This window comes from Synechococcus sp. L2F (assembly GCF_024345695.1).
Taxonomy (GTDB): Bacteria; Cyanobacteriota; Cyanobacteriia; order PCC-6307; family Cyanobiaceae; genus MW101C3.
Genome location: NZ_JAGQBP010000004.1, coordinates 110,563 through 166,052, shown reverse-complemented (window position 1 = coordinate 166,052; position 55,490 = coordinate 110,563). Strand labels below are relative to the sequence as shown.

Annotated in this window: 56 protein-coding genes and 1 pseudogene (2 of these 57 only partly in view); 27 read left to right on the top strand and 30 right to left on the bottom strand. The window is 68.2% G+C overall.

Annotated features, from left to right (window positions below):
• Positions 1–400: the beginning of a two-component system sensor histidine kinase NblS gene (nblS, locus tag KBZ19_RS11920; protein WP_255101152.1), read on the bottom strand. It extends 1,637 nt beyond the left edge of the window; only the first 400 of its 2,037 coding nucleotides appear in the window; it begins with the start codon at positions 398–400; its stop codon lies beyond the left edge, outside the window.
• A gap of 140 nt (positions 401–540) precedes the next feature.
• Complete coding sequence (purD, locus tag KBZ19_RS11915; protein ID WP_255101085.1) at positions 541–1,851, bottom strand: phosphoribosylamine--glycine ligase; 1,311 nt, start codon at positions 1,849–1,851, stop codon at positions 541–543.
• Positions 1,852–1,910: 59 nt separating this feature from the next.
• Between purD and KBZ19_RS11910 the strand changes: the two genes are divergently transcribed.
• The 9 genes from KBZ19_RS11910 (at position 1,911) to KBZ19_RS11870 (ending at position 10,538) form a co-directional block, all read left to right on the top strand.
• The gene (locus KBZ19_RS11910; RefSeq protein ID WP_255101084.1) at positions 1,911–3,035 is read left to right on the top strand and encodes a hypothetical protein; all 1,125 of its coding nucleotides are present in this window, start codon (positions 1,911–1,913) and stop codon (positions 3,033–3,035) included.
• A complete protein-coding gene (purC, locus tag KBZ19_RS11905; RefSeq protein WP_255101083.1) occupies positions 3,032–3,787 on the top strand; it encodes a phosphoribosylaminoimidazolesuccinocarboxamide synthase in 756 nt (251 codons plus the stop codon). The genes KBZ19_RS11910 and purC overlap by 4 nt, the downstream gene beginning before the upstream one ends.
• 43 nt (positions 3,788–3,830) lie before the next feature.
• Complete coding sequence (locus KBZ19_RS11900; protein WP_255101082.1) at positions 3,831–6,224, top strand: BamA/TamA family outer membrane protein; 2,394 nt, start codon at positions 3,831–3,833, stop codon at positions 6,222–6,224.
• Positions 6,224–7,075 carry a UDP-3-O-acyl-N-acetylglucosamine deacetylase gene (gene lpxC, locus KBZ19_RS11895; protein ID WP_094512684.1) on the top strand — a complete coding sequence of 284 codons (852 nt, stop codon included), beginning with the start codon at positions 6,224–6,226 and terminating at the stop codon, positions 7,073–7,075. Before KBZ19_RS11900 ends, lpxC begins: the two co-directional genes overlap by 1 nt.
• Complete coding sequence (gene fabZ, locus KBZ19_RS11890; RefSeq protein WP_369803020.1) at positions 7,068–7,541, top strand: 3-hydroxyacyl-ACP dehydratase FabZ; 474 nt, start codon at positions 7,068–7,070, stop codon at positions 7,539–7,541. The genes lpxC and fabZ overlap by 8 nt, the downstream gene beginning before the upstream one ends.
• A gap of 4 nt (positions 7,542–7,545) precedes the next feature.
• The gene (gene lpxA / locus KBZ19_RS11885) at positions 7,546–8,367 is read left to right on the top strand and encodes an acyl-ACP--UDP-N-acetylglucosamine O-acyltransferase (RefSeq protein ID WP_094512683.1); all 822 of its coding nucleotides are present in this window, start codon (positions 7,546–7,548) and stop codon (positions 8,365–8,367) included.
• Positions 8,367–9,593, top strand: coding sequence for a lipid-A-disaccharide synthase (gene lpxB, locus KBZ19_RS11880; protein ID WP_094512682.1), 1,227 nt, complete (start codon positions 8,367–8,369; stop codon positions 9,591–9,593). Before lpxA ends, lpxB begins: the two co-directional genes overlap by 1 nt.
• Positions 9,590–10,270: a peptide-methionine (S)-S-oxide reductase MsrA gene (gene msrA / locus KBZ19_RS11875; RefSeq protein ID WP_255101081.1), complete on the top strand. Its 681-nt coding sequence runs from the start codon at positions 9,590–9,592 to the stop codon at positions 10,268–10,270. The genes lpxB and msrA overlap by 4 nt, the downstream gene beginning before the upstream one ends.
• 79 nt (positions 10,271–10,349) lie before the next feature.
• Positions 10,350–10,538, top strand: a complete 189-nt coding sequence (locus KBZ19_RS11870; RefSeq protein WP_255101080.1) for a hypothetical protein — start codon at positions 10,350–10,352, stop codon at positions 10,536–10,538.
• 228 nt (positions 10,539–10,766) lie between these two features.
• Here KBZ19_RS11870 and KBZ19_RS11865 read toward each other — a convergent pair whose 3' ends face one another.
• From KBZ19_RS11865 to KBZ19_RS11850, 4 genes are read right to left on the bottom strand one after another with little or no spacing between them, the layout of a single operon-like run.
• Positions 10,767–11,015, bottom strand: a complete 249-nt coding sequence (locus KBZ19_RS11865) for a hypothetical protein (RefSeq protein WP_094512679.1) — start codon at positions 11,013–11,015, stop codon at positions 10,767–10,769.
• Between the two features lie 30 nt (positions 11,016–11,045).
• The gene (locus KBZ19_RS11860; protein ID WP_255101079.1) at positions 11,046–12,524 is read right to left on the bottom strand and encodes a leucyl aminopeptidase; all 1,479 of its coding nucleotides are present in this window, start codon (positions 12,522–12,524) and stop codon (positions 11,046–11,048) included.
• Positions 12,525–12,583: 59 nt separating this feature from the next.
• Positions 12,584–13,195, bottom strand: coding sequence for a GIY-YIG nuclease family protein (locus KBZ19_RS11855; RefSeq protein WP_255101078.1), 612 nt, complete (start codon positions 13,193–13,195; stop codon positions 12,584–12,586).
• A gap of 2 nt (positions 13,196–13,197) precedes the next feature.
• Positions 13,198–13,932 (bottom strand): hypothetical protein, encoded by a 735-nt coding sequence (locus KBZ19_RS11850; protein ID WP_255101077.1) that lies wholly within the window; start codon positions 13,930–13,932, stop codon positions 13,198–13,200.
• Between the two features lie 132 nt (positions 13,933–14,064).
• Between KBZ19_RS11850 and KBZ19_RS11845 the strand changes: the two genes are divergently transcribed.
• From KBZ19_RS11845 to KBZ19_RS11830, 4 genes are all read left to right on the top strand, one after another.
• A complete protein-coding gene (locus KBZ19_RS11845) occupies positions 14,065–14,388 on the top strand; it encodes a DUF1825 family protein (protein ID WP_094512806.1) in 324 nt (107 codons plus the stop codon).
• Between the two features lie 51 nt (positions 14,389–14,439).
• The gene (gene tyrS / locus KBZ19_RS11840; protein WP_255101076.1) at positions 14,440–15,744 is read left to right on the top strand and encodes a tyrosine--tRNA ligase; all 1,305 of its coding nucleotides are present in this window, start codon (positions 14,440–14,442) and stop codon (positions 15,742–15,744) included.
• A complete protein-coding gene (gene pyrF / locus KBZ19_RS11835) occupies positions 15,744–16,505 on the top strand; it encodes an orotidine-5'-phosphate decarboxylase (protein WP_255101075.1) in 762 nt (253 codons plus the stop codon). Before tyrS ends, pyrF begins: the two co-directional genes overlap by 1 nt.
• Positions 16,506–16,713: 208 nt before the next feature.
• Positions 16,714–18,225, top strand: coding sequence for a 1-acyl-sn-glycerol-3-phosphate acyltransferase (locus KBZ19_RS11830; RefSeq protein ID WP_255101074.1), 1,512 nt, complete (start codon positions 16,714–16,716; stop codon positions 18,223–18,225).
• Here the strand turns inward: KBZ19_RS11830 and KBZ19_RS11825 are convergent.
• The 5 genes from KBZ19_RS11825 to hpf are packed head-to-tail and all read right to left on the bottom strand — an operon-like array spanning position 18,186 to position 23,058.
• Positions 18,186–19,457 carry a glycosyltransferase family 4 protein gene (locus KBZ19_RS11825; protein WP_094512673.1) on the bottom strand — a complete coding sequence of 424 codons (1,272 nt, stop codon included), beginning with the start codon at positions 19,455–19,457 and terminating at the stop codon, positions 18,186–18,188. The two genes, KBZ19_RS11830 and KBZ19_RS11825, sit on opposite strands and share 40 nt — an antisense overlap.
• A 27-nt stretch (positions 19,458–19,484) precedes the next feature.
• On the bottom strand, positions 19,485–20,942 hold the full coding sequence (locus KBZ19_RS11820) for an MFS transporter (RefSeq protein ID WP_233132939.1): 1,458 nt from the start codon (positions 20,940–20,942) through the stop codon (positions 19,485–19,487).
• A 13-nt stretch (positions 20,943–20,955) separates the two neighbouring features.
• Entirely contained in the window at positions 20,956–21,792 is an 837-nt protein-coding gene (gene recO, locus KBZ19_RS11815) for a DNA repair protein RecO (protein ID WP_255101073.1), read from the bottom strand.
• Positions 21,789–22,469, bottom strand: coding sequence for a deoxyribose-phosphate aldolase (gene deoC, locus KBZ19_RS11810; RefSeq protein WP_255101072.1), 681 nt, complete (start codon positions 22,467–22,469; stop codon positions 21,789–21,791). The genes recO and deoC overlap by 4 nt, the downstream gene beginning before the upstream one ends.
• A 4-nt stretch (positions 22,470–22,473) precedes the next feature.
• Positions 22,474–23,058 (bottom strand): ribosome hibernation-promoting factor, HPF/YfiA family, encoded by a 585-nt coding sequence (gene hpf / locus KBZ19_RS11805; RefSeq protein ID WP_094512669.1) that lies wholly within the window; start codon positions 23,056–23,058, stop codon positions 22,474–22,476.
• A 51-nt stretch (positions 23,059–23,109) separates the two neighbouring features.
• Here hpf and lipB point away from each other — a divergent pair, with 51 nt between their 5' ends.
• The 5 genes from lipB (at position 23,110) to queA (ending at position 28,850) form a co-directional block, all read left to right on the top strand.
• On the top strand, positions 23,110–23,790 hold the full coding sequence (gene lipB / locus KBZ19_RS11800) for a lipoyl(octanoyl) transferase LipB (protein ID WP_094512668.1): 681 nt from the start codon (positions 23,110–23,112) through the stop codon (positions 23,788–23,790).
• 27 nt (positions 23,791–23,817) lie between these two features.
• Entirely contained in the window at positions 23,818–25,776 is a 1,959-nt protein-coding gene (locus tag KBZ19_RS11795) for an AMP-binding protein (protein WP_255101071.1), read from the top strand.
• Positions 25,777–25,822: 46 nt separating this feature from the next.
• Positions 25,823–26,266 carry a YlqD family protein gene (locus KBZ19_RS11790; protein ID WP_094512666.1) on the top strand — a complete coding sequence of 148 codons (444 nt, stop codon included), beginning with the start codon at positions 25,823–25,825 and terminating at the stop codon, positions 26,264–26,266.
• A 63-nt stretch (positions 26,267–26,329) separates the two neighbouring features.
• Entirely contained in the window at positions 26,330–27,694 is a 1,365-nt protein-coding gene (locus tag KBZ19_RS11785) for a dihydrolipoamide acetyltransferase family protein (protein ID WP_255101070.1), read from the top strand.
• A 31-nt stretch (positions 27,695–27,725) separates the two neighbouring features.
• On the top strand, positions 27,726–28,850 hold the full coding sequence (gene queA, locus KBZ19_RS11780; RefSeq protein ID WP_255101151.1) for a tRNA preQ1(34) S-adenosylmethionine ribosyltransferase-isomerase QueA: 1,125 nt from the start codon (positions 27,726–27,728) through the stop codon (positions 28,848–28,850).
• Between the two features lie 12 nt (positions 28,851–28,862).
• Here queA and KBZ19_RS11775 read toward each other — a convergent pair whose 3' ends face one another.
• From KBZ19_RS11775 to KBZ19_RS11765, 3 genes are all read right to left on the bottom strand, one after another.
• Positions 28,863–29,462 (bottom strand): superoxide dismutase, encoded by a 600-nt coding sequence (locus KBZ19_RS11775; protein WP_255101069.1) that lies wholly within the window; start codon positions 29,460–29,462, stop codon positions 28,863–28,865.
• Between the two features lie 150 nt (positions 29,463–29,612).
• The gene (locus tag KBZ19_RS11770) at positions 29,613–30,269 is read right to left on the bottom strand and encodes an FKBP-type peptidyl-prolyl cis-trans isomerase (protein WP_255101150.1); all 657 of its coding nucleotides are present in this window, start codon (positions 30,267–30,269) and stop codon (positions 29,613–29,615) included.
• An 81-nt stretch (positions 30,270–30,350) separates the two neighbouring features.
• Positions 30,351–30,692, bottom strand: a complete 342-nt coding sequence (locus KBZ19_RS11765) for a phasin family protein (RefSeq protein WP_094512662.1) — start codon at positions 30,690–30,692, stop codon at positions 30,351–30,353.
• Between the two features lie 50 nt (positions 30,693–30,742).
• On the opposite strand from KBZ19_RS11765, the gene KBZ19_RS11760 reads away from it, so the two are divergent.
• Positions 30,743–32,314 carry an apolipoprotein N-acyltransferase gene (locus tag KBZ19_RS11760; protein ID WP_255101068.1) on the top strand — a complete coding sequence of 524 codons (1,572 nt, stop codon included), beginning with the start codon at positions 30,743–30,745 and terminating at the stop codon, positions 32,312–32,314.
• Between the two features lie 58 nt (positions 32,315–32,372).
• On the opposite strand, the gene KBZ19_RS11755 is transcribed toward KBZ19_RS11760, so the two are convergent.
• Positions 32,373–32,741 carry an RNA-binding protein gene (locus KBZ19_RS11755; protein ID WP_094512660.1) on the bottom strand — a complete coding sequence of 123 codons (369 nt, stop codon included), beginning with the start codon at positions 32,739–32,741 and terminating at the stop codon, positions 32,373–32,375.
• 164 nt (positions 32,742–32,905) lie between these two features.
• Here KBZ19_RS11755 and KBZ19_RS11750 point away from each other — a divergent pair, with 164 nt between their 5' ends.
• The gene (locus KBZ19_RS11750) at positions 32,906–33,469 is read left to right on the top strand and encodes a PAP/fibrillin family protein (protein WP_255101067.1); all 564 of its coding nucleotides are present in this window, start codon (positions 32,906–32,908) and stop codon (positions 33,467–33,469) included.
• Between the two features lie 61 nt (positions 33,470–33,530).
• Positions 33,531–33,788: pseudogene (locus tag KBZ19_RS11745) on the top strand (cell division protein SepF); the annotation flags it as partial.
• Positions 33,789–33,818: 30 nt separating this feature from the next.
• Here the strand turns inward: KBZ19_RS11745 and KBZ19_RS11740 are convergent.
• Entirely contained in the window at positions 33,819–36,071 is a 2,253-nt protein-coding gene (locus tag KBZ19_RS11740) for a beta-glucosidase (protein ID WP_255101066.1), read from the bottom strand.
• A gap of 35 nt (positions 36,072–36,106) precedes the next feature.
• On the opposite strand from KBZ19_RS11740, the gene KBZ19_RS11735 reads away from it, so the two are divergent.
• Positions 36,107–36,361, top strand: a complete 255-nt coding sequence (locus tag KBZ19_RS11735) for a thermonuclease family protein (RefSeq protein ID WP_315856359.1) — start codon at positions 36,107–36,109, stop codon at positions 36,359–36,361.
• A 456-nt stretch (positions 36,362–36,817) separates the two neighbouring features.
• Here the strand turns inward: KBZ19_RS11735 and KBZ19_RS11730 are convergent, their stop codons facing one another.
• From KBZ19_RS11730 to KBZ19_RS11720, 3 genes are read right to left on the bottom strand one after another with little or no spacing between them, the layout of a single operon-like run.
• Positions 36,818–37,915 (bottom strand): type III polyketide synthase, encoded by a 1,098-nt coding sequence (locus tag KBZ19_RS11730; protein WP_255101065.1) that lies wholly within the window; start codon positions 37,913–37,915, stop codon positions 36,818–36,820.
• Positions 37,906–39,042: an NAD(P)/FAD-dependent oxidoreductase gene (locus tag KBZ19_RS11725; RefSeq protein WP_255101064.1), complete on the bottom strand. Its 1,137-nt coding sequence runs from the start codon at positions 39,040–39,042 to the stop codon at positions 37,906–37,908. Before KBZ19_RS11725 ends, KBZ19_RS11730 begins: the two co-directional genes overlap by 10 nt.
• Positions 39,035–39,775, bottom strand: coding sequence for a methyltransferase domain-containing protein (locus KBZ19_RS11720; RefSeq protein ID WP_255101063.1), 741 nt, complete (start codon positions 39,773–39,775; stop codon positions 39,035–39,037). The genes KBZ19_RS11725 and KBZ19_RS11720 overlap by 8 nt, the downstream gene beginning before the upstream one ends.
• 375 nt (positions 39,776–40,150) lie before the next feature.
• Here KBZ19_RS11720 and KBZ19_RS11715 point away from each other — a divergent pair, with 375 nt between their 5' ends.
• Positions 40,151–40,555 (top strand): hypothetical protein, encoded by a 405-nt coding sequence (locus tag KBZ19_RS11715; protein ID WP_255101062.1) that lies wholly within the window; start codon positions 40,151–40,153, stop codon positions 40,553–40,555.
• A gap of 7 nt (positions 40,556–40,562) precedes the next feature.
• On the opposite strand, the gene KBZ19_RS11710 is transcribed toward KBZ19_RS11715, so the two are convergent.
• From KBZ19_RS11710 to KBZ19_RS11690, 5 genes are all read right to left on the bottom strand, one after another.
• A complete protein-coding gene (locus tag KBZ19_RS11710; protein ID WP_255101061.1) occupies positions 40,563–40,964 on the bottom strand; it encodes a hypothetical protein in 402 nt (133 codons plus the stop codon).
• Between the two features lie 2,980 nt (positions 40,965–43,944).
• The gene (locus tag KBZ19_RS11705) at positions 43,945–44,100 is read right to left on the bottom strand and encodes a hypothetical protein (protein ID WP_255101060.1); all 156 of its coding nucleotides are present in this window, start codon (positions 44,098–44,100) and stop codon (positions 43,945–43,947) included.
• A gap of 148 nt (positions 44,101–44,248) precedes the next feature.
• On the bottom strand, positions 44,249–44,515 hold the full coding sequence (locus KBZ19_RS11700; RefSeq protein WP_255101059.1) for a hypothetical protein: 267 nt from the start codon (positions 44,513–44,515) through the stop codon (positions 44,249–44,251).
• Between the two features lie 26 nt (positions 44,516–44,541).
• Entirely contained in the window at positions 44,542–45,123 is a 582-nt protein-coding gene (locus KBZ19_RS11695; protein ID WP_255101058.1) for a hypothetical protein, read from the bottom strand.
• Positions 45,124–45,168: 45 nt separating this feature from the next.
• Positions 45,169–45,453, bottom strand: coding sequence for a hypothetical protein (locus tag KBZ19_RS11690; protein WP_255101057.1), 285 nt, complete (start codon positions 45,451–45,453; stop codon positions 45,169–45,171).
• Between the two features lie 245 nt (positions 45,454–45,698).
• On the opposite strand from KBZ19_RS11690, the gene KBZ19_RS11685 reads away from it, so the two are divergent.
• On the top strand, positions 45,699–46,229 hold the full coding sequence (locus tag KBZ19_RS11685) for a TerB family tellurite resistance protein (RefSeq protein ID WP_255101056.1): 531 nt from the start codon (positions 45,699–45,701) through the stop codon (positions 46,227–46,229).
• Between the two features lie 224 nt (positions 46,230–46,453).
• Here KBZ19_RS11685 and KBZ19_RS11680 read toward each other — a convergent pair whose 3' ends face one another.
• From KBZ19_RS11680 to KBZ19_RS11670, 3 genes are all read right to left on the bottom strand, one after another.
• On the bottom strand, positions 46,454–46,636 hold the full coding sequence (locus KBZ19_RS11680) for a hypothetical protein (RefSeq protein ID WP_094512647.1): 183 nt from the start codon (positions 46,634–46,636) through the stop codon (positions 46,454–46,456).
• A gap of 44 nt (positions 46,637–46,680) precedes the next feature.
• A complete protein-coding gene (locus KBZ19_RS11675; RefSeq protein WP_255101055.1) occupies positions 46,681–46,950 on the bottom strand; it encodes a high light inducible protein in 270 nt (89 codons plus the stop codon).
• 278 nt (positions 46,951–47,228) lie between these two features.
• Complete coding sequence (locus tag KBZ19_RS11670; RefSeq protein WP_255101054.1) at positions 47,229–48,614, bottom strand: cytochrome P450; 1,386 nt, start codon at positions 48,612–48,614, stop codon at positions 47,229–47,231.
• Between the two features lie 273 nt (positions 48,615–48,887).
• Between KBZ19_RS11670 and KBZ19_RS11665 the strand changes: the two genes are divergently transcribed.
• Positions 48,888–51,098: a heavy metal translocating P-type ATPase gene (locus tag KBZ19_RS11665; RefSeq protein ID WP_315856357.1), complete on the top strand. Its 2,211-nt coding sequence runs from the start codon at positions 48,888–48,890 to the stop codon at positions 51,096–51,098.
• Between the two features lie 425 nt (positions 51,099–51,523).
• Positions 51,524–52,051: a DUF305 domain-containing protein gene (locus KBZ19_RS11660; RefSeq protein WP_255101052.1), complete on the top strand. Its 528-nt coding sequence runs from the start codon at positions 51,524–51,526 to the stop codon at positions 52,049–52,051.
• Between the two features lie 27 nt (positions 52,052–52,078).
• On the opposite strand, the gene KBZ19_RS11655 is transcribed toward KBZ19_RS11660, so the two are convergent.
• The gene (locus tag KBZ19_RS11655) at positions 52,079–52,999 is read right to left on the bottom strand and encodes a hypothetical protein (protein ID WP_255101051.1); all 921 of its coding nucleotides are present in this window, start codon (positions 52,997–52,999) and stop codon (positions 52,079–52,081) included.
• Positions 53,000–53,370: 371 nt separating this feature from the next.
• Between KBZ19_RS11655 and KBZ19_RS11650 the strand changes: the two genes are divergently transcribed.
• Entirely contained in the window at positions 53,371–54,048 is a 678-nt protein-coding gene (locus tag KBZ19_RS11650) for a DUF2459 domain-containing protein (protein ID WP_255101050.1), read from the top strand.
• A 294-nt stretch (positions 54,049–54,342) separates the two neighbouring features.
• On the opposite strand, the gene KBZ19_RS11645 is transcribed toward KBZ19_RS11650, so the two are convergent.
• Both KBZ19_RS11645 and KBZ19_RS11640 read right to left on the bottom strand, forming a co-directional pair.
• Complete coding sequence (locus KBZ19_RS11645; protein ID WP_255101049.1) at positions 54,343–54,792, bottom strand: CopD family protein; 450 nt, start codon at positions 54,790–54,792, stop codon at positions 54,343–54,345.
• Between the two features lie 333 nt (positions 54,793–55,125).
• On the bottom strand, positions 55,126–55,490 hold the 3' portion of the coding sequence (locus KBZ19_RS11640) for a potassium/proton antiporter (RefSeq protein ID WP_255101048.1). The gene runs 1,336 nt beyond the window's last position; the window shows 365 of its 1,701 coding nt (coding positions 1,337–1,701); the start codon falls outside the window, past its right edge; the stop codon is at positions 55,126–55,128.

Here is a 55,490-nt window from a genome sequence, read left to right as displayed (position 1 = left end):
GCAGATCGGCGGGCAGTTCAAGCCGGCGGCTGAGCAGCAGTTCACTGCTGCCGTTGCTGCCGCCGATCGGGATGCCGAGGTAGATCACTCCATCGGGATCGGCGAAGAAGATGTAACGCAGGCTTCGGCTCGAGCGCCAGAAGCGCTCCGCCACCGCCGCCAGTTCGCGGTCGTTGGCTTCGGCCACCAGCGGGGTGACGTTCGCGGCCAGCAGCAGACCCAGGTCGCGGGCGAAGCGGGTGTCGCTCATGCGCGCATCGCGTTGGATGCCGTTGAGCGCGATGAAGGTGATGCTGGTCATCATCAGGCTCACCACCAGGGTGGCCACAGCCAGCAGCTTGGTCTGCAGGCTGAATTCGGCCCACCACAGGCCGAGCCGCTGCTGCCAGCTGAGCGGGATGGCGGCCGCGCCAGTGGTGGCGCCGCGAGCGGGGGCAGGGGACGGAGGGGTCGGGGCGGAGGCTGGAGAGGCAGACACCGGCCGGTCAGAAGAGGGCGGAAGCTCGGCGGTCACGCGCGGAACCGTCGGATAGACGCACCCTAGGGGCGGCGCACCTGGTGGCCGATGTCACGCCGGAAGCTGAGGCCTTCGAAGTGCACCTGCTCCAGGCCGCCGTAAGCGGCGGCGAAGGCCGCATCGAAATCGTCGGCCTGCGCCACCACCGCCAGCACCCGACCTCCTGCCGTGACGCACACACCATCGGCGCCGGCCCGGCTACCGGCATGGAAGAGCTGCAGATCCGGATCCGGCGTAAGGCTGGTGGTGATCGCGTCACCGCTGCGCACCGGTCCGGGGTAGCCGGCGGCGGCAGCCACGACGCAGGCGCTGCAGCGGCCCGAGATCGTGAGCGGCGGGGCGGCATCAAGGCGGCCGCTGGCACAGGCCATCAGCACCTCGGCCAGTTCATCGCCCAGCAGGGGCATCAGCGTCTGGCACTCGGGATCGCCGAAGCGGCAGTTGAATTCGATCACCTTCGGTCCGTCGTCGGTGAGCATCAGGCCCGCGTAGATCACGCCGCGGTAATCGATGCCCCGGCCCCGCAGGGTGGCCAGGATCGGCAGCAGCACCTGCTGACGCACCAGCTCGAGCCCGGCAGCGTCCAGCAGGGGGGCCGGCGCATAGGCCCCCATGCCGCCCGTGTTTGCGCCGGTGTCCCCTTCGCCGATGCGCTTGTGGTCCTGAGCGGGAGGCAGCAGCACCATGCGCTCCCCGTCGGTGAGCGCGAACACCGACACCTCCGGTCCGCTCAGGCGCTCCTCCAGCACCAGGGCGTCGCCGGCACTGCCGAAGCGCCCCGCAAAGATCTCCTCGATCGCGGCACGGGCCTCCTCAAGGCTGTCGGCCACCGTCACCCCTTTGCCGGCCGCCAGCCCATCGGCCTTCACCACCAGGGGCCGGCCATGGGACTCCAGGGCCTGCAGCGCCTGCTCGCGGCTGGTGGCGGCCCAGTAGCCCGCCGTGGGCACGCCGGCCTCCTGCATCAGCGCCTTCGCCCATTGCTTGCTGGCCTCCAGTTGGGCGCCGCCTGCCCCTGGACCGAACACCGCCAGTCCGGCGGCGCGCAGCTCGTCGGCGAGGCCAGCGGCCAGGGGTGCTTCCGGGCCCACCACCACCAGATCCACCTGCCGCTCCAGGCAGGCGGCGACCAGCCCAGGCCCATCGCTCTCGGCGATCGGCAGCGGCTCGCAGCCCTCCTGTCCGGCGGTGCCGCCGTTACCCGGGGCTACCCACACCCGTTCCACGCCGCGGCAGCGCCGCAGGGCCCAGCCCAGGGCGTTCTCCCGGCCCCCCGCCCCCACCACCAGCACCCGGCGTGGAGACGGCAGGCCATCGGTCAGGGGTGCGGACATGGAGCGGAGCGGGTGATGGGGGGCGGTTCCCTTAGGTTGTGGCCCGGTGGCCGCCTGCCGTGACCCTTCCTCTTTACATGCCGGTGGGTCCCCGCCGAAGGCTTGCCCTGCTGCTGATGGCCGGGTTGGTCATCGCCGGCCACGTTCCCATCCAGGCTCAGACTGCGCTCCCAGCCCAGCGCCAGCCCGGGTCTGCTGCCCCGGCGGCCCAGGCTCCGCCGATGGCTGCAGAACTGGCCACGCCCCAGGCCCCGGTGACGCCTGCGGTCCCGGGGCCTGGGGTACTGCCGGGAATGCCCGACGAGGACTTCGATGCTGCGCTGCGCTCCGAGGATTTCGCGGCCCTCGAGCGGGCCTGTCAGGACTCCGCCCGGTTCGATCGCAGCGACCGGCTGCGGCTGCTGCGTGAGCGCCTGGTGACGATGCGCCCGGCGCCCCAGCCCTTCGCCGTGATCCTGGTCAATGCCAATGCCCTGATCAGCTGCCTGGCACCAGAGTCGGCGCTCACCGTGCTCGACCGCTACGGCCCCGGGCAGGGCCGCGAGCGGGAGCAGTGGCTGGTGCAGCAGTGGCGCGCCGCCAACGCCGCCCTCGATCACCGCCGGGCCGCCGAGGCGCTGCGGCGGCTGGCGGCGGGCCGCGTCGCCCAGCTCGAAACGATGCCCCTGCCCCTGCGGCTACGCGAAGACGGCAGTCTCGACACCCGCTCGGCCCTTGATGTACTCGCCGGCCACCTGGAGGTGCTGGGCCGCTCGCGGGAGGCGGCGGAGGTGCTGCTGGCCGGACGGCTGCCCGGCACGGTGGCGGCCGAGCGGCTGGAGCGGGCGGTGATCTTGCTGGTGGCGGTGCCGCTGGCTGAGCGCAATGCCCTGCTGGAGCTGGCCCTCAACCAGGCGGCTGCGGATGGGGCCTGGGGGCTGGCGGCGCAGCTGCTGGATCTACAGCAGTTCGTGCAGCGCGCAGCCGGTGCCGATCCGCGCGCGGCCGCCGATCGGCGCCTGAGGCTCGCCCGTCGCATCGACGACGCCTATGGCGAATGGCTGCTGGAGCGCGCCAATCCCGAGGCGAAGCAACGCGCCGCTGCTCTTGAACGTGAGCTGCGCTCCCCCCGGGCCGCCGGTGGGCACGCCAGCCCCGCACCCGCACCCAGCCCTACCCCACCACCCAACTCCCTCCTGCCATGACGGCCTTTTCGATCGGTGCGCTCCTGTATGAGGGCAAGGCCAAGCGGGTGTTCGCCACCCAGGACCCCGACCTGGTGGCGGTGGACTACAAGGACGACGCCACTGCCTTCAATGCGCTGAAGAAAGCGCAGCTGCAGGGGAAGGGCGCCCTCAACTGCCGCATCTCCGCGCTGCTGTTCGAAGCGCTCGAGGCCGCCGGCGTTCCCACCCACTACCTGGGTGTGGAGGGCAGCTCCTGGATGCTGGTGCGGCCCGTGGCGGTGATTCCCCTGGAGGTGGTGATCCGAAACCGCGCGGCCGGTTCCCTCTGCCGGGAGATGCCGATCGCGCCCGGTACCCCCCTGGAGCCACCGCTGCTGGATCTTTATTACAAGGACGATGCCTACGGCGATCCGTTTCTGAGCGAGGCACGGCTGGCGAGGCTGGCGCTGGTCACGGCGCAGCAGCGCGCCGATCTGGAGGCCCTCGCCCACCGGGTGAATGGTGTGCTCCGCCCGTTGTTCGCCGGCGTAGGACTCGAACTGGTGGATTTCAAGCTGGAGCTTGGCTTCACGGCAGACCAGCAGCTGGTGGTGGCCGATGAGATCAGCCCGGACACCTGCCGGCTCTGGGACCTCGCCACTGAGGACGCCAGCGACCGGATTCTGGACAAGGACCGCTTCCGCCAGGACCTCGGCGGCGTGATCGAGGCCTATGGGGAGGTCCTCAAACGGGTCCAAGGGGTTTGCCCTTCCCCCCGGGTCTACGGGTAAGGTCACGCCAATTTGCGGCCCGTCCGCCTTCTTCCGGAGAACCATGGGTGTCCCCCGCAACGCCCTCACCGGCGATCTCCTCTCCGTATTGGCGCGCCGCCCCAACTCCGTGGCCCTCGCCCTGAGTCTGCCGCTGCTGGGCGGCGCCACCTTGCTGGCACCGGCCAGCACTGAAGCCAAGCCGGTTGCTGGTGCTGCAGCTGCTGCCACATCACCGGCCACTTCCAGAACTGCAACCACCTCTGGTGCTCTGGCACCGACGGCCGGGAACCCGCAGGCTCCGTCCGGTGTTCTCCAGGCTCAGGCCACCCCACCGGCCTCCGGAGCCCCGGCCAGCCCCGACCCTGCCGCCCAGCCCGCACCCGCCGAGGCTCCCTCTGCCACTCCGGCCCCGGCGGCGGAGATTGCTCCGCCAGCCTCCCCCAGCGAACCGCGCGTATTGATCAGCGAGGTGGTGGTGGAGGGCCTGGACGGCCACCCGGAGCGGGAGCGGCTTGAACTCGCCGTCTACGACGCCATGACGGTGCGTCCCGGCAGCCGGGTCACCCGCTCTGAGCTGCAGACCGACCTGTCGGCCATCTATGCCAGCGGCTGGTTCTCCGATGTGCGCATCCAGCCCAAGGACGGCCCCCTGGGCGTGCAGGTGGTGGTGATCACCACGGCCAACCCCGTGCTCTCCCAGGTGGCGCTGGACACGCCCAAGGCCAAGCTGCCGCCTCAGGTGATTCAGGAGACCTTCGCCCCCGATTACGGCAAGACCCTGAATCTCAATGTGCTCAAGGGCCGCATCGACGAGCTCCAGAAGTGGTACGCCGACCAGGGCTACTCCCTGGCCCGGATCACCGGCCCCAACCGCGTCAGCCCCGAGGGCGTGGTGGAGCTCACGGTGCGGGAAGGCACCGTGCAGGGCGTGGAGGTGCAGTTCCTCAACAAGGAGGGTTCCGCCACCAACGACAAGAACGAGCTGATCCGTGGCAAGACCAAGCCATGGGTGATCACCCGGGAGATCTCGATCGAGCAGGGCGAGATCTTCAACCGCCGCCAGCTGGAAGACGACATCAAACGCCTCTATGGCACCGGCCTGTTCGGTGACATCAAGGTGACCCTGCGGCCGGTGCCGGCCCAGCCCGGCGAAGTGGTGATCGTGCTCGGGATCGTGGAGCAGTCCACCGGTTCACTCTCCGGCGGCCTCGGCTACAGCCAGAGCCAGGGGGTGTTCGGTCAGGTGCAGTTGCAGGACAGCAACCTGCTTGGCCGTGCCTGGGACCTGGCGCTGAACTTCACCTACGGCCAGTTCGGCGCCCTCACCGATCTCTCCTTCACCGATCCCTGGATCAAGGGCGACCGGTTCCGCACCGCGTTTCGCGCCCGACTGTTTGTCAGCCGCGACGTGCCCCAGATCTTCCAGTCGCAGGACGGCGGCAACATCAACACCGCCTCCGACTTCTACAAGGCGCCGGGCACCGATGTGGCCTTCAACATCAACGATTCCAATAACCCCGCCGACCGCAGCTTCAACTCGGTGGATTCCGCTGAGAACGCCTTCCCCGAGACGAGCTGGTTCGACTTTGACGGCAACTCGGTGGTGTTGCAGCGCATCGGCGGCAACTTCCAGTTCGCCCGTCCGCTCAACGGCGGCGATCCCTTCAAGCGGGCCACCTGGAGCGTCGTGGTGGGTGCCAGCGTCCAGGAGGTGCGGCCGATCAACTTCGGCGGTACGTCCATGCCTTTCGGCGTGAGTACCAACAACTTCAACGGCCGCAGTGCCCCCACCGAAGACGTCATCTGCATCGCCTTCAACTGTGCCACCACCAACCAGCTGGTGGGTATCCGCTTCGCCGCCACTCGCAACACCCTCAACGATCCCCGTAACCCAACCGACGGCAACTTTCTCTCTCTGAGCACCGAACAGTTCGTATCGGTGGGCCCCGATTCCCCCACCTTCAACCGGGTCCGGGGCAGCTACTCCCACTTCATCCCGGTCAACTGGCTGAGGTTCTACAAGGGTTGCCGACCCCGTCCAGGTGAGCCCTTCGACTGCAAGCAGGCTCTGGCCTTCCAGGTGTCCGCCGGTTCCACGATCGGTTCGCTGCCCCCTTATGAAGCCTTCTGCCTGGGCGGCTCCAATTCGGTGCGGGGCTTTTTCGACTGTGACCTCGGGGTGGGGCGCAGCTTTGGTGAAGCCACGATCGAGTACCGCTTCCCGCTGTTCAGCGTGGTGAGTGGTGAGCTGTTCATCGATGGCGGCACCACCTTCGGTACCCAGGCGAACGTGCCGGGCAACCCCGGTGGGCTGCTGGGCAAACCCGGCAGTGGCTTCTCGGTGGGCACCGGCCTGATCGTGACCACACCGGTGGGGCCCCTGCGCCTGGAGGTTGCCAGCCGTGATTTCACCGGCGAGTGGCGTTTCAACCTCGGCGTGGGCTGGAAGTTCTGATGAGCCCGTGGCCGGCGGACTATGCCCGTGCCTGGACGCTGGCTTCCCCGGTCGAGATCACCGGTGTGGGCCTGCACAGTGGTGCGGTGGCACGGGTGCGCCTGGAGCCCACCGAGCGCCCGGGGTTCGCGGTGGGCTGGCTGGATCAGCCCAGCCAACCTCCAGTGCCTCTCCACCCCCGCCAGGTGGCCGACACACGTCTATGCACGGCGCTGCGCTTCGATCAGGGCCGCCTGGCCACCGTGGAACACCTACTGGCAGCGCTGGTGGGCACGGGACTGAGTCACGTGGACATCCTGGTTGAGGGGGAAGAAATCCCGCTACTCGATGGCTCCGGCCTGCCCTGGGTGGAGGCGATTGCGACGGCGGGCCTGCACGAGATCGGCGAGCGGGAGCCGCTGCAGACCCTGGCAGCACCGCTCACCGTCCAGCAGGGCGTGAGCTTCGCTGTGGCCCTGCCCAGCGAGCAGCCGCGCCTCAGCGCCGCTGTGGCCTATCCCCAGGCGGCCATCGGCCAGCAATTGTTCACTCTTGAACTCACCCCACCGCGGTTCGTGGCCGAGATCGCCCCCGCCCGCACCTTCGGCTTCCTCGAGCAGATCGAACAGTTGCGCGCCGCCGGACTGATCCAGGGAGGCGCCCTTGACAACGCCCTGGTCTGCGATGGCGAGGGCTGGGTGAACCCTCCGCTGCGCTTCAGCGATGAACCAGTGCGCCATAAGCTCTTGGACTTGCTGGGGGATCTGGCGCTGGTGGGCTTGCCCATGGCCCAGGTGTTCGCCTTCCGCGGGTCCCACGGCCTGCACACGGCACTGGCGGGCGCCCTGGCCTCCCTCCCCCGAACTGCCTGACGCTCCCTTGTCCGTCTTCTCTCCCCCCGAGACCTCGCTGCTGACGAGCGAGCAGATTCTCAACCTGCTGCCGCATCGCTACCCCTTCGCCCTCGTCGATCGGGTGATCGAGCAGGAGATGGGCGTGCGCGCCGTGGCGATCAAGAACGTCACCCTCAACGAGCCCCAGTTCCAGGGGCATTTCCCCGGCCGCCCACTGATGCCCGGTGTGCTGATCGTTGAAGCGATGGCCCAGGTGGGGGGGCTGATCATCAGCCAGATGCCTGAACTTCCCAAGGGGCTGTTCGTGTTCGCCGGTATCGATGGTGTGCGCTTCCGACGTCCGGTGGTGCCGGGTGATCAGTTGCGGATCACCTGCGAGCTGATCGCCCTCAAACGCAAGCGCTTCGGCAAAGTGAAGGGGACCGTCACCGTCGATGGAGACCTGGTGTGTTCAGGGGAACTCATGTTCTCTTTGGTGGACTGAGGGAATGACGAGCTCCGCCGTGACGACCAAGATCCATCCCAGTGCTCTGGTGGATCCCCGCGCCCGGCTGGCCGAAGGGGTGGCGATCGGCCCGTTCGCCGTGATCGGTCCCGATGTCCAGATCGGTGCGGGCAGCACCATCGGCCCACACGTGGTGATCGATGGCCGGGTCACGATGGGCGCGCGCAACCGGGTGTTTCCGGGAGCCTGCATCGGCCTCGAGCCCCAGGATCTCAAGTACAACGGCGCTGACACCGAGGTGGTGATCGGGGACGACAACGCGTTTCGTGAATGCGTCACGATCAATCGGGCCACCGCCGCCGGCGAGCAGACCCGCATCGGCAGCGGCAACCTGTTGATGGCTTACAGCCACGTGGGCCACAACTGCGAACTGGGCGACCGAATCGTGGTGGCGAATGGGGTGGCGATCGCCGGCCATGTGGTGATCGGTGATCGGGCCGTGATCGGTGGCGTGCTGGGCATCCACCAGTTCGTGCACATCGGCAAGCTGGCGATGGTGGGTGGCATGAGCCGCATCGATCGCGACGTACCCCCCTTCGCGATCGTGGAAGGGCACCCGGGCCGGCTACGGGGCCTCAACCGCATCGGCCTGCGCCGCAGCGGCCTTGCCGACCGCGAGGACGGCGCCGAGCTGCGCCAGTTGCGGGAGGTGTGGGACCGCCTCTACCGCGGCGATGAGGTGCTGATGGAGGCGCTGCGGCAATTGCGTCAGCAGCACCTGCTGCCGGCAGCCGAGGAGCTGTGCAGCTTCCTCGAGGCCTCGATTGCGCCCGGGCGCCGCGGCCCATTGCCGCCGCAGCGCTGATGGCGCGGTTGCTGATCAGCACCGGCGAGGTGTCGGGTGATCTGCAGGGGGGGCTGTTGATCCAGGCGCTGCATGCGGAGGCGGAACGCCGCCACCTGCCGCTGGAGATCGTGGCCTTGGGCGGCGAGCGGATGGAGCGTGCCGGCGCCCGGCTGATCGCCAACACGGCGCCGATGGGGGCGATCGGACTCTGGGAAGCCCTGCCCCTGGTGCTCCCCACCCTGCGCCTGCAGCGCAAGGTGGGCCAATGGCTGCGCCAGTCGCCGCCCGATGGGCTGGTGCTGATCGATTACATGGGCGCCAATGTGAATCTGGGCCTGCGCATCCGCCGCGACTACCCCTGGGTGCCGATCACCTACTACATCGCGCCGCAGGAGTGGGCCTTCCGCTTCGGCGATGGCGGCACCACGCGCCTGATCGGCTTCACCGACCGGATCCTGGCCATCTTTCCCCAGGAAGCCAGCTTCTACGCCGCCCGCGGCGCGGACGTCACCTGGGTGGGCCATCCGCTGGTGGACACGCTCACCGAACAGCCCGATCCGGCCGAGGCCAGGCGCGAGCTGGGTCTCACCCCGGACCAGCCCCTGCTGCTGCTGATGCCGGCCTCCCGGCCCCAGGAGTTGCGCTACCTGCTGCCGCCCCTGGCCGCCGCCGCAGCAAGGCTGCAGCAGTTGCGCCCCAGCCTCAAGGTGATCGTTCCGGCCGGCCTGCCCAGCTTCGAGCAACCCCTGGCCAGCCGCCTGGCGGCTGCGGGCGTGGAGGCCACCGTGGTGCCGGCCGCCCGCTGCGACGCGCTCAAGCCCACCCTGTGTGCCGCCGCCACCCTGGCCTTCACCAAGTCGGGAACGGTGAACCTGGAGATGGCGCTGCGGGGGGTCCCCCAGGTGGTGGGCTACCGACTCAGCCGGCCCACCGCCTTCATCGCCAAGCGGCTGCTGGGCTTCAACGTTCCCCACATCTCCCCGGTGAACCTCCTGCTGGGGGAACGGCTGCTGCCGGAACTGCTGCAGAACGACCTCACCGCCGACACGATCGTGGCGGAGGCCTTGCCGCTGCTGGAGCAGGGCCCCGAGCGGCAGCGGATGCTGGACGGCTACAGCCGCCTGCGGGGGATCCTGGGCGAGCCGGGCGTCACACGCAGAGCGGCGGCGGCCATCCTGGATCAGATCGCTGCGGCGGCCACCCACGGCGCCGCCACCGCCCGCAGCGTTCCTGAACCGGCATGAACCCGCTCCCTTCCCCCCCGCCCTCGCGGAGCCCGCTGCAGCGCCCCTGGCACCACTGGCTGGCACCGCTGCTGCTGGTGGTCACCCTGCTGATCGCCGCCGTTCCGCCCGCGCAGGCGGCGGTGGAGGAGGCGGTGCTCGCCGGTGGCTGCTTCTGGTGCCTGGAGCACGACCTCGAGCAGCTCCCCGGTGTGCTCGATGCGGTGAGCGGCTACAGCGGCGGTGCCCAGGCCAACCCCACCTACAAGCAGGTGTCGGCCGGTGGCACTGGGCACCTCGAAGCCGTGCTGGTGCGCTTCGACGCCGACCGGATCAGCTATCCGGCGCTGCTGCGCTCCTTCTGGCGCAACGTGGATCCGCTGGATGGGGGCGGCCAGTTCTGCGATCGCGGCTCGTCGTATCAGCCGGCCATCTTCGTGCGCGGTGCCCGTCAGGAACAGCAGGCCCGTGCCAGCCAGGCCGCGGCCGCCCGCGAACTGAAGCGCAAGCCCGCTGAGCTGCGGGTGCCGGTGCGGCCGCTGCAGCGCTTCTGGCCCGCCGAGAGCTATCACCAGAATTACGCGGAACGCAACAAGGCGAAGTACTCCTATTACCGCTGGTCGTGCGGCCGTGACCGGCGCCTCGACGAGCGTTGGGGCAAGGCCGCCCGCAGCGGCACGCCCTGGCGTTCCCCCTGACACCCCGGTGGGGGTTTCAGCCCTTCCCAGAAGCGGGCCGCCTGCTTACGTTGACTGCAGGCGACATGTCGGTGCCTGTATGTATCTGCTGACGATCAAGGACGGCCTGGCCACCCGCCACATCGGCCCCTACGAAAGCCCGAAACAGGCGGTCGACGATCTCGACCGCCTGTTGATGAGCTTCGGCGACCGGGCCCGCTGGCAGATCCACGAGTTGGAGTCCCCAGCCATGCTGCTGAGCGGCGTGGCACCGGTGGCGGCCGCCTGAGGCGCCACCACCACGAGGTTCCAGCACTGCAGCGATCCAGCGGATCTTGGCAGGGGAGCAACCGGAACAGCTCCGCGCCGAAACGATGCAGCACCCGTTCGGACCAGTCCTCAAAGGGCTCCCAGGGTTGGGTCCATGGACACACCGCCTGCGTCGTGCTGCTCAGTCCGTGCTGTTCAGCCTCTGTATGGCCGCTCCGCCTCTGACCTGATGAACAGACAGGCAGGTCTACCGGGCCTGGCGGGGGTAGCCGCTCAACAAGCCGCTCTCCACCATCAGGCCCACACCCGCGGTCACACAGATCAGCCCCAGGGCGCCGTACCAGAACCAGGGGCCGGTGGCCGGCGCTTTCACCAGCAGCGCCACCTGCTGCACCGTGCGCCGGCTGATCGCTTCACCCACCAGGCAGAGGCCCAGCGGCAACAGCAGCACGCCCAGTTGCGCGCGGATGTACCAGCGGATCTTCTTGGCGGCCATGGCGTCGGCAAGCGGCGTCAGTGGACAACCCTAAGCCGGGCCCCCGAGGCACACCCAGTTCACCAGGGTGCGCACGCCGAAGCCGGTGGCACCGGCGGGGTCGAGCCCCCGGCCCTTGTCGCTCCACACGGTTCCGGCGATGTCGAGATGGGCCCAGGGGAGATCGGGCGTGACGAAATCCTTGAGGAACAGGGCCGCCGTGATCGACCCTCCCGGCCGTGGCCCAGTGTTCTTGAGATCCGCCACCGGGCTTTTCAGGCCCTGCTTGTAGGCGGCATGCAGCGGCATGCGCCAGAACAGCTCGCCGCCCTGCTGACCGGCGTCCACCAGGGCCGCCGCCAGCGTGTCGCTGACGGACCAGAGTCCGGCGATCTCCTCGCCCAGGGCGATCACGCAGGCACCGGTGAGCGTGGCCAGATCCACCACCGCATCCGGTTCGAGGTTGCAGGCGTACACCAGGGCATCGGCCAGGGTGAGCCGCCCTTCGGCATCGGTGTTGTTGATTTCGATGGTCTTCCCGTTGGAGGCGGTGAGGATGTCGCCGGGGTGGATGGCGTTGCCGCTGATCATGTTTTCGCAGGCGGCCACGATCACGTGCACCTCCACATCCGCCGGCTTGAGCTCGGCGATGGCCCGCGCCGCACCCAGCACCGCCGCGCTGCCGCCCATGTCGTACTTCATCATCTCGATCTGGGAGCCGGCGGTTTTGAGGTTGTAGCCGCCCGAATCGAACGTGAGCCCCTTGCCGATCAACACCAGCCGTCGGCTGGAGCCCCCGGCGGGGCGATAGGTGAGGTGGATGAACTTCGGCGGCAGATCCGAGCCCTGTGCCACGCCCAGGTAGGCCCCCATGCCGAGCGCTTCGCAGTCGTCGCGCTCCAGCACCTTCAGCTCCAGGCCGAAGTCGGTGGCGATGCTGGCGGCGGTGTCGGCCAGGGCCTGGGGGGTGACCGCATTGGGCGGGGCGGCCACCAGCTCGCGGGCCAGCTCCACACCGGCGCAGGTGGCGGCCACGGCGCTCAGGCCAGCAACGGCCGCTTCCGGCAGGCCCAGCAGGGTGACGCTCTCCGGCAGCGGCTGGGGCTCTGCCTCGCTCTTGAAGCGTTGATCCTTGTAGAGGCTCAGCCGCACCGCTTCGGCGATGGCCGTGGCGGCCGCGGCGGGATCAAGGCCCTCGATGGGAAGGAGCAGGCCCAGCGCGCCCCCGGCGGCGGCGGCGGCCTTGGCGCTGACGGCTGCGGCGCTGCGCAGGGCGGCGCCGTCGAGGCTGCCAGCCTCCCCCAGCCCCACCAGCACCAGCAGGCTGGGGGTGTGGGCGGGCAGATGCAGGGTCAGGCAGTCGCCGGGTTTGCTCTTGAAGCGTCGCTTCTCCAGCAGCGCGGGCAGGTCGAGGCTGAAGCTGGCTGACAGGAGCGGCAGCCAACCGGCGGGATCCCCCTGCAGCACTCCCACCGCCAGGGTGTCGCCTTCCCACTGCGTGAAGGCGGTGGGGCTGGTGCGGAACTCCATGGAGCGTCAACCTTGGAGGCGCGATCGTAGCCATGCCGCCCCGGACTCCCCGCTGGCGCTCAGGCCGGATCGGCGGTGAAGGGGGTGGCCCAGCGCTGCCGCGTTTCCTTGTTGAAAGGGGGCTGCCAACGGCGGATCAGCGCCTGCTCCAGGGCCCGGCGCGGCCTGACTGCCCCGGGGACGTCGCTGCAGAAGCGGATGCTCAGCCCGCTGGCGAGCCCGCAGCGGCGCAGGGCTTCGTCGTAGGCCGCCAGGTAGGTCTTGCAGTCGTGGTCGCCTTTCCAGCGACGATCTGCGCAGCCGGTTTCGCCCACGTACAGCAGCAGGGGGTGCTCCAGCTGGGGTTGGCGGTCCATCACCACATACAGAGCCGCCCCCTGCTGCGGCGGCTCGGGCCAGCGCCAGAACTGCAGGTTGAGCGGTGCCAGCGCCAGTGGATCGAAGACGGCAGCCTGCGCGGCGGCGGCATCGGTCCCGCCGGCTCCGAACAGCGAGCGCTGCGCCACACCGGCCCCGCTGCCGTGCAGGGGACGCTGAAAGTCGGCCAGGCCCTGCTGCCAGCGCAGCAGTTGATGGCGCGCCAACGGCAGAGCCGTGGGAACGTGGTCGCCGGCGGCGGACGCCGGCCCGGCGCCGAACAGGTTGAGCTGGCCCTGGCGCGGCAGGCCCATGCTCAGGGCCGCTGCCGCTGTGGCGCCGGTGTCGGCCGTGGCAGATCCGGCCCCACCGGCCCCCGGCCGAAACTCACCTTGCCGATCAGGGCCTCCACCAGGTGGGGGGGCAGTTGCAGCCGTTGCTGCAGATCGGCGAGATCCTGAAAGGGCCCCCGCCCCCGTTCGCGCACCAGACGCTGGCAACGCGGGGGATCAAGCAGCAGCCGCGCCTGCAGCTGTTCGACGCTGCAGCGGTTCACATCCAGCGGCACCGGCCGCAGCGGCGCGGGCTCCCCATACCAGCGGAACTCCAGCAGTGGCAGCCAGCACTGCAGCTGGGCGTCGCTGAGGCCCAGCAACCGTTGCAGGTCGTCCTCACCGCTGAGCTGCACACCGCCGGCCTGCAGACGCAAGAGCAGATCCACCTGGTGCGGCTCACAGCCGGGCAGCCGCAGCCAGTCGGCGGGGGTGGCGCGGTTCACATCCAACCGCCAGCCCAGGGCGGCGGCGTGGCGCACCTGGGCGGCATCCCGCAGCCGCAGGCCAGGGTTCTGCTTCAGCTTCAAGGCCAGCAGCTCCCGTTCCACGGCCACGTCGGCCCCGACAGGCTCATGGCCGCCACCGGCCCCGGCCGTATCTGTTGCGGCGTTCGATGACGCCGGCTCACGACGAAGCGGTGGTGGTGGCGGCGCAATCTGCCCCGTGGCGATCAGCAGGCGGCGCGCCAGTGGATCCAACCAGTGCCCTCTGGCCATGGCGGCCCCCTTCAGCCACGACGGACTGGGCCGAAGTTAGCGGCAGGGGGCGGTCGATACGTCAATCCGTACTCACCGGCAGACAGGCAGGCGCCGCAGAATCGTTCCGATCGCTCTGTGTTCGGCAGCTTGATGGGCTTCTTTGAATCCGAGATCGTGCAGGACGAAGCCCGGCGCCTGTTCACCGATTACCAGCAGCTCACCCAGCTGGGCTCCGACTACGGCAAGTTCGACCGCGAGGGCAAGAAGCTCTTCATCGAGCGGATGGAGGAGCTGATGGACCGCTACCGGGTGTTCATGAAGCGCTTCGAGCTCTCTGAGGATTTCCAGGCCAAGCTCACGGTCGAGCAGCTGCGCACGCAGCTGGGCCAGTTCGGCATGACGCCTGAGCAGATGTTCAGCCAGATGCATCTCACGCTCGAGCGCATGAAGAGCGAGCTGAGCTCGTCCTGCTGACGCCTGCCTACGATCCGCCGCGATGGGTCGTGGCACGGGTGGGGTGAACGGATGGGGCAGGCGCAGGTGTGGCCGGACGTGCCGGCATGGCTGAGCCGGGGCCTGGCGGATCTCTTTCCGCACGAGGCGGGTCCGTTGGCCGGCAGCGCCACCTCCCTGGCCGCGCGCCTGGCGGAAGCCGAGCGGGAGGACAGGCCGCTGCGCATCAAGCTCGGCATCGATCCCACCGGCTCCGACATCCATCTGGGGCACAGCCTGCTGTTCCGCAAGCTGCGGGCCTTCCAGGACGCTGGCCACACCGCCGTGCTGATCATCGGCGACTTCACCGCCCGCATCGGTGATCCCACCGGCAAGAGCGCCACCCGCGTGCAGCTCAGCGCCGAGGCAGTGGCCGCCCATGCCACCACCTATCTGGAGCAGCTGGGCCAGGGACAGCCGCGGCAGCGCGCCCTGCTCGACTTCGAAACCCCCGGCCGGCTGGAGGTGCGCCGCAACAGCGAGTGGTTGGCGGCCCTGGATCTGCCACAGGTGATCGAGCTGCTGGGTACCAGCACCGTGGGACAGATGCTCGCCAAGGACGACTTCTCCAAGCGCTATGGCGGCGGCACGCCGATCGCCCTGCATGAGTTCCTGTACCCGCTGCTGCAGGGCTATGACTCAGTGGCGGTGCGCTCCGACCTGGAGCTGGGCGGCACCGATCAGAAGTTCAATGTGGCCATGGGCCGCGATCTGCAGCGCCACTTCGGCCAGCCGCCCCAGTTCGGCCTGCTGCTGCCGATCCTGCCGGGGCTCGATGGTGTGCAGAAGATGAGCAAGAGCCTGGGCAACACCGTGGGGCTCCAGGACGACCCGCTCTCGATGTATTCAAAGCTGGAGAAGGTGCCCGACGCCGCGGTGAACGCCTACCTCACCCTGCTCACGGATCTCGAGCTCGAGGCGCTGCCGGCCAATCCGCGGGAGCGCCAGAAGGCGATGGCCCTGGAGGTGACCGCCACACGCCATGGCCAGCAGGCGGCGTTGCAGGCCCAGGCCGATGCCGCCGGACTGGTGGGAGTGGGGGCAGGGCGGAACCCCGGGCTCGATGGTGAAGCAGGCGGCTCGCCCCGTGCCGAGGCTGTCGAGGTGCTGGAGGCGTCACTGGCGTCGGTGAACTTTCCCGCCAAGGCCTTTTTCCTGCTCAGTGCCATCGGGGTCTGCGCCAGCAGCAGTGAAGGACGGCGCCAGATCCAGGGGGGCGGCGTGAAGCTGGATGGCGAGAAGCTGAGCGATCCCAACCTGGAATTCAGCAGCCCGGCGGAGCTGGACGGCAAGGTGCTGCAGCTCGGCAAGAAGACCTTCCGGCGGCTGGTGCCCTGATGGCCACCACAGTGCGAACCACGGTGGGCACCACGGCGTTGGCCGATCCTGCAGAGCGGATCATCGTGGCCCTTGACCGGCCCGATGCCGGCAGCGCCCTGGCATTGGCCGCCTCGATTCCGGAGCTGCGCTGGGTGAAGGTGGGCCTGGAGCTGTTCACCGCCGCCGGGCCGGAGGTGGTGCGCGAGCTGCGCCGGTGTGGCCTGCGCCTGTTTCTGGATCTGAAGTTCCACGACATCCCCGCCACCATGGCTGGCGCCTGCCACAGCGCCGCCGCTCTGGGTGCCGAGCTGATCACCGTGCATGCCAGCGCCGGTCGCCGGGCTCTGGCGGCGGCCCAGGCGGCGGCGGAGCAGGGTGCTGCTGCCCAGGGCATGGCTCCGCCCACCCTGCTGGCGGTCACTGTGCTCACCAGCTGGGAGGCCGACCGCTTCGCCGCCGAACTGCAGGTTCCAGTGGCGATGGCCGCCCACGTGAGCGACCTGGCGGCCCTGGCGGCTGCCGCCGGGCTGCGCGGTGCCGTGTGCTCACCGCTGGAGGTGGCCGAGCTACGCGCGCGGCATCCACTGCCCTTCGCCCTGGTGACCCCGGGCATCCGCCCCGTCGGCGCCGCCACGGGCGACCAGGCCCGCGTGCTCACGCCGGCCCAGGCGATCGCCGCTGGTGCCAGCCAGCTGGTGATCGGCCGGCCGATCACGGCAGCAGCCGATCCGGCGGCGGCGTTCGCGGCCTGTTGCGCCGAACTGACCGCAGCGCCCTGAGCCACCGCCCCGCTGTCTGAGGCTTGGCCTGGCCCAGCGGCCCACACCAGACCCACTGCCGCCGGCTGCCCCGCAGACCACCCGCCCAGCCCGCCAGGAGCGGGTCCCGTTTTCCCCTGCTCCGCCAGCCGCTGATCCCGCCGGCCCGTGGCGCACAGACAGCCGGGCCGCAACGGGGGATGCTGCAGGCACGCTCTGCCCCCCGACCATGCCCCGCGCCGGGATCCAGCCGGCCCAGTCGGGCCTTCGCTTCCTCCCCGCCCACTTCAGCCCCTGGGTGCACCGGCTCAGCCGCTGGGCGCTGCCGCTGCTGTTGCGCAAGCGGGAGATTGTGGACTGTCAGGTGGAGGGGGCGGCGCGGCTGGCTCAGCTGTTTTCGGAGCACCAGCAGGGCCGCGTGCGGCTGCTGATCGCCTTTCGCCACCCCACCACCACCGATCCGCTCACGATGGCCAGGCTGATCTGGGAGGAGGTGCCCCGGGCCGCCCGGGCGGCAGGGCTGACCCTGCGCAGACCGGTGCACAGCCAGTTCCTCTACGACCGAGGCATTCCCCTGTGGGCGGGAGAGGCTGCCGGCTGGATCCTGGGCGCGCTGGGAGGCATCCCGATTCAGCGCGGCAAGCTCGACCGGGTGGCGCTCAAGGCCGCCCGCGAGGTGCTGGCCCAGGGCCCGTTCCCGCTGGCGATCGCTCCGGAGGGTGCCACCAACAACCACGGCGAGCTGCTTGGCCCCCTGGAGCCGGGGCTGGCCCAGATGGCTTTCTGGTGCTGCGACGACCTGGCGGCCGCCGGCCGTCAGGAGCGGGTGCTGATCGTGCCGATCGCCCTCAAGTACGTGACGCAGGGCCGCGACTGGCCGGCGATCGATACGCTGCTCGATCGCCTCGAAGCCCAGCTTCGCCGGCGTCCGGGCCGGCATGGTGCCGAAGGCTCAGAAGGTGCGGAAGGTTCAGAAGCATCAGACAACACAGCACACCCTGCAGGAGCAGGCGGCCCCATGGGGGATGGCAGCGTGGCGGAAGCGCTGCGCTACCGCCGCCTGATCCAGCTGGGCGACAACGTGATCACCCTGCTGGAGGACTTCTACCGGGAGGCCCATGGCCTGGACCTGCCTCCTCTTTCGACCCCGGCGCCGTACCCGTCCTGCCTCGAGAAAGGCTTCATCACCAGGCTCGAGCGGATTCGCAACGCGGCGCTGGGGGTGGCTGAAAGCCGTTTGCAGCTCTTGCGTCCGAAGGGGAGCCTCGGTGAGCGCTGCCGGCGCGTGGAGCAGGCGGGCTGGGACCGCATCTACCGCGACGACCTGAAGGCGATGACGCCCCTGGAGCGCAGCCTGGCCGACTGGCAGGCCACCGAGGCCCGCCTGGCCATGGACCATATGCGCCTGGTGGAATACTTCTCCACGCTCAGCGGTTCCTACGTGGCTGAGAAGCCCAGCTTCGATCGCTACACCGAAGTGCTGCAGATCCTGTGGCGAGCGATCACCTGGATCAACGGCACCAGCCACGACAAGCCACCCGAGCTGGGCTCCCGGCTCGCCCGGCTGTCGGTGGGGGAGCCGATCGATGTGACCGAGCGGCACGGCCGCTACCTCAGCGGTCGCCGTGAGGCTGTGGAGGAACTGATGGCCGACCTGCGCGCCCGCATGCTGGCGGAACTGGAGGGGGCCGGCCCTGGCTCTCAGGCCGCCAGGGCGGGACGAGGCACCAGTTCGGCGTAAACACGCTCCAACGCCTCGATGTTGCGTGTGAGCGTGTAGCGCTGCAGCGCCCGCTCCCTGGCACGGCGCCCGAGTTCGGCGGTGAGCACAGGCTGGTCGCGCAGCACCGGCAGCAGGGTGCGCAGCTGGGTGGTGACCCCTTGGGTGCTGATCACGATACCGGCCCCTCCCTCCAGCACCTCACCATCGGCGCCAGCATCGGTGGCCACACAGGCGGTGCCGCTGGCCATAGCTTCCAGCAACGACAACGACAACCCCTCCACCAGCGACGGCAGCAGGAACACCTCCGAGGCCTGCAGCAGCGCCACCCGTCGCTCCAGAGCAGGTTCATAGCCCCACCAGAGGATGTCCGGGTCTTCATGGGCGGCCTGCAGCGATCCCCGCAGCGGCCCATCGCCCACGATCACCAGCACACAGCCGGCTGGCCGCACCAACCGCCAGGCGCGCAGCAGGGCCTCCACGTTCTTCTCGGTGGCCAGCCGGCCCATGTACAGAAACGGGCGGCGGCCTTCGCAGCGCGCCTGCACCTCACGGCGCAGAGCGCTGCTGCCACGCTCGGAGCCTCTCCGCTCTGAACCTCCTCGCTCGGAGTCCGCGGGCTTCCACACATCGGTGTCGACGCCGTTGGGGATCACCGCCAACCGGTCATCCTTGACCCCCAGCCGGGACAGCACCTCGGCCTGCAGCTCGGAGAAGACGATCACCCGGTTGAAGCGGGCCAGAGCCGGGGCATAGAGCTGGTAGGTGAGCTGCTGGGTACCGCCCGCCAGGTTGCGAAGGCCGGCGTCGAAGGCGGGATGGAAGGTGGCGACAAGCGGAACGCCCAGCTGCTGGCAGAGATCGGGCAGCAGGAAATCGAGCGGCGAGAGCGTGAGGCTGGCGTGCACCAGATCCGGTTTGAGCTGCTCCAGCGATTCCCGCAACTCCCGCTGGGCACCCGGCGCGGGGACCGTGTAGACCTGCGACTTCAGCAGGTAGGGCAGGGCTACTTCGCTCTCATCGCCCGCCAGCGCGGCCCGGCGCGAGGCCCGCAGCGCCTCCTTGGTGAGCGTCAGGCCTTTGCCGTTGACGCTCGGGGGATCCCAGGGCAGCCCGGGGCCCGTGGCGGGTGTGTCGAAGTGGATGAAGCTGATGCGGTGGCCCCGTTGCCGCAACTGCTCCGTGGTGGTGAGCCCGTAGGTGACGTTGCCGCAGAAGGGTGATTTCTTGCCCAGCCAGGCGATATGCGCCAACTGCTGTCGCCCATTTCTGCCAAAACGCTAGCAGCGCTGCCAGGGACGCTCCAGCAGGGCCGCCAGCAGGGTGATGCCCGCAAGTACCCAGAGCACGGGCTGCAGCCCGTAGCGGCTCACCACCGTGCCCGCCAGCACAAGCGGCAGGCTCAGGGCAATGTTGATCAGGTTGTTCTGCAGGCCAAACACCTTGCCGCGCAGTTCTTCCGGGGTGTCTTCCTGGATGGTGGTCTGGGCGGGGATGGCCAGCAGGGCGGCGCCCACCCCCAGCGCCACGCACAAGCCGAGTGTGAGCGACAGGCTGCCGCGCACCTGGCCCAGCAGCACCAGCGCAAAGGCGATCAGGCCCAGGCCCGAGGCCGAGAGCAGGCGGCGGGTGAAGCCGCGGCCGAGCTGGGCCACCGCCAGTGCACCGACGGCCATGCCCAGGCCGCTCATGGCCAGCAGGGTGCCGAACTGGGTGGGTCCGAGCCCCTTGATCGCCGAGGCCAGGCTGATGGCCAGGACATAGAGCGCCGCCAGGATGCTGTACAGCAACACAAGATGCACCAGGGCATTTCGCACGCTGGAGCGCTCGCGAAGCACCTGGATTCCTTCCAGGATCTCGCCCCACACCGAGGTGCCGCGGTCTTGCCAGGGGGCTTCCACCACGCGGATGCGGGCAATCGACAGCGCCGCCAGCCCGTAGCAAAGCGGGAGCAGCACGAACTCACCGCCTTCGATGCCGAGCGTGGCGAGTCCGTTGCGCAGCAGGCGCAGCACCGGGTCGCCGAGCGCGAAGCCCACGATCGTGGCGCCCATGCTGGTGGCCTGGTAGAGCGAGATGGCAGCGAGCAGAAGCGGTCGCGGCACGAGCAGGGGAATGGCCGCCTGCTCGGCGGGCGCAAAGAACTGGGTGAGCACCGACTCGAGGAAGGTCATCGCCACCAGGCCCCAGTAGCCCCAGCTGAGGCCGAGGAAGAAGGGGCCGGGGATCAGTAGCAGCGGGGCCAGCAGCACCAGGCCCGCGCGCAGGGCGTTGGAGGCCACCATCACCTTGCGTTTCGGCCAGCGGTCGGCCCAGACCCCCGCCACGGTGCCGAGGGCCATGGCGGGCACGGTGTTGGCCACATAGATCCCTGTGGCCAGCAGGGTGATCATCTGGGCGCGGGTCTCGAAATCGAAGCGCAGGCTGGCGGCCGCTTCAGCCAGCAGCGCGTTGGTCTGGGGGGTGTCCGTCACCCAGTACTGGGCGATCAGGAACACCATCAACACGATGTAGAACTTGTCGGCCAGCTGGGAGAAGATCTGCCCCAGCCACAGGCGCCGGAAGTCGGGCAGGGCCAGCACCGCCTGCAAGCCCTGGCCCCGGGCCGTGCTGGCCAGCTCCTCGCTGGCGGCCGCCTCCGGGCAGGCTGCCGGACCTCTGGACGCATCTTCGCCGACGCTGCCTCCGCTGGGGCCGGCCTCCGGCATCGGCGGAGGCGGGGGGGTGGCTCGGGACAATCCGCTCAAGGTTCTATCCGTTCCGCCGCAATGATGGCTCAGGGGATGGTGCCTCCAGCGCGTGACCCGGCTCGAAGCAGTCACGCAGAAGACGCAACGCACGGCAGCGGCGTCCGCCGTGCTCCTGGGTCCACAGTTCCACCAGCTGCAGGAGCCGCAGCCACACCGCCAGCGGCCCCATCAATTCCCCGTCCCGGCGGCGCGGTGGAGCCGGGCGTGTCAGCCGTTGCAGCAGCGCCAGTTCAGAGGCATTGAGCACGAGCATCGCCCCAGGCACCGCGCCGATCAACAGCCCTTCGCTGGGCACCAGGCTGCAGCGCCAGTCCCAGTTGCCGATCGGTGGCTCCAGCGACTGCCCGCTGCGGCCGCAGCACTGCAGCGGCAGGCCATAGCCGCCCAGGGCCAGCAGATGCACGCTGCCCTGCACCGCGATCGCCAGGGCCTCAACGCTCTCCTGCCGCTCGCGCACCACGGTGTCTAGACGCCCCAGCTGCATCAGCAGATCCTCCAGCACCCCGTGGACGCCATCGCCGCCCGGCACCAGCAGCAGGGCCAGCTCCGCCAGCGCCTGAGCGGCAGCGAGCGTTTCCAGCCGCTCCGCCAGCTGGCTGTAGGTCCGCTGCACCTGCAACTGCCGAACCCGCCGCAGGCCGCGGCCACCGCCCACCTGCAGCTGGAGCAGGGCCAGCGGCACCGCTGCCGCCAGGCTGCTGCGCGGCCGGCGCGCTCCCGGCACCGCCAGCCGCACCAGCCCCTCGGCGTCGGTGAGCAAGGTAAGCAGACGGTCGTTTTCGCCGAGGGGCCCGCTCTTGAGCACGAGCCCCTCCAGGCGCGCCGCGCCGCCACTCACGAGCCAGGGGGTGTGGCGGGGCTGCGCAGCGCCTGCATCAGTGCCACTCCACGGCTGGTGCCGAGCCGGCTGGCGCCGGCCTCCACCAGCTCGAAGGCCTGTTCCAGCCCAGTGATGCCACCGGAGGCTTTCACGGCCACGCGGCCGCGGGCCAGCTCGCGCAGGTGCTGCACCTGGGCCACGCTCACCGGCGGACCGAAGCCGCTGCCGCTCTTGAGGAAGGCGGCGCCGGCATCGATGGACGCCTCCACCAGCAGGGCCAGGGCGGGATCACTCAACCTGCCGGCCTCGAGAATCACCTTCACCGGCAGGCCCAGCTCCACGATCGCACCGATCTCCTCGTAGACGGCGCTGCCGTTGCCATCGGCGAGGGCGCCGAAGTCGGGCACGATGTCCAGTTCGTCGGCGCCGGCGGCAGCGGCGGCTTCCGCCTCGGCCCGTTTGATCGCCGCCGGCACCGCGCCGAATGGGAAGGCCACCACCCCGATCAACCGCACGCGGCTGGCGTTGCCCAGCCGCTCCCGGCCGCAGGCCAGCCAGCGCGAGGCGAGGCAGACACCGGCAAAGCCGAAGTGGCGGGCCTCGTCGCAGCAACGATGCACGGCTTCGATCCCATGATGGGGATCGAGAAGCGCGTGATCAATGAGCGGTGCCAGGTCGGGGCGTTCGTGGCGCAAGAGTTCAGGAATCCCGCGGTTGAATCACTCCGAAGCCACCATGATTGCGGCGGTACAGCACCTGAATTCCTCTCGTCTTCTCATCACGAAACACGTAGAAATCGTGATCGATCAGATCAAGCTGGTGCAGCGCCGCTTCCAGGCTCATCTCCGGCATGGCGAAATACTTGCGCCGCACAGCGGGCACCGGCAGTTCCGGTTCGCGGCCGGCCAGAAGATCGGCCGTGAGCGCCGTGGTGTCGGTGGTGCCGTCTTCGAGGCCGACCGCCTCCTGCACGTCGCTCTGGTGGTGATCGGTGAGGCGCTCCTTGTAGCGGCGCAGCTGGCGGCTGAGTTTTCCCGCCACCATATCGATGCTGGCGTAAAGGTTTTCGCTGCGTTCCTGGGCGCGAATCACGAGGCCGTTGGCGAACACGGTGACCTCCGCCGTCTGCTGGGGAACCCGGGGGTTGCGGGCCACCGACAGATGGACATCCGCCTCCTTGACCAGCCCCTCGAAATGATTGATCGCCCGGGTCAGTTTGTCTTCCGTGTACTCCCGGATGGCTGGGGTGACGTCGAGATTGCGACCGTGGATCAACAGCTTCATCGAACCGCTCCTTTGGCGATCGGATTGCAATAAGCCTAGGAAGCCAGGCGCATGAAACCACTTCTCGATGCAATCCGTTTTGAACCCCCGGCGCCGGTGGAGTTCACTCAGGCGTGGCACTGGCAGCAGCAGCTGCGTGATCGCCTGCTGACCAACCCCGCGGCTCCGGAAGCGCTGCTCCTGCTCCAGCACCTGCCCTGCTACACGCTCGGTCGCGGGGCCAGCTCAGGGTTTCTGCGCTTCGATCCCCAGGCTCCGCCTGCGCCCCTGCACCGCATCGATCGCGGCGGGGAGGTGACCCACCATCTGCCCGGCCAGCTGGTGCTCTACCCCGTGCTCGATCTGCAGCGGCACGGCGCTGATCTCCACTGCTATCTGCGCGCCTTGGAGGGGGTGGTGATCAGCGTGCTGGCGGAGCTGGGCCTGGTGGGGGAGCGGATCGAGGGGCTCACCGGTGTGTGGCTGGAGGGGCGCAAGCTGGCGGCGATCGGGGTGGGGGCGCGCCGCTGGATCAGCCAGCACGGCCTTGCCCTGAATGTGAACTGTGACCTGGGGGGATTCGAGGCGATCGTGCCCTGCGGTCTGGAAGGGCGGGCGGTGGGCCGGCTGAGCGACTGGTGCCCCGGGATCACCCCCGACCAGGTGCAACCGCTGCTGAGCCGGGCGGGTGCCGAGGCGTTCGGACTCACGCTCCGACCACCGGAGCCCGCCGAACGGCTCTGGGGGTGTTAAGCCTGTGCCACCATCGGCTGCAAGGCAGTGAAAGCACGGGCGGAGATTTCCTGGTCGGGTGACCGGAAGGACTGTCAGGCGCTGGCCGCTCGCGAGGACCTCAGCCAGATCACCGGGCTGGAGCAGATCTGGCCGGAAGCGGCCCAGCGCTACGGCACAGCCGTGGCCCTGGAGGCTCCCCACACCACCCCGCCCGAGCAGCTCAGCTTCTGCGACCTCAACGCCGCGATCCTGGAGGCCGCCGCTGCCTTTGCCTCCCTGGGCGTGGCCCCCGGCGATGTGGTGGCCCTGTTTGCCGAGAACTCGCCGCGCTGGCTGATCGCCGACCAGGGGCTGATGCGGGCCGGCGCCGCCGATGCGGTGCGGGGCAGCACGGCGCCGGTGGAGGAGCTGCGCTACATCCTCGAGGACTCCGGCGCAGTGGGGCTGGTGGTGGAATCGGCCGCGCTGCTGCAGCGCCTGGCCCTGCCGCCCGAGCAGCTCGCCCGGCTGCGTTTCGTGGTGCTGCTGGAGGAGCCGGCCGGCGCGGGCGCACTGCCGCTGCCCGAGCAGGTGATGGGCCTCAGCTGGCCCGACTTCAGCGCCCGCGGGGCCGGCGTGGCGCCACCGCCGCTGCCACCGGTGGCGCCGGAGCGCCTGGCCACGCTGCTCTATACCTCCGGCACCACCGGCCGGCCCAAGGGCGTGCCGCTCAGCCACGCCAACCTGCTGCATCAGCTCCGCACCCTCGGGGTGGCGGTGAATCCCCGCCCCGGCGATCGGGCGCTGAGCGTGCTGCCGATCTGGCATGCCTATGAGCGCACGGCCGAATACTTCCTGCTGGCGGCCGGCTGCCGCCAGACCTACACCACGCTCAAGCACCTGCGCGGTGACCTGCAGGCGGTCAAGCCGCACTACATGATCAGCGTGCCCCGCCTCTGGGAAGCGCTTCTGGCGGGCTTCGAGGATGCGCTGGCGGCCATGCCCGCCAAGCGCCGCAGCCTGATCGAGAAGGCACTGGCGGCGAGCCGCTTCCATGGGCTGCAGCGCCGCCGCGCCAGGGGCCTCACCCTGCAGGTGGAGCCGCCACTGGGCCGGCTTACGGCGGCGCTGCTCAGTGCGGTGAGCTGGCCGGTGGATGCGCTGGCCGCTGCGCTGCTGTGGCCGAAGGTGAGGCAGCAGTTGTCGGGAGGGGTGCTGCGCACGGCGATCAGCGGCGGCGGTGCCCTTTCCCTGCACGTGGACAGCTTCTTCGAGGCGATCGGCATCGAGCTGCTGGTGGGCTACGGCCTCACCGAAACCAGCCCGGTGCTTGCCTGCCGCCGGCCCTGGCGCAACCGCCGCGGCAGCGCCGGCCAACCCCTGCCGGACACCGACTTGAAAATCGTCGATCAGGAGAGCGGCGCGCCATTGGGCTGGGGCGAGCGGGGCCGGGTGCTGGCGCGCGGTCCGCAGGTGATGGCCGGCTACTTCAACAAGCCGGAAGCCACCGCTGCCGTGCTCGATGCCGACGGCTGGTTCGACACCGGCGACCTCGGCCACCTGCTGCCCGATGGCTCCCTGGTGCTCACCGGCCGCGCCAAGGACACGATCGTGCTCAGCAGTGGCGAGAACATCGAGCCCGGCCCGCTGGAGGAGGCCCTGGTGGCCCATCCGCTGGTGGAGCAGGTGATGCTGGTGGGGCAGGACCGCCGCCAGCTGGGCGCCCTGGTGGTGCCCCGCGCCGAGCCGCTGGCGGCCTTCGCGGCGGCGGCCGGTCTGCCGGCGCCCGCTGGTGCCGGTGCCGCTGTGGAGGCCGATGCCCTGTTGCTGCGTGCCCTCAAAGGTGAGTTCAACCGCTTGCTGGCGGCCCGCCCCGGTTCGCGCCCCGACGAACGCCTGGCCGGGGTGGCACTGGTGGAGCCGTTCACGATCGACAACGGCCTGCTCACCCAGACGCTGAAACAGCGGCGTGACCGCATCACCCAGCGGGACCAGGCGGCAGTGGAGGCCATCTACGCCGGTTGACCCCCGCTCCACCGGCTGACAGCCTGGTAGCTGCTACCAACCCCCCATGTCCGACGGCCAAACGCTGACCATCAAGCGCACCATCACGGTGCGGGCGGTGGTGACACCGCGCTGGAAGGAAGATGCCGAGCGAGAGCTCAGCGGCGCTGTCGCCAACACCGATCAGCAGCTCGCTCAGCTGGAGCAGGAGGGCCAGCAACTGGTGGATGAGATCCGCCGCCAGAGCATGAATCCGCTCGATCCACGGGTGCAGGAGCAGGTGGGCTCAGTGCAGCAGCAGGTGGCGGCCAAGCGCAGTGAACTGGAGGAGCAGAAGCGCGCCATGCTCGAACAGCAGCGCCAGGTACGCGAACTGGAGTTCGAGCAGATCGTGGATCAGGGCCAGATCGAAGGCGCCTGCAAGATCAAGGTGGGCGACAACCTGGTGCAGAAGCTCCAGGTGGCGGTGCTGGTGCGCGATGGCGTCGTGGAGGCGATCGAGGGGGGCTGAGCTCCGGGGTGGCGACGGCGTGGCGCGTAAAATCCCGTCGCCGGCTGCATCGGGACCAGGACTTTGGCGACCTACGAAATCTTCATGCCCGCCCTGAGCTCCACGATGACGGAGGGCAAGATCGTGGAGTGGCTGAAGCAGCCCGGCGACCGCGTCGAGCGCGGTGAGTCCGTCCTGGTCGTCGAATCCGACAAGGCCGACATGGACGTGGAGGCCTTCCAGGAGGGCTTCCTGGCCGCCGTGTTGATGCAGGCCGGTGGTACGGCACCGGTGGGCGAAACGATCGGTCTGATTGTGGAAACCGAAGCGGAGATCGCCGCTGCCCAGGCCGGTGCCCCCAGCGCGCCCGCTGCAGCCCCCGCTCCTGCGGCCGCCCCTGCCTCGCCCTCACCCGTTGCCGCACCGGTAGCGCCGGCGGCTCCGGTCGCTGCGGCTCCCCCGGCGCCAGCGGCTGTTGCCGCTGCCAGCCTGCCTGTGGCTGCTGCTCCGGCGGCGGGCAACGGCCGGGTGGTGGCTACTCCCCGCGCCCGCAAGCTGGCCAGCCAGCTCGGGGTCAAGCTGGAAGCGCTCAAGGGCAGCGGCCCCCATGGCCGCATCCAGGCCGAGGACGTGGAGCGGGCTGCCGGCCAGCCCGCCTCGGTGGCCCGGGTTGCGGAAGGCAGTGCCCCCTTCACGGCCGCCGCTCCCGCTGCCGCTGGGGCTTCGGCCGGTGGCGGTGCCTCGGCCGCACCCGCGGGCCAGAGCTTCGGCCGCCCGGGAGAGACGGTGGCCTTCACCACCCTGCAGGGGGCGGTGAACCGCAACATGCTCGCCAGCCTCGCGGTTCCCTGTTTCCACGTGGGCTACACGATCACCACCGATCGGCTCGATGCCTTCTACAAGCAGGTGAAGAGCAAGGGCGTCACGATGACGGCCCTGCTCGCCAAGGCGGTGGGCGTGGTGCTCGCGCGCCATCCCCAGGTGAACGCCGCAGCGAGCGAAACCGGCATGGTGTACCCCGCCTCCGTCAATGTGGCGATCGCCGTGGCCATGGATGACGGCGGCCTGGTGACGCCGGTGCTGAAGGAGGCCGATCGCACCGATCTCTACAGCCTGTCGCGCAACTGGGCGGACCTGGTGGCCCGCTCCCGCACCAAGCAGCTCAAGCCCGACGAGTACAGCACCGGCACCTTCACCCTCTCCAATCTCGGCATGTTCGGGGTCGACCGTTTCGATGCGATCCTTCCGCCCGGCACCGGCGCGATCCTGGCGGTGGCGGCCTCCCGCCCCACGGTGGTGGCCAACGCCGATGGCTCGATCGCCGTCAAGCGCCAGATGCAGGTGAACCTGACCGCCGACCACCGGGTGATCTATGGCGCCCACGGGGCGGCGTTCCTCAAGGATCTGGCCGACCTGATCGAACACCGGCCCGAAAGCCTGGCGCTCTGAACCGACGGTGTCGAACCCTGCCGCCGGCTCCCTGAGCCATCCGGACACGCTGCTCTCCAGCTACAGCTTCCATCTGCCTGAGGAGCGCATCGCCCAGCGGCCGGCGGAACCGCGCCATGCGGCCCGCCTGCTGGCCGTGGAGCCGGAGCCGGCTCCGCCGCGGCACTTAACGGTGTGGGATCTGGCCGAGGAGCTCAAGCCCGGCGATCTGCTGGTGGTGAACAACACCCGCGTGCTCAAGGCGCGGCTGGCGGCACGGCGCCGCACCGGCGGGGCCGTGGAACTGCTGGTGCTGGAACCCCGCGGGGAAGGGCGCTGGCTGTGTCTGGCACGGCCCGCCAAACGCCTCCACCCCGGTGAGGAGCTTGAGCTGCAGGCTGCTGGGGGACTGTCGCCGCAGGCCACTGATGGACCACCGCTGGTGGTCACAGTGCTGGAGGTGGATCTGGCCAGCGGCGGCCGGGTGATCCAGTTCCCGCCCCACTGCGTCGATGCCGCAGCCATCGAGGCGCTCCTGGATCGTTACGGCAGCATGCCCCTGCCGCCCTACATCCACCAGCAGGACAGCAGCGACGACGAGCGCTACCAGACGCGCTACGCCGACAAACCCGGTGCCGTGGCAGCACCGACGGCGGGGTTGCATCTCAGCGACGAGCTGCTGGCGGCTCTGAAGGCCCGCGGGGTGCGCCTCGTGGCGATCACGCTGCACGTGGGGCTGGGCACCTTCCGGCCGGTGGAAACGGAAGATCTCAGCGCGCTCGAACTCCACAGCGAATGGGTGGAGGTGTCGGCAGAGGTGGTGGAGGCGGTGGCTAGCACACGCGCCGCTGGCGGGCGGGTGATCGCGATGGGAACCACGAGCGTGCGGGCGCTGGAAGGGGCTGCCGCCGCGTCAGCGGATGGCGTGCTGCAGCCTTTTCAAGGGCCGGTGGCCCTGGTGATTCAGCCCGGGTTCCGCTTTCGGGTGGTGGAAGGGCTGATCACAAACTTCCACCTGCCGCAGAGCTCGCTGCTGCTGCTGGTGAGTGCCCTGATCGGGCGTCCCCGGCTGCTCGAGCTCTACGCCACGGCGATCAACGAGGGTTACCGCTTCTTTTCCTATGGCGATGCCATGTGGATTGCCCCGGCAGCGGTGCTGCCGGGGGCCAGGCCCTGAGGCCCTGAGGGTTCAGGCGGCAGCCAGATTAGCGGCCACGAACTCCCAGTTCACCAGCTTGTCGAGGAAGGTGGAGATGTAATCCGGGCGGCGGTTCTGGTAATCGAGGTAGTAAGCGTGCTCCCACACATCCATGGTGAGCAGGGCCTTCTGGCCATGCGCCAGGGGCAGATCGGCATTGCCGGTCTTGGTGATCTTGAGGGTGCCGCCATCCAGCACCAGCCAGGCCCAGCCGCTGCCGAACTGAGTGGCGCCGGCAGCTTTGAACTGCTCGGTGAACACATCAAAACCGCCGAAATCAGCATTGATCTTGTCGGCCAGAGCGCCGCTTGGGGCACCGCCGCCGCCGGGCTTGAGACCCTGCCAGTAGAAGGTGTGGTTCCAAACCTGGGCGGCGTTGTTGAAGATGCCCGCCTTGCTGGCGTCGCCGGCCACAGCCAGGATCACCTCTTCCAGGGATTTTCCTTCCAGATCGGTGCCTTCCACCATCTTGTTGAGATTGCCCACGTAGCCCGCGTGGTGCTTGCCGTGGTGGAACTCCAGGGTCTGGCGGGAGATGTGCGGCTCGAGCGCGTCGAGTTCGTAGGGAAGCGCGGGCAGCTGGTGAGCCATTGGTGGGTTCGAAAGAAGATGAAGAGCGGAGACGGGCTGACGCGTGGAGCGATCCGCGGAGCGAACCCTTCCGCCGGTGTGAACCCGCCCGCTGGTGTGATCATTTTAACAATCACACCCATCATCACGCCGTGAAGGCGGGGGGGCGAATCAGCCGCCGACGCGCAGCAGCTCCACCTCGAAGGTGAGGGTGGCGTTGGGGGGGATGACGCCGCCGGCGCCGCGCTCGCCGTAGGCCAGATCAGGCGGGATCACCAGCTTGCGCTTGCCGCCCACCTTCATGCCGGCCACCCCTTCATCCCAGCCCTTGATCACCCGGCCAGCGCCGAGCGGGAAGCTGAAGGGCTGATTGCGGGAATAGCTGCTGTCGAATTCCTTGCCATTCTCGAGGGTGCCGCGGTAGTTCACCAGCACGTTCTGGCCGCTGATCGCTTCAGCGCCTTCACCGATGCTGACGTCAATGATGCGCAGCCCGCTGGGGGTGACCCGTTCCTTGGCTGCCACCATCTCACCGCCGAGAGCGCCGGCGCCGCCTCCCTGGGCCACGGAGGAATCGGTGCTGGAGTCAGAAGCCATGGCAAAAAGTGTGGGGTTGGGGTCGTCGGGGTCGAGTTCGAAGCGGTTCACGGCCATGGCCGCAGCAGGCTGCGCGGTGCCGGCTGCCGCAGCATTAGCGGTGGGGGCCGCAGTCGTGAGCGCGGCACTTGTGCCTGCCGCCTCCACCGTGCTGGGGGCCACCAGCTGGCTGACAAGAGCCACCAGCAGGAAGGCGACGCAGAGGGTCGAGCTGATCAGGATGTCGCGCATGGCGGACGGGCGGGTCAAGGCACAAACGGTGGCAGGCCCGATTCTGCCAGCGGGCACTGCGGTTTCCGGCCGAGGTCGCATTCAGTCGCTGCTGTCCTCCGTCTCCCGGCGGGCGCGCAGGGCCTGCTCGAGCCGGTCGATGCGACCACGCAGCTCGTCCACCTCCCTCTGCCGCGCCAGCCCCAGGTCCTGGAGAAACGACTCCACGTTGCGCTCCACCGTGCGGCCTGCCTGTTTCTCCAGCTCGGGGTTGTCTCCCCGCAGGGCTCGCAGCACGTCATCCACCAGGGCGGTGGCCTGGCCGGGATCGAGCCGGCCGCTGGTCACCCACGACTGGGTGACGCTGCGCAGCCGCTCAGCCACCATCGAACTGGTGCCGAGCCCACGCAGCAGCAGCTGTTGCAGCAGATTGTCCCGTTCCATGGCGACAACGTTCGGTGCCCCATCCTGGTCTCCCGCCCTGGACCCAAGCCATGGGCGATGACCGGCCGCTGCCCTGGGCCACGCGCCCGCTCACGGCTCCCTTCACCGCCGTCTTGGCGGGTGCGCTGGCGGGCGTGACGTTCGCCCCGTGGGGCTTTCCGCCCCTGCTGTGGCTGGCGTTGGTGCCGCTGTGGGGGCAGACCACGCCGGCTGGCGCTGCCCTGTGGGGGGCGGCGGCGGTGCTGGTGAGCCACCGCTGGCTGCTCTGGCTCCATCCGCTCGACTGGGTGGGGGTGCCGCTACCGCTGAGCCTGCCCCTCTGCCTTGCCCTGTGGGGTGCCCTGGCGGTGCTCGGTGCCGCCCTGGTGGCGCTGTGGAGCCTGCTGGTGCGCCGCCTCGATCCGCGTCGCTGGAGCACGGCTTTGCTGGCGGCCGCGCTCTGGGGTCTGGCGGAAGTGACGCTGGCCACCGGGCCGCTGTTCTGGATCGGGCTCGGGGCCTCGGCCCTGCCCGGCGACCGGCCCCTGGCCGGGCTGGCGGCACTGGGCGGCAGTGGCCTGGTGGCGGCGGTCCAGCTGTTGATCGGCTGGGGTCTCTGGCGGGTGCTGGCCGGCGGCCCGCAGCGGCGGCGTCGCAGCGGTGTGCTCCTGGCGGCCTCGATCCTGCTGCTGCACCTGATCGGCTGGAGCCAGCTGGGAGTTTTGGAAGGTCAGCGCCAGAGCACTGGTCAGAAACCGGACCAGCGACTGAGCCAGATCCCGGCCAAGCACACTGCAATCCAGCACAGCGAGGCCGTAGACCTGCGGGAGCTCGTGCTGGTGCTGCAGCCGGCGATTCCCACGCGGCGCAAGTTCGACGCCGATCAGCAACTCCTGCTACGCCGCCGTCTGGCCGCCGCTCAGGCGGAGGCGATGCAGCGGCAGGTGGATCTGCTGGTGCTGCCGGAGGGGGCTCTCGCCCTGGGGCAACACCTGCCGGCAACGGGGCCGGTGGAGGTGCTCAGCGGTGGCTTCCGGCAGGTGGGAGAAGAGCTGCGCAGCAGTGTGCTGCGCTTCCCGCCGGGCTCCCTCCAGCCCGTGTCCGCCCTCGACAAGCACCGGCTGGTGCCGCTTGGGGAATGGGTGCCGCTGGCGCGTTGGTGGCGCTGGGCCGGCCTGTCGGCAGTGGGCGGGGTGCAGCCCGGGGCGCCCTCGCGCCTGTTGCAGCGGCCGGGGGGCGCGCTCGCTGTGGCCATCTGTTACGAGCTGGCGGACGGCCGGGGGCTGGCGGCCGCCAGCCGCGCCGGAGCCGGCTGGCTGCTGGCCACAGCCAACCTCGATCCCTATCCCCCGCTCTTGCAGCACCAGTTCGCGGCCCTCAGCCAGCTGCGTGCGATCGAAACGGGCCGCTGGCTGGCCAGTGCCGCCAACACCGGTCCGAGCCTGGTGGTGGACCACCACGGAGTGATTCGCCAGCGGCTGGCCGCCGGGCATGCCGCCACCGGCCTGTTCGCGCTGGAGCACCGCACGGCGTGGACCCCCTACGTGCGCTGGGGCGAACTGCCCCTGCTGGCGCTGGTCGGCGGCGTCTGTCGGGCGGCAGCCATGAAAAAAGCCCCGCACAGGGCGAGGCTTGAAGGTTGATCAGGAAGCGACCGAAGGGCGCTTCGTTGAATCAGCAACGGGTGAATTCAGTACCGGCTCAGTAACGGCTGCGGCCGCCACCACCACCGCCGTAGCCGCCGCCGCCACCACCGCCGCCGTAGCCACCGCCACCGCCGCCGCCGTAGCCGCCGCCACCACCGCGGTTGCCGCCGCCACCGCCGCCGCCACGCGGCTCAGCTTTGTTGACGCGGATCATGCGATTCATCCATTCGACGTTCTGGAGATCGTCGATGGCTTTCTGTTCTTCGGCATCATTGGCCAGTTCGACAAAGGCAAAACCGCGCTTCCGGCCGGTTTCCCGATCGAGAGGCAGGCTGCACTGGCGAACTTCCCCGTACTGACTGAAGAGGTCACGGAGATCCTCCTGTTCGGCATCGAACGAGAGGTTGCCTACGTAGATTGTCATTGAGCTGAGAAAAAACTTGAACGGATCCGTCGACGTCTTGAACAGACTTGTGGACTGGCCAGGGATCTAGGAATCAACCAAATCGTACAGGAGCTCGCCCCGTACGTCCGTCCAAGTCTTCCCGTCGTCGCGGTGTGTTTTCCACCCATTGCCAGCCCTCCTCCATGCCACTACGCCAGCAGCTTCTCGACGCCCTAGAGCGGCCCGGATCCCTGGCCGACGACGCACTGCTGGCCCTGATCCAGGGGTTGGAGCAGGAGGCGCCCGCCGATCTGGACCGCCAGCTGGAGCAGCTGAAAGGCGTGTGGGAACTGCGCTGGAGCAGCAGCCAACTGCCTTATCTCAAAGTGGCGCCCTGGCTGGAGAACCTGCAGGTGCTGCTGCCGCAACGGGGCCAGGCGATGAACCTGCTGCGACTGGCGGGTCCCCTGGGGCCACTGGCAGCCATCGGCGTGCAGGCCCGCATCGCCGTCACCGGCGCCCAGCGGGTGAGCGTGACCTTCGAGCGGGGTGGTTGGCGCGGGCCCGAGCTGGCGGGCCGTCGGCTGGAGCTGTTCCGCGCCGTTCAGCAGGGATTTCCCGCCTGGCTGGATGTCACGTTTCTTGATGATCAGCTGCGCCTCAGCCGCGGCAACGCCGGCACCGTGTTTGCGCTGCGCCGCCGGCCCGATCTGGATCCCGACATGTTTCTGGGCGCCCTGGACCACCAGGCGGACGCCGCCCCATGACCCCCGCCACCCGGCCGGGCCACACGCCAGCGTGCTGGCACCGGCCGGCTGACCATGTCAGGTTGTGACCATGAACCGGTTCCCCGACCTGCCACCCGAGGTGCTGCTGATGGAGCCCCGGCATTTCGAGGAGTCGCTCGACGCTGTTCAGGCGGTGCGTGAACGCAAGACGGTGGTGCTCAACCTCACCGCGATGGCGCCCGAGGAGGCGCAGCGGTCGGCGGATTTCGTCTCCGGTGGCGTGTTCGCGCTCGATGGCCACCAGGAGCGGCTTGGCGAGATGGTGTTCCTGTTCGCTCCCAAAGGGGTGGGGGTGACCCGCGACGTGGGCGGTGGCGGCTGATCTGTATCAGTCCTCCAGCACCTGCTCGCGCAAGGTGAGCTTCACAGCCAGGCCGGGTGCCTCCGCGTGAGGCGCCACCAGCACGCGGTGGCAGCCCGCCTCCAGCACGAACGCATCGCGGGCTTCATCGAAGTAGGACAGACGCCGCAGCGGAATCCGCAGGGTGAGCGGCAGCGTCTGCCCCGCTGCCAGGCTCAGGCGCTGAAAGCCCACCAGCTGCCGCGCCGCCCTCGGCAGCCGCAGGCCCGGGGGCTCCACGTACACCTGCAGCACCTCGTCGCCTGGCACTGCCGCAGTGTTGTGCACCACAAGTGACACGGCCAGCATCTGCACGTCGGGCCCTTGCGCCTGCGGCACCTGCTCCTCCGGCACGAGCCGGGCCACCAGCCCTTCATGGGTGAAGGCCGCGTAGGACAGACCCCAGCCGAAGGGGTAGGCGGCGGCGTGTCCCTGGCGGCGCAGGCGGCGGTAGCCGTGCCAGAGGTCGTAGGTGAGGCGCCTGGCCCGGGGATCGAACGGCGGCAGGTGCGCTTCGCTGCTGGGCAGGGCGAACGGCAGCCGGCCTGAGGGGGACACCCGCCCGAAGATCACATCGGCCAGGGCCGCGCCCCCCTGCTCGCCGGGATACCAGAGCAGCAGCAGCGCCGGCACCAGCTGCCGCCACTCCTCACACAGGATGGCGCCGCCGCCCATCAGCACCACCACGGTGCGGGGGTTGGCTGCGGCCACGGCCCGGATCAGGCGCAGCTGCGCCGCAGGCAAACCCAGGCAGGTGCGGTCGCCGGAGGCGAAGTGACTGCCGGGCCGGGCCGAGCCCAGCCGCGCCAGGGCCGCGATCAGCCGCGTCAGCTGGCGCCAGAGTGGCGTGAGCCGCCGCCAGCCCAGCCAGCGCACCAGCGCGGCGGGGGGCGGCACCTGCTCGAGCACCGGGGCGATGTCCCCCGGGTGGATGTGCTCGCCTTCGTTGCGCCAATCCAGACCCACCACCACCACGGCGGCATCGCTCGCGGCGGCCAAGGCGGCGGCGGCTGCCAGGTTCCGCCCCTCCTCGTGGCGGATGTCCATGGCGGGAGCCGCCGCCCGCAGGCCCGCCAGCGGTGTCACGACACTGCCGGCTGCGGGCCGGGTGTCGGAGGAGCCCCGGTCGCCCAGGTTGGGCTGCGCCGCCAGCCGGCCGATCACCGCCAGCGAGCCAGTGGCGGCCAGCGGCAGCAGCGGCCCCTCATTGCGCAGCAGCACGATCGCCTTGGTGGCCGCCTCCCGCGCCAGCGCCAGGTGATCCGCGCAGCGTCGCAGCGTGACTGGGTAGCGGCCGGCGGGCACGGCGAGTTGAACCCGCAGCTGGCGCAGCACTGCATCGTCAATGCGCGCCTGCAGGGCAGCGCTGAGGGGGTGGCCCACTGCCGGCCCCAGGCTGCCCGCCAGGATCATTGGAAAGGGCATCTCCAGGTCGAGGCCCGCCTGCAGGGCGCGCGGCCCATCGCGCAGGCCGAAGATGAAATCCGTGACCACGAACCCGCGGAAGCCCCAGCGGTCTTTGAGGATGGCCTGCAGCAGCAACGGGTGCTGGCCGCACCACTCGCCGTTCACGCTGTTGTAGGCGCTCATCACAGAGCCGGCGCCAGCGTCGACGCAGTCGCGGAAGTGGGGCAGGTAGAGCTCATGCAGCACCCGCGGGCTGGCCTGCACATCCACCAGGAAGCGGCAGCCGTCGATGGAGTTGAGCGCGAAATGTTTGACGCAGGCGATGGTGTGGCGCTGCAGTCCGCGGGTCAGGGCGGCGCCCATGGCCCCCACGTGCACCGGATCCTCGCCATAGGTTTCCTGGGCGCGGCCCCAGCCGGGATGGCGCAACAGGTTCACGCACACGGCTCCCACCCAGTTGGCGCCGAACGAGCGGGCCTCAAGACCGATCGCCACGCCGATCCGTTCCTCCAGCTCCGGATCCCAGCTGGCGCCACGGGCGATCGGCACCGGGAAGGTGGTGGCGCCGCCTTCGAGCACCACCCCACGCGGTCCATCGACGAAGTGCAGCCCGCCGATCCCCAGCCGGGGCACCACGCCGGCCGGCCATGGATGGCGGTGGGAGGCGTCCTGGGTGGCGATTTCCACCATCCCCGACCAGAACGGGGTGTCGCCATCGAGGCAGCCGAGCTTCTCCGACGGGCTCATGCGCTCCAGCAGGGCGCGGGCTGTGCGCTCAATGGCCGCGGCGGGTCCGGCGCGGCCATTGAACAGGTGGGGGCGAGGCGGCGCCATGGCAGGGGGGTGGGCTCACTGTTCATGGTGCAGCCATTCCCAGCGGCAGGCCGCAGGCCGGCACCAACATCGACCTGGCGCTGGTGGAGAGCGGCCACGCCTTCGTGTTCCGCCGCTTCCTAAACCAGTGCGACGCCAAGGCCTACCTGGCGGCGGAGCAGCAAGCCATCCGGCGCCGTGCCGGCGTCTGGCAGGTGCCGGGGGGCCTCAGCCGCCCGTGGGACTTCCGCCGCGAACGGCGCAGCGGCGTGACCTCCCTCTCCGCGGATGGGGCCATGCAGGCTGCCTAAGGAAGCCATGTTGCTAAGCAAAGACCTGTCAACGAACGCTGAGTGAGCCATGAGCAGAGCATGGTGGCCCAATGTGGTGCTTCCCGAAGTCAGGAGCACGTCATGCCAGTGATGCCAATGGTGCTCAGAGATTCGCTGGCCAATGCAAGAATTCGGCGTTGCCGTGTGAGAGATCGACTTCACTCTGCGGCCAGGTCAATGAGAAGAGGATGAATCTGGCTTGGTTCTCTACTCTCATTGCTGTACTCATCGGCTTCGTTTGCTTTTTTTCAGCGGTGGATGGGCGGCACATCCTTGTTGTGCCAAGGGTGAATTCCTTACCCATGACCCAATGCCCGGCGCTGCGTCTGTCCCTTCTCCACATTGCTGACCCGTCCTGATCGCTGACGCGCCCAGCTCGCGCACCCTCACGACTCGCCTGTGCCCCCCAGCTGCCTTTGCCCCCCGGCCACAGCCTCAGCCCAGCAGGCTGGCTTCCACGGTGAGGCCAGGCCCGAAGGCCAGGGCCACCCAGGGGCGGGGAGCGTTGCTGCGGCGCAGCCGCTCGAGGATGAACAGGATCGTTGCCGACGACATGTTGCCGAACTGGCGCAGTACGGCGGCCGAGGGCGCGATCTGGTGGGGCTCCAGCTCCACCGCCGTGGCGACCGCCGCAAGGATGCGTGGCCCGCCAGGGTGCAGGGCCCAGGACCCGATGGCGGCGAGGGGTTGCCCTCGGGAGCTGAGCCATCGTTCCAGCCAGGGGCGCAGGTGGGTAGCCACAGCCGCCGGCACCTTGGTGGAGAGGGTCATCTCGAAGCCGTGGTCGGCGATGGTCCAGGACATCAGATCGCTGCTGCCCGGAATCAGGGTGGAGCCGGAGGCCAGCACCTGCAGCGGCGGGGCGTCAGCGGCTGCCCCTGCCGCTCCGGCAGCGCCCGTGGCCACCAGCGCACCGGCCCCGTCGGCGAAGAGGGCGTTGGCCACCACCTTCTCCGGATCCCAGCCGTAGTGCATGTGCAGGCTGCAGAGCTCCACGGCGCAGAGCAGCACGCAGACGTTCGGATCGGCTTCCACGAAGGCCCGCGCCACCCGCAGGCCGTTGAGCGCGCCGTGGCAGCCCATGAAGCCCACATGGGTGCGTTCCACATCGGGGTGGAGGGGCAGCTGGGCCATCAGGGCCAGATCGAAGCCCGGCGCCTGGAACCCCGTGCAGCTCACCGTGACCAGGTGGGTAATCCGCTCTGCAGCCAGGTCGGCATCCGCCAGAGCCCGGCGTGCCGCCTCCAGCGCCAGGGGTTCAGCATGGGTTTCGAAGGCCCGGAGCCGCGCGCCGGTGGAGGGGCTGCTCTCGCCGTAGAAGGGCATGCGGCCATCGATGCCCGCCTCGTGCTCCGCCGACTCCAGCAGCACGCTGTGGCGCAGGTTCACCCCGGAGCGCCGCTGGATGCGCGCCAGCAGGGCCGCCCGCTCCGGTGTGGAAGCGGAGATGCGCGCGGCCATCGCCGCCGATTCCGCCGGGCTGATCCGGTGGCGGGGAACGCTGGTGCCGACGCCGAGGATCGTCAGGGGCATCGCAGCAGCCGTTGCGGCAGGGAAGGCAGGCGAGACGCTGCCCAGAACAGGCCCCGGCTGCTGGTGGGGTGGCGCAGCGCCAGGGCCAGGCCACGACAGAGCAGCTGCCGGCGGCCGATCCGTTGCCGGTGCAGCTCACGCCAGCGGCGCTCGATCGCCGGCTGCCATCTGCCGGTGCCCTCGAGCACCAGCGGCGTGGCGGCGACGGCGGCGGCGAGGGCCCAGCCCATGCCTTCTCCAGTGAAAGGCTCCACATAGCCGGCGGCATCGCCGAGCACCAGGAAGCGATGGCCCGCCAGGGGGGTGGTGCGGCGACTGAGCGCCGGTGTGCTCTGCCAGGCGGCCTCCGCCAACTGGGGAATGGCGGGAAAACCGGCCTCCGCCAGCACCTGCCTGGCCGCCGCCGCGGCGCCTCCGCACTCCTGCAGCAGGGCGCGATCGAAGGCCGCCGCCAGGTTGAGGCTGCCGTCCTCCACCCGCACCAGGCCCACGTATCCCTGGCGGCCCACCGCCATGTGGATGGTGCCCTCCTCCCAGCGGCTGTGGCTCCCCGCCAGCACGCAGCCGGCCCCCAGCCGGGAACGGGGGCTGATGCGGGTGTGGGCGGAGGGCTCGTGCTCCAGGCTGCGGTTGGCCAGCCCCGCCGCCACCAGCACCACGGACGCCTGCACCAGCTCCTGCCGCTGTCCCTGCCGTAGGCAGACGCTGCGGGTTTGGGTACCGGTGCGGGGGGTGACGCCACCCAGCTGCGCGGTGGTGTGGGGGCGGAACACGGCACCGGCGTTGACGGCCGCCTCCACCAGCGCCTGATCGAAGCGACCGCGGGAGAGGGCCCGCCCCGGCGGCAGGGCGCAGGTGGTTTCCCGTCCGCCCAGGCCGAGCCGCAGCCGCCGCAAGGGTCGCCCGCCCAGGTGTTCGAGCAGGTGGCCCTGGCCCACGGAGGCGAGGGCCGCCTGGGCCTGGGCGTTGAAGCAGGAGCCGCACACCTTCCAGCGCGGGAAGCTGCGCTTCTCCACCAGCAGCACCGTCAGACCGCGACGGGCCAGATCCAGGCTGGCCAGGGCGCCGGCAGGCCCGGCCCCGATCACCAGCACGTCCCAGGGCTTGCCCGGTTGGCGTTCAACCACGGGACCAGCTCAGCAGGTAACGCTCCGGCCAGCAGCGCTGGATCCTGGCGCCGCTCAGCCCGGCCCGATCAGCCATGGCCGCCACCTCAGCGGGCTGGAAGGCCCCTTGCACCGACAGCGGTCCATCGGTGTGGACGATCCAGGAGCGGCTGAGCAGCCGGGTGCCGGCCCAGGCCAGGCCATAGCCGAGCGGGCTGCGGATCAGGTCGTTGACGAGCACGAGGTGACGGGCCCGGCGGGCCATCAGGGCCAGCAGTACCTCGGCGTCGTGGTCGCCCAGGTGGTGCAGGAACAGGGAGGTGATCACCACGTCATAGCCAGCGGGCGCGGCTCCGTCCGGACCGGAGGGCAAGGGATCCGCCAGGGCATCGGCCTGGAAGAAGCGCGCCGCGGCGCCGCAGCGTTCCGCATTGGCGCGGGCGATCGCCACAGCGCTGGCGCTGATGTCGCAGCCCTCCAGGATCAGCGGCAGCTTGCTGCGCCGGGCCAGCAGGACCAGATCAATCACGGTGTCACCGCCGCCGCAGGCCAGATCGAGCACCCGCAGCGGCTGGTTTGGCTGCCGCGCCGCCAGCGCCGCGATCGGCGCGAATAGGGAGGCGGAACAACGGCTCAGGGCATTGATGCGGCGGAGACCCGCCAGGGCCCGGGCGTGATCGGCAGGGTCGATGCCCGGCTGATCCATCACTTCAGGTATCCGTTCCCTGCGGCTCAGGGCGTTCAGGCTCGGCATCGCCTCGGCTTGTCCTGAGAGGGCATGCACGAATGATGGCGACGCCGGGTGGGCAGAGGGCGGCGTGCGGGGTTCCTCTCGTTGATCCGTGCGGCAGGGCAGCACCCCTGCTGACCGAGGGCTGGCAGCGATGGCAGCGCTTTTCCGAAGGCGTTGAGCAAACGCCGCACCTACAGCATCCGTTCAAGTGCCTGGGCGTGAAGCTCCTGCGGCCTCAACCAAACCAGGCACGGAGGTCTCAGAGATGCATCGGTTGCGGAGCACCCGGCTTGTGTCGAGGCACCCTCCACAGCCTTGATGTGGAGATTGGCAGCACCAGCCATTGGAGCGGTGTGATCCAGCCATTGTTGAGAAGCTCGATCACCGGCTACAGCCGTGACGACCACCGCCCAGCACCTTCTCAATGGACTCATCGCCGGACTGGCTGCGGGGCTCACCCTCGCTCCTCCGGCGCAAGCCGCCGAGCGGCTCGGGGCCATCCCCGCAGTCTTCCGGGGCCTCTGGATGGCAGAGCCGCGGCACTGCACTGCCCCGCAGAGCGACGAGTCGTGGCTTCGCATCGAGGCCGATCGCCTCAGCTTCTATGAGAGCAGTGGGCCGGTGCTGGCGGTGGCGGGAGAGGGGCCCGAGCGGATCGGCGTGATCATCGCGCTCTCCGGGGAAGGCAGTACCTGGCTGTACCTCGGCCTGCTGAGCCTGGATCCGGGCGGAGACCGCCTGCGGCTGGTCAGCACGGGGGTGGAGGGTGAAGTGTTCCGGGTGCGGTGTGAGACGCGCTGAGCCAGCTTCAGGGCTGGTTGACGTTGCACTCCCGCAGACTCCCAGCGATCGCAGTGATCAGGTTCTCAGCCTCATTGCGCCAGTCGCTGCGGAACTTAAAGCCCAGCACCACCGTTTCTCGATTCTGAAGCCGCAGGGCGTAGACCTCGGCGAAGGAAGGAGCGGGAATCGAGGTGGAGAAGGCCAGCCCTTCAACACTGCGCTCCAGCAGGCGGCGCTGAATCGGCCTTCCCTGATGGGCCTGGCCGGCGAGGAACACCGTTGCCACGTAGGCACGCAGTTCGGCCGGGGTCATGCCGGCCTTGGCATCGGTGACGTCAAGCGGAAAGCGAACAGCGGTGAGGCTGAAGCGCTCGCTCTGCGCGTCGGCTGCCGGCGGATGCACCACAGACACAGCAGCGAGACCCACCGATAAGGGGCTAGAGAGGGCGCGTGGGGAACGGAAGCAGAGACCCTGCAGCGCCACGACCTTGTCGGGCCGGGCTGGAGCCTCACCTGGTGAAAGCACCAGACACAGAGCGAAGGCAATACCGGCGGCGGTAGGGCAACAGTTTCCCTTCAGAAAGGCAGCCTCTCGCCTGGCAACCTGAAACAAGCAGGCCCTCCAGGCATGACTGAACCATGCGAGGAACCAGCGGGACGGTGTCACGACGATGCTCCATCCGTGGTTACCAGCATCCTCATCCAAAGGGTTCTAGGACGCGCCTCAACTGGGTCCACCTCGAGTGAACTCTTGAGCTTGCAGCTACTTGACCTCGCGCCTACGGCGATCAGTAGCAGACGATCGAGGCCGGGCCCCAATGGACTGTCGAAGTCTTGCTGCCCGTACGCAACAGCATGGCAGCATCATCAACCACGCTCTCCATCATCCCGCCGAAGTGAACTGCATCGCCCTGCTCATCCGTCGCTGCCAGGGTTGGAGCACAGACCTGGCGTGCCAGGGGGGCTGGGCACCCGAAGGCGCACGGCACCAACGACTAGCCGGCGGCCGCCGCGCCCTGCGCCCCCTGTGGTGATCGCCACCAGCTCCCACTGTGATCCAGCCCATCGCGCTGAGGTCTTGAACTGATCAGTCCATTCATGCCGATGAGCAGAAGCAACAGCTACGGCGTGATCACTTGATGAATCCATTCGGCAAACTCCACCGAGAGCTTGATGGTCATGTCAACTCGGTCGATGAGATCTGGTTGCTCGCCATCCGCTGGTAGTAGCAGGACGATCCGTTGGCAATTCGGCCGCACCAATCTACCATGGCCCGACGGTCAACAATGTTCGTAGATCCTGTCCCACAATTCACCTCCCGCAGAGCCGACCAAGATCAACACCTTCCTCCTGACGGAAACAAACAAGAGAAGGCCTAAGGCCACGCCTGCCCAGGTGAAGTAGTCAGCGTATAACTTCAGCTGCCGTGCTGGAATCAGAGTGCTGTTGCAGAACACTTGGCAATGACGATCGGACCACTGCGGAGGGCGCTGGTCAACGTCCTCATCAGCCACTTGAGCTTGTTGTGAGCCTCAACGCCTAACTGGATCTCCCCAAGAACTGGACAGCCCTCTCTCCCAATCCTTATCTGGTTTCGCGCGGCACACTCAGCTTGTTGACACGAAGCCTGGAGACCAACCAACTCAGGGGCTTACTCATCTTGTTCATTTCCAGGAAGACCATCTCAACTCGAATCGAAGTTGAGCTCGAACCACCATCGAAGGCCTGAAGTAGAGCTATCCGCCTGGTGCAACCCGAATGAGTCAGATCTCATCAAGCCACACCTCCCATACAGACCCAAGGAGCACCTTTTCGGGGATGCCTGCAGCGAAGGCACTCAACCACAGAGCCGGCACAAGAACGCACCACATTGTTCGAGGCGCTTAGGGGCGCTTGATTGCGAGACCCGAGCGCAGCACTGGCCGCTGAACATGAGCTGAATCTGCCAAGCCATGGTGGGCAGCGATTTGGATACGTTGCGGAGGTCCTCAAGCTACGTGCGGCTGTCAATCGCGCAGGAGGGGATTCGACAAGAACTCTCTGCTGACCGAAAGAGATGGCCCAACCGGAATACCTGCTGGAGTGCGATGAACAACTCTCGGTAGTGAAGTCAACTGATGCCCAGCAGGCCGCGGATGAAGGCCTCACCGCCGAACAGAACAACAGGTACCGATCAATGTTGAGGCTCGCAGCCGCCTGGTGCAGCAGCAGCCCATGCTTCGGGGAGGGGCTTGGGACAACCACGAGCGTGGGATCTTGATCAGGCTCCAACGCAAAGCTCAGCAGCCTGCACAGGGCATCCCAGAGCCGGAGTGCCAGCTCCACCTGCGCCTTGCCCACGCACACACGTTCAATGCCGCCAAAGGGCTCCAAGGCAATGGGCTCCCGGATGCGGCGAAAAGCCCCCCACCGACGAGGTCAGGCGCCTGAAGCCATTATCATTTGAGGACACGACTTTATGGCTTCAAGCGGAGGGCTGGTTGCGACATGATGCAGATCTCGGCAGAAACGAGAAATGTCGATTGTCACAAGTGCGACTGGATTCTATGGCAGAGATGATTGCGGCTGCAGCTAATTTTTCATTTCCAAGCATCCATTCTCTTCGCAAGTCCTGGGGGCAATGAAATGCTTGCCTTTGTTTTGTCGCGGCTATTCACTCATACGCTTCTCAGTGGTGTTCTGGGAGCGATTTTGGGTGTTGCTATTGGTGTTGTCACTGGGGCACTTCGGCGATCAATTCCAAGCACATTCGCAGTGAGCATAAGGGGCGCGTTTTTAGGCTGCATCCTGGCTTGCAGCAGCCCACTGATTTGCACCCCTGGCTCCCTGGAGTCATGGGGAGCGGGGGGAGGGCTGGGATCATTGTCAGTACTGGTAAGCCTGGCTTTCATTGCCTTGGGAGGGCTAATTGGCGGACTGACTGCAAGCACATTTGGATACCGATGGGCAATGAGAATGAAACCCAGATTCTTTGCCTGGACGATGAGCGGAATTTACATCTTCATGGCAGCTTCTCTTGCATATGGCTATCTCCGCTATTGCTTCGCTGGGTCATCGTATTGTTAAGCTCTATTCTTCCGTCAAAATCCGAGGCCGATCACAAAGGTCAGTTATTGGTATGGGATCTGGATGCGCCACATCATCCAAGCCGAAGATGGCGGGATGTTCTTTGCTTGAGCCAGGGAGAGCCGTCGCTACTGAATCGAACCGTTAGCAAGGGTTGCAGGCGAGCACATCGCCGGAGATGGCATCGGGGCTGCTTTGAGTCGCCACCATGCTGTTCATGCCAGGAGGTGATCATGTCGCTGCTGGGAAGGGAAGCCACCCGGCGGGCACGCACACTTGGGCAGTTCGGCTCAGAGGGGCCAGAAGCCACTCCCAGCACTGTGCCATCCACAGCGTCGTGCTCACTCATCAAGCGGATCGCCACTCGCTGACAACGCTGAAGCGCCCGCATGCATCAGTTCATTCACTTCATCGGCAAAGCCGATGCCAGGGAAAGACGTCGTCACCATGCTGCGCAGGCGGTGATCAATTGTGCGCGTCCCAACAGTGTTCTGCACTGATCAGGGGGGACCTGATTCGCGTCATGACGATCGACGCAACACGAGCCTGCAGACGTGTCTGAACATGCCGTTCTCCCTGGCCGGTGTCGCATGGCGGTGACATCGGGTCAGACATCAACCAAGGTTTTGCATTGCACTCCGGGAGCTACTTGATGCTGATGAAGCCCAGCTGATCCTCAATCAAGGCGCTGCAGGTGGGAGCCTTCTGGCGCACCACCTCTGCGGCGATGCGCATGAGAAGGTCCATTCTCCGCCCGACCGCCCATGGATAGCAGGTGTTCCATTCACTGATGTCGCCGATCAAGATGGATGCAACGGTGTCGCCACCGCAGAACTCCCAGTAACAGGAGATGGTGTTGATCCCTTCGTGGTAGACGACAACCCCGCTACGCCCGTTGTCGCTGATCTCCACCCACCATGGTGCAGAGAGGCTCCCGGTCACCGGCTGGCCGGCTCCAGGATGCGGTGGGAGGGAACCTCATGGAGAGCCATCAAGCGACGCTCAATGGTGGCTCCATTGGACTTCATCCAGGCCGCCGTGGTATCTCCCACTTTTTGCCCATAGATGCGATGGCTGTAGATCACCGCAGTGCCACGACCATCTGCCAGCCTGAATCGCGCAAAGACAGCCTCGATAAAGTTACGAACAGGGAAAAGAACGACGATCAGATGTTCTGTGGGCTTCACGGCAGTGCGGGGAACCGATAAAGTGCGAACCACCACGGCCTTGTTCTGCTTGTAGTTATCGAGCACCCTATTGGCAACATTGGCCAGCCCATCCCCATCGCTGACACCTGGGTACGTGTTGATGGTTATCATGTCCGTCCAGCGACTGAGGTCAGTCTGATCAGATGGAGTGAACTCATGCTGATGTTTTGACGACCATCGAAGGAGATAAGTCTGATCAGCAAACTTCATCGTCAACGGAGAAGCTGGCGGCCCACCTGCCGCATGCGAGGCGATCGGCACAGTCATCATCAATACAGCTGTCAATCGAATCAAGCCACGAAGGTTGCGCATGCCACTTATGCGGGAATCTCAACGGGAAAGGCCCGAAGACAATCTTCAGGAACATGGGCAGGATACGCACTTGCGGTGCGCAGTAGCAGCAAGCGGCGACGTGCGGCTTCGAAGAGATGATGAAGAGGCTGTGAAGAAACCTTGGGGCTGACACTCATCCAGGCAAAACATCCCTTGCGCCATCTCAGCATCGGGCAGGGCCACGAACGCATCAGGCTGGCGTGTTAAGCCGCTTCGCTCGACATGATGGATGGTGCGGCCGTTCCCGGTGGGATCAAGGATCGTCAGCAGCACGCCCTGATTCACCTGGGAGAAGGTGCAGGAAGTCACGACGGTTCAATCCGTATGGAGGCGTGCCGCTGATTGATCTTCAGGTTCAAGATCTGGCAGCTCACTGAAGGACCCGCTCGGGCATGAGCCCTGGACCAAAGGCCTTGGACATCACTGACGCTTCTACCGATTCCCCGGAGACTGCGCTTGCCGCCGCGCTGGGCGTGGCTTTGGGTAACGGGTTAGCGGTAGGCCGCAGTGGGCGCCGGAGCCTCACAATGGGATCGATACTCATCCTGGGCGCCATGACCATGCCGGATCTCAGCGCAGAACAGCCGGCCGGCGACCTCGATCTGCTACGCATCCTCTGCTGTGTCGCCTGGTCCGATGGGGAGATGTCTGAGCAGGAGCGAAGGCTGCTCAAGAAGCTGGCGGAGCGCACGGCAGCGGCAGATGCCGGCCCAGAAGCCGCTTCCACCGCTGTGGATGCCCTTGCGGCCGAGGCGCTGGGACCGGAGGCACTCGAGACGCTTCTGCCAAGGATCACCACGGCCGATGACCGGCGGCTGGCCGTGAAGCTTGCGTATCAGGTGCTTCGCATCAGTCGGCGACCGGAAGACACCTCGAGCATCAATACCGATGAGAAGTTGGCGTACCGGCGGCTGGTTGAGGGTCTGAAGATCGACGACCGAGAGATTCTCGAAGCCGAATGGGCGGCGGAGCAGGAGCTGGCCCAGCCGCCCGGCCTACTCGCCTTCCTTGCCAACCGCTTTCGAGGCCTGGGGGCCTGGGCAGACAACGACCAGCTGGAGCCGCCAGGCGCAACGCGCCCCTGAGCAGCTTGGCCAGGTGGCGGGATGGACCTGCACCCCCAAGACCCAGAGGGCGAAGCGAAGGTGCAGCAGGTCCTTCGTTCGGCAATGGACAGGCAGGCAAGTCGATCCGTAAGGGTCAGCATCTCCTCTGCAGTTCCAGGGAGAGCCTTGCCAGAGAGATCTACGGCAAAGGCACTCCTGTACAGCGTTTGGTACAGGAGTGCCAGCCCAGTGACGTGGGACGCTCAGGGCCGCTTGATGCCGAGCGCCTGGGCGCCGTACTGCTCGCTGAACATGGCCTGGATCTGCCAGGCCCTCAGGAGCGTTTTGGACACCTTGCGCAGGTCTTCCAACTCCGTGCAGTTGTCGATGGCACGGGAGTGGGCTTCCACGAAGAACTCTCTGCTGACCGAAAGGGACTGGCTCATGGCGATGCCTGTTGGAGGGGGAGGAGCTGATCGGGGCAATGGGTTCAGCCGATGCCGAGCAGGCCGCGGGTGAAGGCCTCACCGCCGAGGGCGAATTCAGTGGCGAGCAGGGCGATGAAGCCGAGCATGGCCATACGGCCGTTGAGCTTCTCGGCGCGCTCATGGAAGCCCCAGCCGCTCTCGGCGCTCACCACTTCCATGCGGGGCTCGGTGGCGAAGGCATTGAGGCGGCCGCCGTCTTCGGTGGTGACGGTGGCGCCGCGAATGGTGGCGCGGTCAAGGGCGCTGGGGGCGGTGGCGGTGGCTTGGGCCATGGGGCTCTCGCTTGGGATGAGAGAACTGTAACAGACTGTTTCGGATTTTGAACAGATGTCGCTTCTGGGCGGCGATGGGGCCCCGCAGGTTGTACCTCAAGGGCGCTGCTGGTTGTTTTGCATGGGCCCTGCGGGTTGCTCCGCCAGCTCCTTTGCGCCCGGGCGGCCTTGCGGAACCAGAGCGGGTGCCCAGCCGGCCGAAATCCTGCTGCGCCCACCCCTTCCGCCGACCTCCTCCGCCTGTTCTGCCGCGGTGCCCTTTCCGGGGACGTTGCTCCTCAGGACTGCGCGTCGGCAGTGGATGGGGGCCCCGCCATGGCCTGGCCTGCCGCTCCCCGGCGGCTGGCGCGCACCCGCAGGCCCTGCTTCGGGGTGGGGCTTGGGATCACCACGAGGGTGAGGTCCTGATCGGGCTCCAGCGCAAGGCTCAGCTGCTTGAGCAGCCCCACCGCCAGCAGCCGGATCTCCAGTTCCGCCAGCGCCTTGCCCAGGCACACCCGTTCACCGCCGCCGAAGGGCAGCAGGGTCACCGGTTCCGCCCCCTCCAGATGCCGCTGGGGCCGAAAGGCCGCCAGGTCCTCGGGGTCAGCGCCGTGGCGCTGGCTGGAACTGATGCTCACCTGCACCACCCGCTCCGCCGGCACCAGCACACCCGCCAGGGCGATCGGCTCCCGGGTGCGGCGAAAGAAGCCCCCCACCGGCGGCGTCAGCCGCATCACCTCCTTCACCACCGCCTCCAGCCGCGGCGCCCGCACGGCGTCGTAGGCGCTCACGGCCACTCCTTCTGCCGGTGGCCAGGGCAAGCCGTCGAGTTCCTCCCGCAGCCAGGCCAGCTCAGCGGGATGCTGCAGCAGGGTGAGCAGCAGGCAGCTGAGCGCGGAGGCGGTGGTTTCGTAGCCGGCGAACAGCAGCAGCAGCAACTGCTCTGCCACATCGACGTCGGCGAGGGGGAGGCCGGCTTCATCAAGGTCTCCAGCCAGCAGATCGAGACCGCCGGCGCTGAGGGGCGCTCCGGCAGCGGCGGCGGCCTGGGCGTTCTGAAGCACGGCGCCCAGGCGTTGCAACAGGCGCCTGCGGGCCTGACGGGCGCGGGCGAACGGGCTGCCGGGCAGGGCGAACGGCAGGGAGAAGAGGCCCTGGCACCAGATCTCGAAATCCACGAACAGGGCCTCGCGATCGACCGCATCGAGCCCCAGCACGGTGCTGGCGATCACGCTGAAGGCGAAGCGCCGCAGCTGCGGCACCAGGGCCAGCGGCGCTTGGGCACCCAGCAGGTCCTGGTGGAGCACCTCCACCTGCGCCACGATCGCCGGGCTGTAGCGCTTCAGGGCAGCGGCAGCGAACAGCTGCCCCACCACCCGTCGGCGGGCCTTGTGATCCGCACCATTGCAATTGGCCAGCGACAACGGCCCCAGCAGCTCCCGCACACTGTCCGGCCACCAGCCCTGGACCGCGTCACCCTGGGCGAACAGATCGCTGATCGCCTGGTCGCCGCGGATGAACACGGTGCGCTGTCCCAGCAGGCTGGTTTCGTACACATCCCCGTAGCGCTCGAAGCGCTTACGGGCGAAATCGGCATCACGGAAAAAGGCGAGGGTTTCGAGCACGCCGCTCACGGCTGGCGTGCACGGCAGGGGCTGAAGGGTGGCGGAATCGAGGGGCAAGCAACCGGATCCAAGCGGCGCCCAGGCTGGCAGTCAGCTGAATGCGGCGCGACGCCATCATGCCTGCCAGCTCCAGGGCGGCCACACCCGTTGGGCCTCAGCCCCTGCTTCGATTGAGGGCGGAATCGCCTGATCCTGCTGCTGCACATCCGCTGCAGGTGGCTATGCAACGGCTGAGTTTTTCGCACCGCCAAGGCGATGCCGGGGTTGGTCGTTGCGCGACATCGTGCCTAGACCACCCATAGCCATCCCCACGGATCTGAAGCGGCCAGGATGAACTCGCCAACGCTCAGGCCACAACCCAGCGATCCACCCGGGCCGCACCACAACCAAGACAACCGCCACCTGCCCGCGATCGGTGGTGAAGCGGGTGTAATGGCCAAAGATCCGATCTGCGGGATGGTTGTACCGAAGGCCACAGCTCTTTCGGCGCAGAGAAGTGGCCGCAGCTACTACTTCTGCAGCCAGAGTTGTCTGCAGACGTTCCGCAATCCCGACCGCGAATTGCGCGTCCTGCGTCGCCGCGTCGGCTTAGTGATCGGCGGGGTGTTGGCGCTGGCGTTGTTGCGGGCCGGGGCGTTCCTTGCTCTGGCGGCAGGCATCAGTTTGATGGCGTGGGTGCCGTTGCCGGCTCTGCCCTGGATGAGCTGGGGGAGGTGGTTGTTCGTGCTCGCCACTCCGGTGCAATTCATCGGCGGCTGGTCGTTCTATGCCGGCGCCTGGGCAGCCCTGAAGCGCCGCGCCCTCAACATGGACGTGCTGATCGCCCTCGGCACCTCCGTGGCCTACTTCTACAGCGTGGTGGTGGTGTTCGCGCCCACCTGGCTGCCGGTCGGTGTGAGTGATCGCGACGTCTATTTCGAAGTATCGGCGGTGGTGATTGCCTTTGTGCTGCTGGGCAAGTTCATGGAGGAAAGCATCAAGCAACGCTCCTCGGCTGCGGTGCGGAAGCTGCTCGATCTCCAGCCCGCCACCGCCACGGTGATCCGGGACGGCATGGAGCTGACCGTTCCTGCCGACACCATCGCCATTGATGAGCAGGTGCTGGTGCGCCCGGGCGAGAAGATTCCCGCCGATGGGGTCGTGACCGCAGGCAGCAGCTCGGTGGATGAGTCGTTGCTCACCGGTGAATCCCTGCCGGTGGCCAAGCTGGTGGGCGCCGGGCTGATCGGCGGCACCGTGAATGGCCGGGGGGTGCTGCGTTTTCGCGCCACCCGGGTGGGATCCGCCACCGCCCTGGCCCAGATCGTGCACCTGGTGGAAGAGGCCCAGGCCAGCAGTGCCAGCGTGCAGCGCCTGGCGGATCAGGTCACCGGCTGGTTCGTGCCTGCCGTGGTGTTGATCGCCGTCGCGGCATTTGCGATCTGGACACTGGCCGGCCAGTTCAGCAGCGGACTGCTGGCCTTCATTGCCGTGCTGGTGATCTCCTGCCCTTGTGCCCTCGGCATCGCCACCCCGGCGGCGCTGATGGTGGGAGTGGGCAAGGCCGCCGAGCAGGGCATCCTGATCCGCAGCGGCGCCGTGCTGGAGCGGGCCGAGCAGCTCACCACCGTGGTCTTCGACAAGACGGGCACGCTCACGCAGGGCCGGCCGATCCTCACGGATCTGATCGCCCTGCCGGGCAGTTCGGAGCGGGACGTGCTGCAACTGGCAGGGTCACTGGAGCATGGCTCGGAGCATCCCCTGGCCGGGGCCATCGGCGCGGCGGTGGCAACGCACGCCGTCGATCTGCTGCCGATCGACCACTTCGAGGCCCGGGTCGGCGAAGGCCTCACCGCCATGCAGGGGGGAGAGCCGGTCTGGCTGGGGAACCGGCACCTGGCCGCTCGCTTCATCGGCGATCTGCCGGAAGACCTGCAACAACAACTGGGCGACCTTGAGCTCGGTGGCCGCACCTCGATGCTGCTGGGAAGGGCGACGCGCCTGCTTGGTCTGCTGGCCGTCGCAGACACGGTCCGGCCCGAAGCCGAGCAGGCTGTGGCCCAGCTGCGTCGCCGTGGCGTGCGGGTGATCCTGCTGAGCGGCGATTCCCGCACCACCGCGGAGGCCATTGCCGCGCAGCTGGGCATCAGCGAGGTGATCGCCGAAGTGCGGCCCGCCGAGAAGGCTGGAACGATCAAGTCGCTGCAGCTCACGGGGCAGAAGGTGGCGATGGTGGGGGATGGCGTCAATGACGCCCCGGCCCTGGCCACTGCCGATGTCGGCATCGCCATCGGCTCCGGTTCGGATGTGGCCAAAGAAGCTGGCGACATCATCCTGATCGGCAACGATGTGCGGCAGGTGGTAACGGCCATCGGACTGTCGCGGGCGACGATGCGCAAGATCCGCCAGAACCTGTTCTGGGCATTTATCTATAACGGGATCGGCATCCCGATCGCCGCCTTCGGTTGGCTCAATCCGATGATCGCCGGTGCGGCCATGGCCCTGAGTTCGCTGTCGGTGATCGTCAATTCCTCCTTGCTGCGACGTTTTCGGGTGGCTTGATCGGTGTGCATGCCGTCCGTGCACATCCGGCCGTGGCAGCCGTTGGCGTGAACACTGAAGCCTTCGCGGGTCGCAGTGGTTGGACAGTGTGATTCCGACGACCTGGAGCCCGACGGATCAAACAGACACCGAACGAACGGATACCGATCCAACGGGCACCGATCCGATGAAGCAATGACCCGCAGCCGCGGCCAACTTTTCACAGCGTCTCCATGCTGAGCAGAGGCAGATGCGATGGAGAAGAGCTGATGAAGAGGCACCGACTCGTAGACGGCCGCTTCCATCCGATCGCGTTCCGATGGGACGTGGTGTTCCGATGCACTGCCACAGCAGGGCTGGGGGCGTTCGTTCTGATGCTGGGAGTTCCAGCGTTGTCCCAGCCTCCAGCACCTTCCAGCTCACCGGCGCCAGGGTCGGGAGCAGGAATGGGAGGTCCGGGGGGGATGGGCCGGATGGGCGCCCAGTCGATGGATCAACACTTCATCGTGATGATGATTCCTCACCACGACGGTGCGATCGCCATGGCCGATCTTGCCCTCACCCGAGCCAAACGGCCCGAGATCAAAGAGCTGGCCAGGAGCATCAAGAACAGCCAGACGAGCGAGAACGCTCAGATGCGTACCTGGTACCGGCAGTGGTTCGGCCAACCCGTGCCCAACTGGAACCAGGGCACAGGCCTGGGCAGGACCGGGGGCGCAGGCGGCGGCATGGGGATGGGGCAGATGGGCGGGGGCACGGATCTCACCGCCCTGAGCAAAGCCCCGGACTTTGATCGTGCCTTCATCGAGCAGATGATTCCCCACCACCAGATGGGCGTGCGAATGGCAACGATGGCCCAGGCCAACAGTCAGCACCAGGAGCTGCGCCTGCTGCAGCAGGCCATGGTGAAGGCCCAGAGCCAGGAGATTGAGCAGATGAGGCAGTGGTACAGGAGTTGGTATGGCTCACCCTGACTCCCCCAGTGAGAGTGAGGGCAGTGTTCAGCCAGCGGGCTGAGCCTTCACAGTGATGGTCAGATGGCCGTCGCTGTCGCGTTGCAGGGCGTAGAGCTGTTGCTGCATCAGCCCCTGCAGTTGCTGCACGGCTTGTTGCTCCTGGCGGCTGGGATGGCGTACGGCTGAATGGAGCAGCCGCAGGCCCAGACCGGCGCTGCCGATCACCCCCAGAGGGCCCATCACCACGGCCAGGCCTGGCACCAGCATCAGCGCCACCGCCAGCACCACCGACATCGGCAGGGCGCCTGCCGCCACCAGGCCGCTGTTCTGCAGGATCTGCAGCAGCCGCTCCTGACGCGCCGCTGCGCTGCCATTGATCAGTTCATCGCGGTGCACCAGCAGTTGATCCAGGGCGGCGATCGCCGCTGAATAGGCGCCTGCCTCGACGGCATTGCCGAGGGTGCGCTGCCAGAACTCCGGCGTCTGAGCTGCGGCGATCAGACCATCGAGATGGTTGTCGCCGCTGGCGCGAAGGCGCTCCAGCCCGGTCATGTTGGCGCTGCCCCGGGCGATGTTGACCGTGCCGTCCTCCCAGATGGCATTGGCGGCCTCCGCCGCCCGGTGGGGCGCATTGGCCTGGCTCTCCAGGTGAGACCAGTGCTTGCCGAGGGCATCACCGCCTTTGAGGAACGCGTCGACGGCAGCGGTGCCGTAGTGCTCCAGTTCGCCTGGCAACCTGGCCAGCAGATCCGCCGCTGCCACGCCGTGATTGGTGGTGGCGGAGCTGATCCGGCTGATCAGCTGGGGATCGACGGCGATGTTGTGGAGCTCACTCAATGACGCAGCAACCGCGCCGCTCGCCATGGCCAGCACCTTGCTGCTGCGAGACAGGCCATGACGCAGCTGCTCGGTGGCGGCGGCACCGGCGGCCAGTCCCGCCTGGGTGAAGGTGGAAAGATCGGCCATCGCCCGGCATCGATTGACCTTCATTTTCACTGGTGTTTTGCTCTGCTGGGGCCAACGGCCTGTCGTTTCCTTCCCTGTGGTTCACGAGCATGATCTGGCGCACGATTCGGCCGGGATGGCCTCACCGTTGCGTGCAATCCATCCCCTGCAGGCCTGACCATTCCGCCGGAACCGATGCCTAGGCTTCCCCTCAGCACCCCAGCTTGAGCGCTGCCTGCCTCCAGGTTTCAGGAACAGCATCCGCGCACGTCCGTGACGCCGTCCCTCCAGGCGGCTGCCCTGACGCCACTGTTGCTGCTGCGGCTTCGATCCGGCATCTCCGGCCAGCCCAAGGCACAAGGCTGCGCTGCGCGGGGCGGGGCTGCATTCCGTTGTCGGCCGGGGTCCGTTTCGGTGAGGGTGGCATCGAACTCCTGATCCTGCTGGCGCTGGTGGGTTGGCCGCTGCTGGACGCTGCGGTGCAGTCCGAACCCCGCGCCCGCTTGGCGGCGCCGCTGCCCCTGCCGCCGCCCGGCAGCTATGCGGTGCTGGTGGCCGACTGGGGGCTGCACTCCGCGATCGTGGTGGAGCAGCCACCGGGCTGGCGGCTTGGCCCTCCCGGCGCTGAGGCGGCTCCCTTCCTGGAGATCGCCTGGGGTGACCGGCGCTACTACGCCGCCGGCGATCGCCGCCCCCAGGCGGTGGCGGCCGCTCTGTTCCTGCCCACTGAGGCGGCGCTGTTCCTCGCTGGCCACCCCGATCCGCCGCTGCTGAAGGGAGCCGTCCGCGTGCATGAACGCCGGGTGGATGCCCCCACCCTGCACGCCCTGCTCACGAGCCTGGAGCGTTCGCTCCCCCGCAGCCCCGCCGGCGGCCGGCCCGATCCCCTGCCGTTGCCCGCGGGCCGCACCGCCCGTTTCCTCCCCGCCCACGGCGCCTATCTCTGGACGCGCAACTGCAACTGGTGGACGCTGCAGCGGCTCAGCGACGCCGGCCTCGCCGCCCCGCCACTGGGCGTGCTGTTCAGCCGCCAGGTGCCGGCGCATCTGCAGGGCTTTCAGCAGCGTTGAGCACCAGCACCAGCAGGCCGGGCTTACTGGAATCCCAGACCACAAGGCTGTGGGTCAATCATTGCTGTGATGCCCAACGGCTCACGAGGGCAAGGTGATGGCTACGTGTTGGTGATCAAGGAGCTATCCCAATGCTGAAGGCATCACAAGAGCTGGAGCATTCGATCCAGCGCGGAAAAAGCACCGCACTATGCCAACCAGATCTGTTGGACGCTGTAATTCCGCCAGCCCTCCGCTCGCCAGCCGCTCAAGCCAATCCAGAAGACCAGCCTGCGGCAACGGCCTAGCCACTGATCACCCCAGTCCGCGCAGACGGATCAAGGCGCCCACCACCACGAAGGCGATCGCCAGGGCGGTGATGGCGCGGATGTGCCAGGCCAGGCCGTTGAGATTGTCGTCGTTGAGGGTGGGGATCAGCTGCAGCCGGGCGTGCAGGGCCAGGGCGGCCGTACCGGCCAGCAGCAGCAGTTTCACCCCCACGAGCATTCCGATCGGGTTCGCCGGGTTGAGCAGCCCGCGGAAGCCGGGCAGGTAGATCCAGCCCATCCAGGCGCCGGTGACCACCTGAATGGCAAGAGCGCTGAGCCCCAGCGGCTCGAACGTGTCCTCAAACGCGCGGATCTGTGCTGCCTCCCGCTCCCGCAGCGCCTTGGGCAGCACCCCCAGATCCAGCACCAGATGGCCACCGGTCCAGACCGTGGCCGCCAGGGCATGAACGATCACCAGCAGCGGAAAGGGCGACACAACAGCTCCACAAGGCTGCTCCCACGATGAAGGCGTTCCGGCACGGGCGGCCATGGCGCAGCCCGGGGCGGTGGCGATGCAGCAGTTCCTGGGGATGCACAACGCTGCCGAGAGATGAACCGCCCTGCCGAGAACGCGACCCCCCGGCCGCCGATCACCGCCTACCTGTGATTGCAACGCTTAGGAGGCTGCTGGCCAACGTTTTGGGCCTTCCATCGCAGCCCCGTGAGGCTCAACAGGGCTCAACAGAGAGACAATTCCTGCCCTCTCTCGCCTAGCGGTAGACATTTCAGGGCGCAGTCAGCCACCGATTCAAGCTTTTCAGGCACCTGGTCAGTCGTGATCGCTGCGGGCCATCCGGACAGAGACGTAGTCACCGTCCGCTCCAGCCTTCAGGCGGAAGACGCCAAGGCGAGTCATTGCCTTGGGGGCGACATCTTGCAGCAAGGACGCGAGGCTCTGACCAGGGCTGGAGGCGGGCCCTGGAGCCGGCAGGGGGAAGCCGAAAAAGCGATGCAGCTGCTCCACCGTGGTGGCAGCGTTGAAGCTGAGCGAGAGATCCGCGGGCAGTGAGGGTGGCTCCGGCTGAGGATCGAACAGCCGATCGATCAGGGGTTGCAGCCGGGTGCGCAACGCCACGAACACGTGATCGCCTGGCTCCAGGGGCGTGGAGCCCCGGGGCATCACCACCTGCTTGC

What these genes read in the sequence shown, in the direction of transcription:
- purD (WP_255101085.1), bottom strand. Translation starts at nt 1,851, where the DNA reads ATGTCCGCACCCCTGACCGATGGCCTGCCGTCTCCACGCCGGGTGCTG.
- purC (WP_255101083.1), top strand. Translation starts at nt 3,032, where the DNA reads ATGACGGCCTTTTCGATCGGTGCGCTCCTGTATGAGGGCAAGGCCAAG.
- KBZ19_RS11900 (WP_255101082.1), top strand. Translation starts at nt 3,831, where the DNA reads ATGGGTGTCCCCCGCAACGCCCTCACCGGCGATCTCCTCTCCGTATTG.
- lpxC (WP_094512684.1), top strand. Translation starts at nt 6,224, where the DNA reads ATGAGCCCGTGGCCGGCGGACTATGCCCGTGCCTGGACGCTGGCTTCC.
- lpxA (WP_094512683.1), top strand. Translation starts at nt 7,546, where the DNA reads ATGACGAGCTCCGCCGTGACGACCAAGATCCATCCCAGTGCTCTGGTG.
- lpxB (WP_094512682.1), top strand. Translation starts at nt 8,367, where the DNA reads ATGGCGCGGTTGCTGATCAGCACCGGCGAGGTGTCGGGTGATCTGCAG.
- msrA (WP_255101081.1), top strand. Translation starts at nt 9,590, where the DNA reads ATGAACCCGCTCCCTTCCCCCCCGCCCTCGCGGAGCCCGCTGCAGCGC.
- KBZ19_RS11870 (WP_255101080.1), top strand. Translation starts at nt 10,350, where the DNA reads ATGTATCTGCTGACGATCAAGGACGGCCTGGCCACCCGCCACATCGGC.
- KBZ19_RS11865 (WP_094512679.1), bottom strand. Translation starts at nt 11,015, where the DNA reads ATGGCCGCCAAGAAGATCCGCTGGTACATCCGCGCGCAACTGGGCGTG.
- KBZ19_RS11860 (WP_255101079.1), bottom strand. Translation starts at nt 12,524, where the DNA reads ATGGAGTTCCGCACCAGCCCCACCGCCTTCACGCAGTGGGAAGGCGAC.
- KBZ19_RS11855 (WP_255101078.1), bottom strand. Translation starts at nt 13,195, where the DNA reads ATGGGCCTGCCGCGCCAGGGCCAGCTCAACCTGTTCGGCGCCGGGCCG.
- KBZ19_RS11850 (WP_255101077.1), bottom strand. Translation starts at nt 13,932, where the DNA reads ATGGCCAGAGGGCACTGGTTGGATCCACTGGCGCGCCGCCTGCTGATC.
- KBZ19_RS11845 (WP_094512806.1), top strand. Translation starts at nt 14,065, where the DNA reads ATGGGCTTCTTTGAATCCGAGATCGTGCAGGACGAAGCCCGGCGCCTG.
- tyrS (WP_255101076.1), top strand. Translation starts at nt 14,440, where the DNA reads ATGGGGCAGGCGCAGGTGTGGCCGGACGTGCCGGCATGGCTGAGCCGG.
- pyrF (WP_255101075.1), top strand. Translation starts at nt 15,744, where the DNA reads ATGGCCACCACAGTGCGAACCACGGTGGGCACCACGGCGTTGGCCGAT.
- KBZ19_RS11830 (WP_255101074.1), top strand. Translation starts at nt 16,714, where the DNA reads ATGCCCCGCGCCGGGATCCAGCCGGCCCAGTCGGGCCTTCGCTTCCTC.
- hpf (WP_094512669.1), bottom strand. Translation starts at nt 23,058, where the DNA reads ATGAAGCTGTTGATCCACGGTCGCAATCTCGACGTCACCCCAGCCATC.
- lipB (WP_094512668.1), top strand. Translation starts at nt 23,110, where the DNA reads ATGAAACCACTTCTCGATGCAATCCGTTTTGAACCCCCGGCGCCGGTG.
- KBZ19_RS11790 (WP_094512666.1), top strand. Translation starts at nt 25,823, where the DNA reads ATGTCCGACGGCCAAACGCTGACCATCAAGCGCACCATCACGGTGCGG.
- KBZ19_RS11775 (WP_255101069.1), bottom strand. Translation starts at nt 29,462, where the DNA reads ATGGCTCACCAGCTGCCCGCGCTTCCCTACGAACTCGACGCGCTCGAG.
- KBZ19_RS11770 (WP_255101150.1), bottom strand. Translation starts at nt 30,269, where the DNA reads ATGCGCGACATCCTGATCAGCTCGACCCTCTGCGTCGCCTTCCTGCTG.
- KBZ19_RS11765 (WP_094512662.1), bottom strand. Translation starts at nt 30,692, where the DNA reads ATGGAACGGGACAATCTGCTGCAACAGCTGCTGCTGCGTGGGCTCGGC.
- KBZ19_RS11760 (WP_255101068.1), top strand. Translation starts at nt 30,743, where the DNA reads ATGGGCGATGACCGGCCGCTGCCCTGGGCCACGCGCCCGCTCACGGCT.
- KBZ19_RS11755 (WP_094512660.1), bottom strand. Translation starts at nt 32,741, where the DNA reads ATGACAATCTACGTAGGCAACCTCTCGTTCGATGCCGAACAGGAGGAT.
- KBZ19_RS11750 (WP_255101067.1), top strand. Translation starts at nt 32,906, where the DNA reads ATGCCACTACGCCAGCAGCTTCTCGACGCCCTAGAGCGGCCCGGATCC.
- KBZ19_RS11740 (WP_255101066.1), bottom strand. Translation starts at nt 36,071, where the DNA reads ATGGCGCCGCCTCGCCCCCACCTGTTCAATGGCCGCGCCGGACCCGCC.
- KBZ19_RS11730 (WP_255101065.1), bottom strand. Translation starts at nt 37,915, where the DNA reads ATGCCCCTGACGATCCTCGGCGTCGGCACCAGCGTTCCCCGCCACCGG.
- KBZ19_RS11720 (WP_255101063.1), bottom strand. Translation starts at nt 39,775, where the DNA reads ATGCCGAGCCTGAACGCCCTGAGCCGCAGGGAACGGATACCTGAAGTG.
- KBZ19_RS11695 (WP_255101058.1), bottom strand. Translation starts at nt 45,123, where the DNA reads ATGCGCAACCTTCGTGGCTTGATTCGATTGACAGCTGTATTGATGATG.
- KBZ19_RS11685 (WP_255101056.1), top strand. Translation starts at nt 45,699, where the DNA reads ATGACCATGCCGGATCTCAGCGCAGAACAGCCGGCCGGCGACCTCGAT.
- KBZ19_RS11680 (WP_094512647.1), bottom strand. Translation starts at nt 46,636, where the DNA reads ATGAGCCAGTCCCTTTCGGTCAGCAGAGAGTTCTTCGTGGAAGCCCAC.
- KBZ19_RS11675 (WP_255101055.1), bottom strand. Translation starts at nt 46,950, where the DNA reads ATGGCCCAAGCCACCGCCACCGCCCCCAGCGCCCTTGACCGCGCCACC.
- KBZ19_RS11665 (WP_315856357.1), top strand. Translation starts at nt 48,888, where the DNA reads ATGAACTCGCCAACGCTCAGGCCACAACCCAGCGATCCACCCGGGCCG.
- KBZ19_RS11660 (WP_255101052.1), top strand. Translation starts at nt 51,524, where the DNA reads ATGGGAGGTCCGGGGGGGATGGGCCGGATGGGCGCCCAGTCGATGGAT.
- KBZ19_RS11655 (WP_255101051.1), bottom strand. Translation starts at nt 52,999, where the DNA reads ATGGCCGATCTTTCCACCTTCACCCAGGCGGGACTGGCCGCCGGTGCC.